At 67.9% G+C, this 55,051-nt stretch carries 56 protein-coding genes and 2 tRNA genes (2 of these 58 cut by a window edge); 25 read left to right on the forward strand and 33 right to left on the reverse strand.

What is annotated here, in order from left to right:
• From OF829_RS04240 to OF829_RS04250, 3 genes are all read right to left on the reverse strand, one after another.
• Positions 1-256, reverse strand: partial view of a very short patch repair endonuclease gene (locus tag OF829_RS04240; protein WP_319951530.1) — the 5' portion only. 284 nt of this gene lie to the left of the window's left edge; only the first 256 of its 540 coding nucleotides appear in the window; the start codon lies at positions 254-256; the stop codon falls past the left edge of the window.
• Positions 189-1,427 carry a DNA (cytosine-5-)-methyltransferase gene (gene dcm, locus OF829_RS04245; protein WP_264938698.1) on the reverse strand — a complete coding sequence of 413 codons (1,239 nt, stop codon included), beginning with the start codon at positions 1,425-1,427 and terminating at the stop codon, positions 189-191. The genes OF829_RS04240 and dcm overlap by 68 nt, the downstream gene beginning before the upstream one ends.
• Positions 1,428-1,572: 145 nt before the next feature.
• Positions 1,573-2,343 (reverse strand): sterol desaturase family protein, encoded by a 771-nt coding sequence (locus OF829_RS04250; protein WP_264938699.1) that lies wholly within the window; start codon positions 2,341-2,343, stop codon positions 1,573-1,575.
• A 102-nt stretch (positions 2,344-2,445) separates the two neighbouring features.
• On the opposite strand from OF829_RS04250, the gene OF829_RS04255 reads away from it, so the two are divergent.
• The 3 genes from OF829_RS04255 (at position 2,446) to OF829_RS04265 (ending at position 6,911) form a co-directional block, all read left to right on the forward strand.
• The gene (locus OF829_RS04255) at positions 2,446-3,102 is read left to right on the forward strand and encodes a TetR/AcrR family transcriptional regulator (protein ID WP_264938700.1); all 657 of its coding nucleotides are present in this window, start codon (positions 2,446-2,448) and stop codon (positions 3,100-3,102) included.
• Between the two features lie 62 nt (positions 3,103-3,164).
• Positions 3,165-4,493, forward strand: coding sequence for a DUF418 domain-containing protein (locus OF829_RS04260; RefSeq protein ID WP_264938701.1), 1,329 nt, complete (start codon positions 3,165-3,167; stop codon positions 4,491-4,493).
• A 114-nt stretch (positions 4,494-4,607) separates the two neighbouring features.
• On the forward strand, positions 4,608-6,911 hold the full coding sequence (locus OF829_RS04265) for a penicillin acylase family protein (RefSeq protein ID WP_264938702.1): 2,304 nt from the start codon (positions 4,608-4,610) through the stop codon (positions 6,909-6,911).
• A gap of 397 nt (positions 6,912-7,308) precedes the next feature.
• Here the strand turns inward: OF829_RS04265 and dapF are convergent, their stop codons facing one another.
• From dapF to OF829_RS04290, 5 genes are all read right to left on the reverse strand, one after another.
• On the reverse strand, positions 7,309-8,217 hold the full coding sequence (dapF, locus tag OF829_RS04270; protein ID WP_264938703.1) for a diaminopimelate epimerase: 909 nt from the start codon (positions 8,215-8,217) through the stop codon (positions 7,309-7,311).
• A gap of 43 nt (positions 8,218-8,260) precedes the next feature.
• On the reverse strand, positions 8,261-8,935 hold the full coding sequence (locus OF829_RS04275) for a glutathione S-transferase family protein (RefSeq protein WP_264938704.1): 675 nt from the start codon (positions 8,933-8,935) through the stop codon (positions 8,261-8,263).
• A gap of 68 nt (positions 8,936-9,003) precedes the next feature.
• On the reverse strand, positions 9,004-9,624 hold the full coding sequence (locus OF829_RS04280) for a LysE family translocator (RefSeq protein ID WP_264938705.1): 621 nt from the start codon (positions 9,622-9,624) through the stop codon (positions 9,004-9,006).
• Positions 9,625-9,636: 12 nt separating this feature from the next.
• On the reverse strand, positions 9,637-10,761 hold the full coding sequence (locus OF829_RS04285) for a serine hydrolase domain-containing protein (RefSeq protein ID WP_264938706.1): 1,125 nt from the start codon (positions 10,759-10,761) through the stop codon (positions 9,637-9,639).
• Between the two features lie 14 nt (positions 10,762-10,775).
• A complete protein-coding gene (locus OF829_RS04290) occupies positions 10,776-11,222 on the reverse strand; it encodes a DUF6456 domain-containing protein (RefSeq protein ID WP_264938707.1) in 447 nt (148 codons plus the stop codon).
• Positions 11,223-11,310: 88 nt separating this feature from the next.
• Between OF829_RS04290 and OF829_RS04295 the strand changes: the two genes are divergently transcribed.
• The 3 genes from OF829_RS04295 to OF829_RS04305 are packed head-to-tail and all read left to right on the forward strand — an operon-like array spanning position 11,311 to position 12,659.
• Positions 11,311-11,874, forward strand: coding sequence for a helix-turn-helix domain-containing protein (locus OF829_RS04295; RefSeq protein ID WP_264938708.1), 564 nt, complete (start codon positions 11,311-11,313; stop codon positions 11,872-11,874).
• A 58-nt stretch (positions 11,875-11,932) separates the two neighbouring features.
• Positions 11,933-12,295, forward strand: a complete 363-nt coding sequence (locus tag OF829_RS04300) for a hypothetical protein (protein ID WP_264938709.1) — start codon at positions 11,933-11,935, stop codon at positions 12,293-12,295.
• 4 nt (positions 12,296-12,299) lie between these two features.
• A complete protein-coding gene (locus tag OF829_RS04305) occupies positions 12,300-12,659 on the forward strand; it encodes a hypothetical protein (protein ID WP_264938710.1) in 360 nt (119 codons plus the stop codon).
• Between the two features lie 127 nt (positions 12,660-12,786).
• Here the strand turns inward: OF829_RS04305 and OF829_RS04310 are convergent.
• The 8 genes from OF829_RS04310 to OF829_RS04345 form a co-directional block, all read right to left on the reverse strand.
• Positions 12,787-12,862 (reverse strand) — tRNA-Val (locus OF829_RS04310).
• A 30-nt stretch (positions 12,863-12,892) separates the two neighbouring features.
• On the reverse strand, positions 12,893-13,861 hold the full coding sequence (locus OF829_RS04315; protein ID WP_264938711.1) for a winged helix DNA-binding protein: 969 nt from the start codon (positions 13,859-13,861) through the stop codon (positions 12,893-12,895).
• Between the two features lie 137 nt (positions 13,862-13,998).
• On the reverse strand, positions 13,999-14,937 hold the full coding sequence (locus OF829_RS04320; protein WP_264938712.1) for a hypothetical protein: 939 nt from the start codon (positions 14,935-14,937) through the stop codon (positions 13,999-14,001).
• A gap of 58 nt (positions 14,938-14,995) precedes the next feature.
• Positions 14,996-16,426 (reverse strand): NAD(P)(+) transhydrogenase (Re/Si-specific) subunit beta, encoded by a 1,431-nt coding sequence (locus OF829_RS04325; RefSeq protein ID WP_264938713.1) that lies wholly within the window; start codon positions 16,424-16,426, stop codon positions 14,996-14,998.
• 13 nt (positions 16,427-16,439) lie between these two features.
• Positions 16,440-16,733, reverse strand: coding sequence for a proton-translocating transhydrogenase family protein (locus OF829_RS04330; RefSeq protein ID WP_264938714.1), 294 nt, complete (start codon positions 16,731-16,733; stop codon positions 16,440-16,442).
• Positions 16,734-16,756: 23 nt separating this feature from the next.
• Complete coding sequence (locus OF829_RS04335; RefSeq protein WP_264938715.1) at positions 16,757-16,966, reverse strand: hypothetical protein; 210 nt, start codon at positions 16,964-16,966, stop codon at positions 16,757-16,759.
• Positions 16,967-16,976: 10 nt separating this feature from the next.
• The gene (locus OF829_RS04340; protein ID WP_264938716.1) at positions 16,977-18,098 is read right to left on the reverse strand and encodes an NAD(P) transhydrogenase subunit alpha; all 1,122 of its coding nucleotides are present in this window, start codon (positions 18,096-18,098) and stop codon (positions 16,977-16,979) included.
• A complete protein-coding gene (locus OF829_RS04345; RefSeq protein WP_264938717.1) occupies positions 18,095-18,226 on the reverse strand; it encodes an aa3-type cytochrome c oxidase subunit IV in 132 nt (43 codons plus the stop codon). Before OF829_RS04345 ends, OF829_RS04340 begins: the two co-directional genes overlap by 4 nt.
• Positions 18,227-18,379: 153 nt before the next feature.
• On the opposite strand from OF829_RS04345, the gene OF829_RS04350 reads away from it, so the two are divergent.
• The 5 genes from OF829_RS04350 to OF829_RS04370 all read left to right on the forward strand — a co-directional run bounded on the left by OF829_RS04350 (position 18,380) and on the right by OF829_RS04370 (position 23,046).
• Entirely contained in the window at positions 18,380-19,807 is a 1,428-nt protein-coding gene (locus OF829_RS04350; RefSeq protein WP_264938718.1) for a sigma-54-dependent transcriptional regulator, read from the forward strand.
• Positions 19,808-19,895: 88 nt separating this feature from the next.
• A complete protein-coding gene (locus tag OF829_RS04355) occupies positions 19,896-20,633 on the forward strand; it encodes an SDR family NAD(P)-dependent oxidoreductase (protein WP_264938719.1) in 738 nt (245 codons plus the stop codon).
• Positions 20,630-21,313 carry a DNA alkylation repair protein gene (locus OF829_RS04360; RefSeq protein ID WP_264938720.1) on the forward strand — a complete coding sequence of 228 codons (684 nt, stop codon included), beginning with the start codon at positions 20,630-20,632 and terminating at the stop codon, positions 21,311-21,313. The genes OF829_RS04355 and OF829_RS04360 overlap by 4 nt, the downstream gene beginning before the upstream one ends.
• Before the next feature lie 82 nt (positions 21,314-21,395).
• The gene (locus OF829_RS04365) at positions 21,396-22,598 is read left to right on the forward strand and encodes a Gfo/Idh/MocA family protein (RefSeq protein WP_264938721.1); all 1,203 of its coding nucleotides are present in this window, start codon (positions 21,396-21,398) and stop codon (positions 22,596-22,598) included.
• 10 nt (positions 22,599-22,608) lie between these two features.
• Positions 22,609-23,046 carry a DUF1772 domain-containing protein gene (locus OF829_RS04370; RefSeq protein ID WP_264938722.1) on the forward strand — a complete coding sequence of 146 codons (438 nt, stop codon included), beginning with the start codon at positions 22,609-22,611 and terminating at the stop codon, positions 23,044-23,046.
• A 3-nt stretch (positions 23,047-23,049) separates the two neighbouring features.
• On the opposite strand, the gene OF829_RS04375 is transcribed toward OF829_RS04370, so the two are convergent.
• Positions 23,050-23,502: a hypothetical protein gene (locus OF829_RS04375; protein WP_264938723.1), complete on the reverse strand. Its 453-nt coding sequence runs from the start codon at positions 23,500-23,502 to the stop codon at positions 23,050-23,052.
• A 34-nt stretch (positions 23,503-23,536) separates the two neighbouring features.
• Entirely contained in the window at positions 23,537-24,616 is a 1,080-nt protein-coding gene (gene folP / locus OF829_RS04380; RefSeq protein ID WP_264938724.1) for a dihydropteroate synthase, read from the reverse strand.
• 35 nt (positions 24,617-24,651) lie between these two features.
• On the opposite strand from folP, the gene OF829_RS04385 reads away from it, so the two are divergent.
• Positions 24,652-25,107 carry an SRPBCC family protein gene (locus tag OF829_RS04385; protein WP_264938725.1) on the forward strand — a complete coding sequence of 152 codons (456 nt, stop codon included), beginning with the start codon at positions 24,652-24,654 and terminating at the stop codon, positions 25,105-25,107.
• Here OF829_RS04385 and OF829_RS04390 read toward each other — a convergent pair.
• Complete coding sequence (locus OF829_RS04390; RefSeq protein WP_264938726.1) at positions 25,104-26,045, reverse strand: hypothetical protein; 942 nt, start codon at positions 26,043-26,045, stop codon at positions 25,104-25,106. The two genes, OF829_RS04385 and OF829_RS04390, sit on opposite strands and share 4 nt — an antisense overlap.
• Positions 26,046-26,105: 60 nt before the next feature.
• Positions 26,106-27,245, reverse strand: coding sequence for a site-specific DNA-methyltransferase (locus OF829_RS04395; RefSeq protein WP_319951531.1), 1,140 nt, complete (start codon positions 27,243-27,245; stop codon positions 26,106-26,108).
• 383 nt (positions 27,246-27,628) lie between these two features.
• On the opposite strand from OF829_RS04395, the gene OF829_RS04400 reads away from it, so the two are divergent.
• A complete protein-coding gene (locus tag OF829_RS04400) occupies positions 27,629-28,405 on the forward strand; it encodes a hypothetical protein (RefSeq protein WP_264938728.1) in 777 nt (258 codons plus the stop codon).
• A 13-nt stretch (positions 28,406-28,418) separates the two neighbouring features.
• Here OF829_RS04400 and OF829_RS04405 read toward each other — a convergent pair whose 3' ends face one another.
• The 4 genes from OF829_RS04405 to glmM are packed head-to-tail and all read right to left on the reverse strand — an operon-like array spanning position 28,419 to position 31,786.
• On the reverse strand, positions 28,419-29,033 hold the full coding sequence (locus OF829_RS04405) for a ribonuclease HII (RefSeq protein ID WP_264938729.1): 615 nt from the start codon (positions 29,031-29,033) through the stop codon (positions 28,419-28,421).
• Complete coding sequence (thiD, locus tag OF829_RS04410; protein WP_264938730.1) at positions 29,026-30,177, reverse strand: bifunctional hydroxymethylpyrimidine kinase/phosphomethylpyrimidine kinase; 1,152 nt, start codon at positions 30,175-30,177, stop codon at positions 29,026-29,028. Before thiD ends, OF829_RS04405 begins: the two co-directional genes overlap by 8 nt.
• Positions 30,178-30,179: 2 nt before the next feature.
• Positions 30,180-30,404, reverse strand: coding sequence for a DUF1272 domain-containing protein (locus OF829_RS04415; protein ID WP_264938731.1), 225 nt, complete (start codon positions 30,402-30,404; stop codon positions 30,180-30,182).
• Between the two features lie 41 nt (positions 30,405-30,445).
• On the reverse strand, positions 30,446-31,786 hold the full coding sequence (gene glmM / locus OF829_RS04420) for a phosphoglucosamine mutase (protein ID WP_264938732.1): 1,341 nt from the start codon (positions 31,784-31,786) through the stop codon (positions 30,446-30,448).
• 71 nt (positions 31,787-31,857) lie between these two features.
• Between glmM and OF829_RS04425 the strand changes: the two genes are divergently transcribed.
• The 3 genes from OF829_RS04425 (at position 31,858) to OF829_RS04435 (ending at position 34,085) form a co-directional block, all read left to right on the forward strand.
• Positions 31,858-33,171, forward strand: coding sequence for a dicarboxylate/amino acid:cation symporter (locus tag OF829_RS04425; RefSeq protein ID WP_264938733.1), 1,314 nt, complete (start codon positions 31,858-31,860; stop codon positions 33,169-33,171).
• 110 nt (positions 33,172-33,281) lie between these two features.
• On the forward strand, positions 33,282-33,668 hold the full coding sequence (locus OF829_RS04430; protein ID WP_264938734.1) for a response regulator: 387 nt from the start codon (positions 33,282-33,284) through the stop codon (positions 33,666-33,668).
• A gap of 159 nt (positions 33,669-33,827) precedes the next feature.
• Positions 33,828-34,085 carry a hypothetical protein gene (locus OF829_RS04435; RefSeq protein WP_264938735.1) on the forward strand — a complete coding sequence of 86 codons (258 nt, stop codon included), beginning with the start codon at positions 33,828-33,830 and terminating at the stop codon, positions 34,083-34,085.
• A 2-nt stretch (positions 34,086-34,087) separates the two neighbouring features.
• Here the strand turns inward: OF829_RS04435 and gorA are convergent, their stop codons facing one another.
• Together gorA and pgi are read right to left on the reverse strand one after the other, a co-directional pair.
• Entirely contained in the window at positions 34,088-35,431 is a 1,344-nt protein-coding gene (gorA, locus tag OF829_RS04440; RefSeq protein WP_264938736.1) for a glutathione-disulfide reductase, read from the reverse strand.
• 104 nt (positions 35,432-35,535) lie between these two features.
• Positions 35,536-37,029: a glucose-6-phosphate isomerase gene (gene pgi, locus OF829_RS04445; protein WP_264938737.1), complete on the reverse strand. Its 1,494-nt coding sequence runs from the start codon at positions 37,027-37,029 to the stop codon at positions 35,536-35,538.
• A gap of 107 nt (positions 37,030-37,136) precedes the next feature.
• Between pgi and lepB the strand changes: the two genes are divergently transcribed.
• Genes lepB through OF829_RS04465 form a run of 4 tightly spaced genes read left to right on the forward strand, consistent with a single transcriptional unit; the run spans position 37,137 to position 40,567 of the window.
• Positions 37,137-37,973, forward strand: a complete 837-nt coding sequence (lepB, locus tag OF829_RS04450) for a signal peptidase I (protein WP_264938738.1) — start codon at positions 37,137-37,139, stop codon at positions 37,971-37,973.
• Positions 37,970-38,641 (forward strand): ribonuclease III, encoded by a 672-nt coding sequence (rnc, locus tag OF829_RS04455; protein ID WP_264938739.1) that lies wholly within the window; start codon positions 37,970-37,972, stop codon positions 38,639-38,641. The genes lepB and rnc overlap by 4 nt, the downstream gene beginning before the upstream one ends.
• A gap of 49 nt (positions 38,642-38,690) precedes the next feature.
• Positions 38,691-39,596, forward strand: a complete 906-nt coding sequence (era, locus tag OF829_RS04460) for a GTPase Era (protein ID WP_264938740.1) — start codon at positions 38,691-38,693, stop codon at positions 39,594-39,596.
• Entirely contained in the window at positions 39,593-40,567 is a 975-nt protein-coding gene (locus OF829_RS04465) for a nitrilase-related carbon-nitrogen hydrolase (RefSeq protein WP_264938741.1), read from the forward strand. The genes era and OF829_RS04465 overlap by 4 nt, the downstream gene beginning before the upstream one ends.
• 91 nt (positions 40,568-40,658) lie before the next feature.
• Here OF829_RS04465 and OF829_RS04470 read toward each other — a convergent pair whose 3' ends face one another.
• Genes OF829_RS04470 through OF829_RS04480 form a run of 3 tightly spaced genes read right to left on the reverse strand, consistent with a single transcriptional unit; the run spans position 40,659 to position 43,908 of the window.
• A complete protein-coding gene (locus OF829_RS04470; protein ID WP_264938742.1) occupies positions 40,659-41,357 on the reverse strand; it encodes an NAD-dependent deacylase in 699 nt (232 codons plus the stop codon).
• Between the two features lies 1 nt (position 41,358).
• On the reverse strand, positions 41,359-41,841 hold the full coding sequence (locus tag OF829_RS04475) for a GNAT family N-acetyltransferase (protein ID WP_264938743.1): 483 nt from the start codon (positions 41,839-41,841) through the stop codon (positions 41,359-41,361).
• A 9-nt stretch (positions 41,842-41,850) separates the two neighbouring features.
• Entirely contained in the window at positions 41,851-43,908 is a 2,058-nt protein-coding gene (locus tag OF829_RS04480; protein WP_264938744.1) for an outer membrane protein assembly factor BamB family protein, read from the reverse strand.
• Positions 43,909-43,972: 64 nt separating this feature from the next.
• Between OF829_RS04480 and OF829_RS04485 the strand changes: the two genes are divergently transcribed.
• The 5 genes from OF829_RS04485 (at position 43,973) to OF829_RS04505 (ending at position 46,208) form a co-directional block, all read left to right on the forward strand.
• Complete coding sequence (locus OF829_RS04485; RefSeq protein ID WP_264938745.1) at positions 43,973-44,254, forward strand: hypothetical protein; 282 nt, start codon at positions 43,973-43,975, stop codon at positions 44,252-44,254.
• 43 nt (positions 44,255-44,297) lie between these two features.
• Positions 44,298-45,026 carry a 4-hydroxy-tetrahydrodipicolinate reductase gene (gene dapB / locus OF829_RS04490; protein WP_264938746.1) on the forward strand — a complete coding sequence of 243 codons (729 nt, stop codon included), beginning with the start codon at positions 44,298-44,300 and terminating at the stop codon, positions 45,024-45,026.
• 9 nt (positions 45,027-45,035) lie between these two features.
• Positions 45,036-45,713, forward strand: a complete 678-nt coding sequence (gene nth, locus OF829_RS04495; protein WP_264938747.1) for an endonuclease III — start codon at positions 45,036-45,038, stop codon at positions 45,711-45,713.
• Between the two features lie 3 nt (positions 45,714-45,716).
• A complete protein-coding gene (locus tag OF829_RS04500) occupies positions 45,717-46,085 on the forward strand; it encodes a hypothetical protein (protein WP_264938748.1) in 369 nt (122 codons plus the stop codon).
• Between the two features lie 46 nt (positions 46,086-46,131).
• Positions 46,132-46,208, forward strand: a tRNA-Arg gene (locus OF829_RS04505).
• Positions 46,209-46,328: 120 nt separating this feature from the next.
• Here the strand turns inward: OF829_RS04505 and OF829_RS04510 are convergent.
• The 4 genes in view from OF829_RS04510 to OF829_RS04525 are tightly spaced (at most 28 nt apart) and all read right to left on the reverse strand, a layout consistent with a single transcriptional unit that may run on beyond the window.
• Positions 46,329-49,427, reverse strand: coding sequence for a DUF6519 domain-containing protein (locus tag OF829_RS04510; RefSeq protein WP_264938750.1), 3,099 nt, complete (start codon positions 49,425-49,427; stop codon positions 46,329-46,331).
• Positions 49,428-49,455: 28 nt separating this feature from the next.
• Positions 49,456-51,651: a hypothetical protein gene (locus OF829_RS04515; RefSeq protein WP_264938751.1), complete on the reverse strand. Its 2,196-nt coding sequence runs from the start codon at positions 51,649-51,651 to the stop codon at positions 49,456-49,458.
• Complete coding sequence (locus OF829_RS04520; RefSeq protein WP_264938752.1) at positions 51,648-54,200, reverse strand: putative baseplate assembly protein; 2,553 nt, start codon at positions 54,198-54,200, stop codon at positions 51,648-51,650. The genes OF829_RS04515 and OF829_RS04520 overlap by 4 nt, the downstream gene beginning before the upstream one ends.
• Positions 54,200-55,051, reverse strand: the end of a protein-coding gene (locus OF829_RS04525; protein WP_264938753.1) for a baseplate J/gp47 family protein. 1,494 nt of this gene lie beyond the right edge of the window; 852 of the gene's 2,346 nt are visible here — the last part of the coding sequence; its start codon lies beyond the right edge, outside the window; its stop codon occupies positions 54,200-54,202. Before OF829_RS04525 ends, OF829_RS04520 begins: the two co-directional genes overlap by 1 nt.

Raw genomic sequence — 55,051 nt, forward strand, 5'->3', positions numbered from 1 at the left:
ATCCATTCACGAAAATTACGGCGCGGTGTTTCTGAAATACGAGATCGGGCCTGCCTGGCAAATTCCGCCGATGAAGCCGGTACCGGAATCCCTGCAAGTGCAATCCCTTGCGGATCACCAGTTCCGGTTTGGTGTTCTTGCCCCTGATTCCGGCCATCATGCGACTGCGGACCGCGGGCGTCACGACGTCAGCCATACATGAGCTCGCGGTTGCGTTGTCCAGGAGCCTGCGCATTCTCACCAGACGCGGAGACATAGGGCGCCATCGCTTTTGCCACCGCGCGGACTACCGGCACCGCCACGGCGTTGCCGAACTGCCGGTACGCCTGCGTATCCGACACCGTGATCTTGAACTTGCTTTCCTGCGGACCATCGAAACCCATCAGACGAGCGCATTCACGTGGCGTAAGCCGGCGAGGCGCCTTTCCTGCCTGGGCCACAAGGCATTCTGAGCCGTCCTTGTAGTACCGCGCCGACAGAGTTCGCGTTACGTCACCAACGTCGAAAACCGAGTAGCCAAAGCCGTTGCCAGCAAGAGCGTGCTTCGCCTTGTACCCCTTCAGATACTTCCAGAGGTGATCTGTAAGCGTGTATTTGTCCGACACCTTCTTCTCGAGAATATCACCCAGAACCGGCGCCCTGCCCTCGGGCATCTCGATCTGGTCGAAGCTGAAAGGCTGGGGCTCCCGGAACCCGACAATGAAAATGCGTTCGCGCTTCTGGGGCACCCAAGGCGCCGAACTGATGACCTTGAAGTGGACATCATATTCAAGCTCCTCCCTGAGAGCATGCAATATGGTCGCGAACGTTTTCCCCCCATCATGCCGCTCCAGGTTCTTGACGTTCTCAAGCAGGAAGGCCTGTGGCCGACGGTGCGCGATGATCTTTGCCAGATCATAGAACAATGTCCCTTGCGTATCGCAAAGGAAGCCATGCGGGCGGCCCAGCGCGTTCTTCTTCGAGACCCCGGCAATTGAAAAGGGCTGGCACGGAAATCCTGCTACGAGCACATCATGCTCGGGCACGCGATCCGGATCCTCGGCATAGGGACGAATGTCGTGCGCAAATTCATGCGTGAACGGATCGTCGTGAAAATTTGCCGTGTAAGTTTCTCGCGCGAACCGATCCCATTCCGCAGTGAAGATGCACTGCCCGCCGATCTCTTCGAACGGCTTACGCATTCCTCCGATGCCGGCAAAGAGATCGATAAAGCGGAAAGACTTCTCGATGGCTGGCACCTTACTCCGGTTCGCCTCCGCCATGCGCCGAATGAGGTCCATGTTGCCCGCACTCGGTTCGAAGCCCTTTTCGCCGGGAGTTTCATAGCGCTTGACCGTGCGGTCGCAGACATGAAGGAGCTGCGCCGCTTCCTGGATCGACAACGCTGCCCGTCGACGAAGAATCGCGAATTCGGTCTGCTCGTTCATCGTCAACTCCTGGGAATCTTGCGGACAAAATGTCCGAATGATTCCCAGGGTAAACAGCGCGAGAACAAAAGCAATACAAAAATAGTGCGGCTCGCGATCGCTCAATAGCCCACACCGGCCTCCGACGCGGCGCCTGAGGCCCGCACTACATTCTTCCTGCGGCCATTCCTGCCGCCCGTCGGTCCCGATGCACGTCGCGGCACAGCAGCATCGCCGCCACCCTTCGCCCCCGCCCTTCGGCAAAGCCCACCGCCACGCCATCGGCATGCGCGGGATTGGCATAGGTGCCGAAGATCATGTCCCACACCGGCAGGTCGCCGAAATTGCGGTCGTGCACCTCGCGCTCGTGATGCAGGCAATGCGCCTCGGGGCGCTGGATGAACCAGCCCAGCCAGCGCGGCGTGCGGATATTCCAGTGCTGCACCAGCGCGATCGCGAAGCCCGCGCCGCCGCCCAGCGCCGCCGCGTCGGGGGTCGCCCCCACCGCCCAGGCCGCGATCGCGGTCATTACGACCTGCACCGCGACGTCGATAGGGTGAAGGATCACCGCCGAGGCGATATCGACCCGCTGCACCGAATGGTGGAGCTGGTGTCCCATCCCCCGCCACAGCAGATCGAAGCGATGCTCGATCCGGTGCGTCCAATAGGTCAGGAAGGTTGTCGCCGCCACGACCGGCGCCGCCCCCCAAAGCCCGATCGAGCTCAAGTCGATGGGGCGCCAATCCGGCAGCCACGGCAGCAATAGCGGCGGGAGCATCGCATTGACTGCGAGGGTCGCGACCAGCCCGACCGCCCCGAGCACGCGCCAAAAGCGCACCTGCGCAAATTTGCGCCCGCCGCCGATCGCTGCCTCGGTGGTCATGAACAGGAGGAACAGCACGGGCAAAGAGAGCCCGACGATCATATCCAGCGGCATGCAATTGACTCCCTCTTTGTGGCCGCGGCCGGGCGATTTGCACAACCTCCCCGCAGTCCTTACACTGTATGCCTACTGAACTTACGCCGTAAGGTTGTCAAGATGGCCGATACCGAAGCCCCGACCCGCGCCGCCCCGCTCACCCCCGATCGGATGGAAAGCCTCGCGCTCGCGCTGATCGAGGAGGAGGGGATCGAAGGCTTCAGCATCCGCAAGCTCGCGGACCGGCTCGGCTGCAAGGCAATGAGCCTCTATCATCACTATCCCAGCAAGGCGCATCTGATGGACGCGATGCTCGATCGCGTGCTCGCCGACTTGCCGCTTCCGCCGCCCGATCTCCCCTGGCGCGAACGGCTTGCCCGGGCCGCGCGCGCCTTCCACCGGATCGCGCTCGCGCATCCGCGCTTCTTCCCCTTCTTCTCGACGCACCGGATGAATACCCGCGCCGGGCTGATCTGGCTCGACGGCATGCTGGGCCTCTTCCGCGACGCGGGGTTCGACGAGGAGCAGGCGGCGCGGCTGTTCCGCGCCTTCGGCTATTTCCTGATGGGCGCAGGCCTCGACGAGACCGCAGGCTATTCGAAAGGCCCCTCCGCCACTGCCGCCGACGCCGTGCTCGACGCCGAAGTCGCCCGGGTCTTCCCCAATGTCGCCGCCGCCGGCCCCTTCTTCCGTCCGGGCGAGCGCGAGGCCACTTTCGAGCTCGGCCTCGCATTGCTCCTCGATGGCGCCGAACAGATCCTCGAGGCCCGTCCTTGACCCTTACACTGTAAGCCTATATCAATCGGGACTTACAGTGTAAGGTAAAGGGAAAGATTCGCGTGACCTCCACCCCCCGTTTCGACACCGCCCGCACCCCCCGCATCGCCTCGCTCGACGTCCTGCGCGGGCTCGCGATCCTCGGCATCCTGCTGCTCAACATCCCCTTCATGGGAAACACGCTCGCGGTCTTCGCCGATCCTCGGCTGACCGGCTGGTCGCCCGCCGACCAGACCGCCTGGCATATCCAGGAGCTGTTGCTCGAAGGCACCCAGCGCGGCCTGCTCGAGCTGCTGTTCGGCGCGACCGCGTACATCATCGTCTCGCGCGCGCTCGGTCCGGAGGATCCGGTGCGCGCCGCCGATATCTATTATCGCCGCAGCCTTTGGCTGATCCTGTTCGGCGTGATCCACGGCACATTGCTGCTCTGGCCGGGCGACATCTTGTTCAACTATGGCCTCGCCGGGCTGGCGCTATTCCCGTTCCGCCGCCTGCGTCCGCGCTGGCTGCTTTCGCTCGGAGCGGCCGGGTTGCTGGTGATGGGCGCCGCCCAGCTCCCCGACTATCTCGATTATAGCCGGGCGCGGGCCGCCGCCGAGCAGGTCCAGGCGCATCCGCACGCCCTCACGCCCGCCGAAAAGAAGGTCGTCGCCGCATGGGAAGAGGCGCGCGGCCAGCGCGCGCCCAGCCCCGCCGGGCGCGCTGCCGAACGCGCGATGCGGCTCGGGGCCTATCCCACGATGCTCGGCTGGTCCTGGACCTGGGAATGGCGCTTCAACGCCTCGTACCAGCTCTGGCTGACCGAGATCGAGGCGTTGTGCACCATGTTGATCGGCATGGCGCTGTTCAAGCTCGGCATCCTGCAGGGCGAGCGCCGCACACCCTTCTATCTGGCGATGATGCTCGCCGGCTATGCGATCGGCGTGCCGGTGCGCTGGGCCGAGGCGCATTTCTGGGCCGAACAGGGTTTCGGCTCGCGCCCGCTCTATCCGGTGCTCGTCGATATCGGCAGGGTCGCGGTCACGCTGGGCCATCTCGGCCTGGTCCATCTGCTGCTGCGCGCGGCCCCCGGGCGGCTGCTGCTCGCCGCGTTCCAGGCGCCTGGCCGCATGGCGCTCACCTGCTATATCGGCCAGACCCTGATCTGCCAGTGGTTCGTCTTCGCCGGCTGGGGGCTGGGGCTTTGGGGCCGCTTCTCGCTCGCCCAGCTCTGGGGGGTCGCCGCGCTGGTGATCCTTGCCGAGATCCTGTTCTGCAATCTCTGGCTCCGCATCTTCGCAATGGGTCCGCTCGAATGGCTCTGGCGCCGGCTGAGCCATGGCAAGGATCCTGCCCGCCCCGCCGCGGCCGCCCCGGCGATCATAACGGAAGGCGCTCCCCTTCCCGCATGACCTCCCTCGGTCATGCGGGCCCCGCCGCGGTGTGCCAGCGCCGCGGCGGGAAGCCTGTTTCCGTCCCAGCCGCCGCCCGCTAGGTTCGTCCGAAACGATTGGGGGAGCGCACAGATGGCAGCCGGACGATTCTTGGCCATGGGGCTCGCCCTCGCCGCCGCGGCCCCCGCCCTCGCGGCCCCCGCCCTCGCGGCCCCCGCCCCGCGCTATGCCGCAACCATCACCCGCACCACCCAGGGCATTCCCCATATCGTCGCGCGCGACTTCGCCGGGCTCGGCTATGGCTCGGGCTATTCGGCCGCCCAGGACAATGGCTGCGTCATCGCCGAACTCGCCGTCACCGTGCGCGGCGAGCGCTCGCTCTGGTTCGGTGCCGAGGGCAAGGTTACGATCGGCTTCTCCGAAATCCCCAATCTGGAGAGCGACTTCTATTCGCGCGTCATCGCCGATCTGCCGCTGTTCGAGGCGGGTTTCCGCGCCTCCTCGGCGGACAATCGCGCGATGCTCGACGGCTTCGCGGCGGGTTACAACCGCTTCCTCAGGGACCACCCGGCTGGCCTCGCCCCCAGCTGCCGCGGCCAGCCATGGGTCCGCCCGCTCGGCCATGACGACATGCTGCTGATCATCAACGCCGCGATGGTCCAGGCGAGTTCGGCGCCGATGGCGCGCTTCATCGCCGGCGCCGCCCCGCCCGCGCGCCCCGCGGCGAAGGCCGCCAGCCTTGCGCCCGCCGCACTCATCCCCGCCGACCTCCCCCTCCCCGCGCCCGCCGCCGCGCAGGGCCTGGGCAGCAACGGCTGGGCCTTCGGCCGCGACCTCACCGCCAACCGCCGCGGCCTCGTCGTCGGCAATCCCCATTTTCCCTGGACCGGCCCCAACCGCTTCCGCCGCCTCCATTTGACCATCCCCGGCAGCTTCGACGCGATGGGCGCGGGCCTGGTCTTCACCCCCTTCGTCGCGATCGGCTTCACCCGCGACGTCGCCTGGACGCATACCGTCACCACCGCCCAGCATTTCACGCTGTTCGACCTGCCCCTCGACCCCGCGGACCCGACCACTTACCTCGTCGACGGCAAGCCCGAAAAGATGACCGAGCGGTCGATCAGGGTCGCGGTCAAGGACGGCGCCCCGGTCACCCGCACCCTCTATGCCACCCGCTATGGCCCGGCCATCGCCGCCCCCGCCGCCGGCCTCCCCTGGACCGCCACTCACGCCTTCGCGATCCGCGACGCCGGGCAGGGCAACCAGCGCGGGGGCGACGCCTGGCTCGCCATCGCCCGCGCGAGAACCGTCCAGCAGATCCGGCAGGCGATCGGCACCACCCTCGGCATCCCCTATGTCAACACCATCGCGGCCGACCGCTCGGGCCATGCGCTCTATGCCGATGTCACCACCGTTCCCAATGTATCGCAAACCAAATGGGATCAATGCGTCACCCTCGCTGGTAAGACGCCGATAGCCCGCAATGCTGGTGTAACCATCCTCGATGGTTCGCGCGCCGCCTGCGATTGGGACATTGCCCCCGGCACCCCCGCCCCCGGCCTGATGCCGATCGAGGACCAGGCGACGCTGATCCGCACCGACTACGTCCAAAACTCCAACGACAGCTATTGGCTATCCAACTTCAAGGCGCCGTTCGAGCCGCACTCTCCCCTGCTCGGGCCCTGGGGCACCCAGCAGAATATGCGCACCCGGATCGGCATTTCCCTCCTCGACGACCTCAAATCGATCGAGCCAGCAAGCGCGCGCGCCCTGATCCTCGGCAACCGCGTCTTCGCCGCCGAACTCGTCCTCGATCAGCTTCTCGCGCTCTGCCCCGCACGCGCCGATCTCGCCCCGGCCTGCGCGGTGCTCGCCAAATGGGATCGCCATGTCGAGGTCGACAGCCGCGGCGCGCTGCTGTTCCTCAATTTCTGGGGCCGCACCGGCCAGATCCGTAATTTCTGGGCCAACCCCTTCGACCTGGAAAAGCCGATCACCCGCCCCGCGGATCTCAACCCCGACGCCACCCCACCAATCCTCGACGCCCTGGCCGCCGCCGCCGCCGACATGACCCAGCGCGGCATCGCGCTCGACGCCCCGCTCGGCAGCGTCCAGGTTTCGCTCCGGGGCGGCGAGAGGATCGCGATCCCCGGCGGCCCGGGCAGCGCCGGCATCCTCAACGCGATGCAGTCCAGCTGGACGCCCGAGGGCCTCACCCCCGTCCATGGCAGCAGCTACATGCAGGTCGTCAGCTTCGATGCCAACGGCCCCGAAGCGCAATCGATGCTCAGCTATTCGCAGTCCACCAACCCCGAATCCCCCTGGTACGCCGACGGCACCCGCGCCTTCTCGGCCAGGCAATGGCTCCCGCTCCCCTTCACCCGCGCTCAGATCGCCGCGGCGCAGGTAGGCAAACCGCTGACCATTAGCGAGTGAGGCACCGCAGCGACTAGGGTCCGGGCTCAGTAGCGCACCAGGCTGGGGCGTCCCAGCATGTGAAAGTTGACACTGGCTTCACACTATCGCGCATGTTTTCCGCCGCGCAGTTCCCTCGGGGGAAACGCGTTGTTCGCTTTGGGCAGGTTGACAGGGTCAAAGAGCGGCCGGAGCGACCGGCTGCGCGAGCCAAGCAGGCGAAATCCTACATTGCAAGGGCTTGGGGACGGATCTCAACCAACCACGCCCTGCAAAGCCCAGAAGCTAATTGAGTACAGGCCCCAAAGGTGTAGCGAAACCAACTGAAGCGAGAGTTCGGCAACGGGCTTCGCATATCTCTAGATACCTGCAGAGCTTGGGATAAAGCAGGAGGCAGCCACAGCAGGCTCCTGCTCCCCTAAGCCAGTCCCACGAGCACAGCGCTCCACGCCGCCACCTCATCCTCGCGCCGCGCATGAACCAGCGGAGATCCCGCCGTCCCGCTCGCCGGATCCACCTCGATCGCCGCATCGTAGAGAAAGGTCGCGTTCCCGCTGATCGTCACGATCCCGTCGCGCGATGCGGTGCCGCGCACCATCCCGCCCTTGTTGAACACGATCGTCTCGGCCCCGAAGACGATGCGTCCGCTCAGCGCCGCCGCGAGCACCGATGCCGCCATCGCGCTCCCGCAACTATCGGTCAGCCCGACGCCGCGTTCGAAGGTCCGCACAAACAGGTCGCTGCCCCGCAGCTCGACGAACGACACATTCGCCCGCCCCGGGATCAGCGCCGGCCCGCCCTCGCACCATGTGCCCAGCGCCACCAGCTCCGCCTCGTCGATCGCGTCGACAAAGGTCACCAGATGCGGATTGGGCATCGCCACCGCGACGAACGCGCGGTCGCTCGGCAGGTCCGAAAGCGGCCCGGTCAGCCCGATATCGTGCCCCGCCGGCCCCACCACGGTCCGCACCGTCACCACCCCCGGCGCCAGCTCGGCCTCGCGCGCCACCTCGGCGCTGCTCGTCTTGAGCTTCACCCGCGCCGCATCGGTGCCGAGCAGCTCGAACCCCAGCCGCGCGACGCAGCGCAGCCCATTGAGGCACGTCTCGGCCTCGGACCCGTCCGAATTCCACATCCGCATCCCGAAGGCGTGCGATTCGTCCCCAGCGGTCAGTGCGAGCAGCCCGTCGCCGCCCACCGGCCCGTCACGGTCGGCGAGCGCGCGCGCCACCCCCGCCCATTCGCCATCTGACAGGGCGAGGCCGCGCGCGTCGATCAGCGGGAAGTCGTTCCCCGATCCATGGCATTTGATGAAGGCCAGCTGCATGGCCCCCATCTAGGAGGCCATGCCGCCGAACGCTACTGGCCGGTTATTGGGCGAGCACCATCTCGATCACCGGCCCGCCCAGCGACGCCACCAGCGCCTGGTCGGCCTCGAGCGCCGGCGCGAAGCTCGGCCGCGCATGGATCGCGGCGACATAGGCCGCGGTCTTGGGCCAGCGCGCCGGATCGGCGCACACGCCGATGCAGCCGAGCGTGGCGAACGGGCTCGCCACCGCAATGTCCGCCAGCGTCAGCCGATCCTCGACGAGGAAGCCCGATGCCGGGATCACGCTCTCCAGATAGTCGAAGATCGGCGGCAGCTGGTTGTTTTCGGCGGCATCCGCGGCGGCGTGGTTCGGCTCCTGCTTGAGAAAGCGCGGGCCGACGAAGCGGTTGAAGAAGATCGCGCCGCCCGCGGCCATCATGATCGTGTCGGCGAGCTCGTCATACCAGATCGTCCGCGCGCGCGCCTGCGGATCCTCGGGGATCAGGTTGGGCGAGGGATATTGCGCCTCGAGATAGGTCACGATCGCGCTCGAATCGGAGATCAGGAAGTCGCCGTCCTTGAACCCCGGCATCTTCCGAAACGGGCTCGCCGCCTCGAAATCTGGCCCGCCCCGCCCCATCCCCGCAGGCTGAAGCTCCATCGCGAGCCCCTTTTCCGCACCGAAAACCATCACCTTACGAACATAAGGCGACAAGGTTGAACCAAAGACGATCATGGCCGGATTCCTCTCCTGTGAGTCGCATCTTCATACCAGATTCAGTTGCAAATCACAACTTGATTTTCCTAGCGCGTCAGCGCGAGCTTCATCCCGAACCCGACGAACAGCCCGCCCGCCAACCGGTTCATCGTGAGCATTACGCGCGGCCGCGCCAGCCAGCGCCCCAGCGGAACCGTCGCCGCGATCAGCAGCGCGAACCAGGCGACCCCGAGCAGCACATGGATGCACGCAAGCAGGAACGAGAAACCCGCCACGCTCACCCCTGCCGGCACGAATTGCGGCAGGAAGGTCACGTAGAAGACGCCCACCTTGGGGTTGAGCAAATTGGTCAGCAGCCCGCGCCGCATCGCCGTCCAGGCATCGCGCGACACCGTTTCGCCGCCTTCGCCGATGCCGTTACGCGGTTTCAGGATCAGCCCGATCCCCAACCACAGCAGATAGGCCGCACCGAACCACTTCAGCACCCCGAACGCGAGCGGCGACGCCGCGATCAGCGCCCCCAGCCCCACCGAAACCAGCGCGCCCCATAGCATGCAGCCGAGCGCAATCCCCGCCGCCGCGAACGCTGCCGGCCTGGCGCCCCCGACCGCCGCGCACCGCAGCACCATCGCGGTATCGACGCCCGGCGTGATCGTCAGCAGCGCGGCCGCGGCGATGAAGGCGAGCACGGATTGAAGGATGGTCATCAACGATCTCCCTCAAAACAGATCCGCCGATCCCGGATCGAGCCCCACCAGGATCTGCCGCGTCATCGCATGGAACGCGCCCATCGACCGGCGATCGAGCTGGTTGGCGAACGCCACCACGCCCGCCTCGGCATGCGGCAGGAACATGCACATCGCGGCGAAGCCCGGCATCGTCCCGTCCTGCCAGATGCGTCGGCGGGGGCCGTCGATCATCATCTGCCAGTTGAGCCCGACCGCAAACTTGCCGTCGATCGGATGCGGCGCGTGCGACAGGCGCACTTCGGGACTCGTCTCCGCCATCTGCCAGCGCAGGTAGCGGATCATGTCGCCGATCGTCGATTTGATCGCCGCCGCGCCCAGCAGCGCGGCATTGTCCGCGCTCACCAGCCGCTCGCTTTCGTCATAGCCCCGCGCCAGCCGCGCCGCGCGCGCCGCGTCGGGCACGATCAGCGTATCGCGCATCCCCAATGGCGCCGCGATCCGCGTCCGCGCCAGTGCCTCGAACGGCTGGCCAAGCACCCGCTCGAGCACATAGCTCAGCAGCAAGGCCGCCGCGTTCGAATAGCTGAACCCCGTCCCCGGTGCGCGCAGCAGCGTCACGCCATGCAGGTCGCGGAAGAAATCGACGCGGCCATAGGCGGCCAGCCTTTGCTTCACTTCGGGCGAGGCTTCGGGAAAGGGCGGCCGGTTTTCAGCGATATCGGGCAGGTTGAACGGCAGCCCCGAATTGTGATTGAGCAGGTGCCACAGCAGCACCGGCTGCCCCTCGAAGACCAGGTTCGGATAGTCGCCGTCCAGAAAGCGGCGAACATCGTCGGCAAGCGCCACCTTGCCCGCCTGCACCGCCTGGCCGAGCAAAGCCGCGGTGAAGGTCTTGCTGATCGATGCCATCGGGAAGATCGTGTCCGCGCGCGGCTTCACGCCGGCGCCGCGCATCAGGCTTCCAAACGTACCGCGATAGGTCGCCGAACCGTGCACCACGCCGACCGAAAGGCCCGCCGCGCCGGGTGCATCCGCGAAATATTGCTTCGCGGCCGCCTCGGCCAGCGGCGCCACCGCATCGCGAAAGGCGCTGCCGCTTGCGGCGATGCACGCCAGCGGCAAGCCGGCCAGGACTTGGCGACGCCCGATCCGCATATCCCCGACTCCCCTCACTTCAGCCCATAATGATCCGCCACCCGGTCGAGCGCCAGCCCCAGCACCAGCTTGCCCGCGCGCGCCGGCCAGCCCAGCCCCTTCTCGGCGGCGGTCAGCCCCTCGCCCGCGCAGACCACGCGCCACAATATATCGGCCAGCCCCGGTCCCGCCGCCTTCACCGCGGCGTCGAAGCGGCGCTTGGCCGAAATCTGCGCGAGCGTCGGATCTAATCCGAGCGGCGGCCCGCGCCGCCCGCCGGGCCGCGGCGCGGCATCCCAGCGCATCGTCACCCGCGCGCCCAGCGACGCGGTCTCGTAATCGCCGCGCAGCCGCTCCCCCGCCTCGAACTGCCGCGCGCTCACATGCCCGCGCGATCGAAGCCAGCCCAGCGGCGATTCGGCAAGATTCACCGTGACGCTGCGCCGCCCTTCGCCGATCTTGCGTTCCGCCAGTTCGCGCATATCCGCCTCCGTTCCCGAGTCGCGGAGGGCTTGCCACAACGGCAAATCTGTAGGACAGATAAAAACCAGATCGGTTATGGAGCCTGTCATGATCACCGCCATCCGTGAGGTTCGCCGTGCCAAGGGGCTGACGCTCGACGATGTCGCCCGCCGCTGTGCCCCGCCCACCACCGCGCAGACGATCGGCCGGCTCGAGACCGGCACGCGCACCGTCTCGGTCGGCTGGCTCAACCGGATCGCCGATGCGCTGGGCGTCGATGCCGCCGATCTGGTGACGCTTCCCGACCGGCCCGAGATCGCGGTCGCCGCGATACTCGACGGATCGGGCGCGCAGGCGCCTCGCCGCGAGGCGCATCTCGCCCCGCCCCGCGCCGCTCCCGGGATGATCGCGGTCACCGTCACCGGCGGCATCGGCGACTATCGCAGCGGCGACGAGATCTGGTGCGAGCGCCTCGCGCCCGGAGCCTTCGCCACCGCGCTCAACCGCGACGTGCTTGTCCCCCGCCCCGCAGGACGCTTTCTGTTCGGCCGCCTGATCGGCCGGGAGGATGGCAAGTTGCACCTTCTCCCTCTGGGCGCGGGCGGTCGGCAGCAGGTCGTCGCCGATCCCGCCTGGATCGCCTGCGCCGTGAAGCTGATTCGCGCGCTCTAACTCTTGCCGAAAGGCGCGGAGAGGCGCAGTCTGTCGCCAACGCAGGAGGGGAATGCGCATGCGAAAGACGCTCATGATGGCGGTCGCGGCGATCTTGGTCGCGACACCGGCACTCGCCGACGAATGGGACTTCGTCCTGATCAACAGCACGGCCAAGGAGATCAAGCTGGTCGAACTCGCACCCACGGGCACGCAGACCTGGCAGCCCAACAAGGTTGCGGAGGGTCAGAAGGCCGGCGCGCTGACGCCCGGCAAGCGCGGCACCATCCATTTCGACAGGGGCGAGTCGTGCAAGTACGACCTCAAGGCGACCTTCGTCGACGATACGACGCTGATCTGGACGGGGATCAACGTCTGCGACAACGCCTATGTCACGCTCAAGGTGAATGCGAGCGGCGCGCCGACCTTCACGGCGAACTGATCGCATGCGGAACCGGCTCCTCGCGGCGGTCGCCGCGCTGGTGATTGCGACGCCAGCGCTCGCCGACGATTGGGATTTCGTGCTGATCAACAACACGGTCAAGGAAATCAATCTGGTCATGGTCGCCCCGACGGGCACGCAGACGTGGCAGAAGAACATCGTCGATGAGGACGCAAAGAGGGTGACCAGGCCCGGAGCGCGCATGACCGTCCATTTCGACAAGGGCGCGGGCTGCAAATACGATCTCAAGGCGACTTTCGCCGACGATACGTCGCTGGTGTGGACCGGCGTCAACGTCTGCGACAATTCCTATGTGACGGTGAAAATTAGCGCGAGCGGGACGCCGACCTTTTCGGCTAACTGAGCAGGACGGCTCGCTGGCCGATGCCCGTGCCGCACCAGCCCTCCTACGCTCTTCGCGCTTCGGCGGGCAGCCTTCGCCAAATCCCCGGCGGGCTCGCCAGCCGAAGCCCTCGTCAGAGGGCAGAGGCTGGTGGGCGCTGACGGGCTCGAACCGCCGACATCTTCCGTGTAAAGGAAGCGCTCTACCAACTGAGCTAAGCGCCCGCGCGCAACCCCATGGCGCGGCGCGATCGGTCAGGCAATACCCAGTCCCTGCCGCTTTACCGCAGCCAGATAGGCGCGCATCCCGTCCAGCCCCTTGGCGCTGAGCGCGATATAGGCGCGGCGCCGGTCGCTCGGATCGGCCTTGCGCTCGAACAGCCCGGCATCGTGCAGCGTTCCGATCCAGCGCAGCGCCGTGGTCGGCGGCACCGCCGCGGCGATGCAGAGGCTAGAGACCGAGACCTGGCGCCGCTCCAGCTCCGCCGCGAACAGATCGAGCAGCATGTCCCAGGCCGGATCGGCGAACAGCTCGCCCTGGAAGAATTGCCCGCGCAGCCGCCGCGAGCGGATCGCGAGGCGAATCTCCTGCGGCGTCACCCCCGGCGGATCGCCGTCGCCGGGCCCGCGATAGCCGGACCCCGGCTCGCGCACCCCGGCGCCCGGTTCGCTGTCCTCGCCGCGCGTCAGCCGCGCCAGCGTGTCGGCGATCCGCGCCACTTCCTCGTTGAGCCGCCGCAGCCGCTCATCCTCATTCTCGCGGGTCGCGTCGTTGACCCGCACCCGGCCGCCGCGCGCCGCGGCCAGCTGGGCCTTGGCCACGGCCAGCGCCGCGATCCGCTCGCCCATGCCCGGCGCGCACAGCAACTGGGCATGCCGCCCGAGCAGCTGCGCCGCGACCGCGTCGATCTGATCCTCGCCGATCGCCGCGACCAGCGCCGCGTCCCTCTCGCGCGCCGCCAGGTCGGCGCGCGCCAGGACCGCATCGAGCAACGCCTCCGGCGCGCCCACGGCCTCGATCACGATCAGGTCGATCCCCGGCCGGTCGTCGATCTCGTCCAGCGCCTCGGCGAAGCTCACCGCCGCTCCGGCCCGGATCCCGGCGAGCGCGAGCGCCTCACCGGCATCGCGGGCTTCCCCCGCATTTTCCGCAATCACCAGCGCGCTCAACGCGTCGCTATAGCTATTCCCCGGCGGCCCCGGGTGTGTCGACACGGTCGCCATAATTCCCCAAGTTCATCTTCTGTTCCGGAGTGGATGCCGCATTGCTCCGAAATGGTTGAGTCCGATTATCTCCGTTTCGGAGATTTATGGGGCGATCCGCGCGACGATAGGGTGGTTAATCCGGTCTCCATTCCGGATTAGTCGAAGACATTCTGGACGGCCTCCAGGCCGTCATCCTGCAGGAAACCGAGCGCCGCGGTGGCCATGATGCCGCCGTAGAGCGCGGTCGAAACCGCCTGGATGAGCGCGGACATGAGGATGATGAGTCCCATCATGCCGAAGGGCTGGCTGAACATCCGCTCCAACATGGCGAACACCGCCTGACGCACCGCCTCCGGATCGTCGCCCGCCGCCATCAGCTTGGGCATTTCGGCGAAGAATTGGCCCATGACCGGGATCATCAGGATCAGGGAAAGGACCATGACGATTGCAAAGACGACGACATAGGGCAGGAACAGTTTCCAGAAGCGTCCGCCCGAAATCTTCCATGCCTCGTCGATCACCAGCTTTTGCCGCAGAAAGGTCAGCGGAAAGATCAGCGAAATCCGCACCCAGACATAGACGATCGCGCCGATCGAGGCGATCACCAGCACCGCGATCAGCAGATATTGCAGCACCGGGACGCTCTGCAGCGCGAAGCCGATCAGGAGCCCCAGCAGCATGACGGTCAGCCCGAACAGCACGATCACGAATGGCGCGGCAAAGGCCAGCACCGCCATAATCCCGAAGGTGCGCATCTCGTCCCAGCCGAGACGGAGCGACGCGAATCCCGGCTCATCGGGCCTCAGGATCGTGCGAAACGCACCGCACAGCAGCACCGCGCCGACGAAATAGCCGCCGAAGCTGGTCAGGAAGTTGATCCCCTGAAAGGCGTTCATTCCCTGCATCGCGGCGAATTGCCCGGGACCCGGCTCGGCGGTCGCCATCTCGCGGAACTGGCGGAGGAACATCGGCATCACGAGCATCCAGACCGCCAGGACATAGGCCCCGTGGATCGCCGCCCAGGCCAGCACCGCGCCGGGGCGCCGCTTGATCACCTCGAATCCACCGTTCAGAAGATCGCCCGCGCTGGTCATTCCCCATCTCCCCCTTGCCGCGGCGCCCAGAAGATCGCGATCGTGAAATGTCCCCGGATCAATCCAGCGACTTCACGATCTCCTCGACCATCTTCTTGGCGTCCGCCAGCAACATCATGGTGTTATCGGCATAGAAGACGTCATTGTCCACGCCCGCATAGCCGACGCCGCCCATCGATCGCTTGATGAACAGCACGGTCTTGGCCTTGCCCACATCGAAAACGGGCATGCCGTAGATAGGCGAACTCTTGTCGGTCTTGGCCGCCGGATTGACCACGTCGTTCGCGCCGATGATGAACGCGACATCGGTCTGCGCGAACTCGCTGTTGATGTCCTCGAGCTCGAACACCTCGTCATAGGGCACGTTCGCCTCGGCGAGCAGCACGTTCATATGCCCCGGCATGCGCCCCGCGACCGGATGGATCGCGTATTTTACGCGCACGCCATGCTCCTTGAGCTTGTCAGCCATCTCGCGGAGCACATGCTGCGCCTGCGCCACCGCCATGCCATAGCCGGGGACGATGATCACCTGCTCGGCCTGCTGCATCAGGAAGGCCGCGTCCTCGGCGCTGCCGCGCTTCCACGGCCGCTGCTCCTTGGCCTCGCCGCTTGCCGCCCCGCTGTCGCCGCCAAAGCCGCCCGCGATCACGCTGATGAAGCTTCGGTTCATCGCGCGGCACATGATGTAGCTCAGGATCGCGCCCGACGAACCCACCAGCGCGCCGGTAATGATCATCGCGCTGTTGTGCAGCGTGAAGCCCATCGCCGCCGCCGCCCAGCCCGAATAGGAGTTGAGCATCGACACCACGACCGGCATGTCCGCGCCGCCGATCGGGATGATCAGCAGGAAGCCGATCAGGAACGAGAGCCCGGTGACGGTCCAGAACACCCAGGGGCTCTGGTCGGTCACGAAATAGCCGATCAGCCCCAGGATCGCCGCGAGCGTCCCCAGATTGATGACATGCCGCATCGGCAGCAGGATCGGCTTGCCGCTCATGTTTCCGTTGAGCTTGAGGAAGGCGATCACCGAGCCGGAGAAGGTGATCGCGCCGATCGCGACGCCCAGCCCCATCTCGATCCGGCTGACCTGCAGGATCGCGCCCGCCGCATCGGTGATCCCGAACGGCACCGGATTGAGGAAGGCCGCCGCGGCGACGAGCACCGCCGCCATGCCGACCAGGCTGTGGAACGCCGCCACCAGCTGCGGCATCGCCGTCATCGAGATCAGCCGCGCGGTGACGAAGCCGATCACGCCACCGATCGCGATAGCACCGCCGACTTCGGCCCAGTTCATCGGCACCGTCCAGTTGGCCACCGGATGCGTCCAGAGCGTCACCCCCACCGCGAGCAGCATGCCGAGCATGCCGAAACGGTTGCCCCTGCGGCTGCTCGCCGGACTCGAGAGCCCGCGCAGCGCGAGGATGAAACAGATGCCAGCGGCCAGATAGGCCAGCGCCACCCACGGATTGATGGGAGCCCCCTCGTGCATGTTCAGCGCCCCCTCACTTCGCTTTTTTCTTGTACATGGCGAGCATCCGCGCGGTCACCGCGAAGCCGCCGAAGATGTTGACGCTGGCAAAGCCCACCGCCACCAGCCCGAGCCATTTGGAGGTCTCGCCGGTCGCCCCCATGATCGGCGCCACGCTGGCGATCAGCGCGCCGACGATGATCACCGAGGAGATCGCGTTGGTCACCGCCATCAGCGGCGTGTGCAGCGCCGGCGTCACCGACCAGACGACATAATAGCCGACGAAGCACGCCATGACGAAGATCGAGAGGATCGAGATGAAGTCCATGGGCTAGCCTTCCGCCTGCCGGGTCACGCGCTGACCGATTTCAGATAATTGGTGGTGAGCGTGCGCGCCCAATAGCGCGGCACGCCGTGTTGCTGCTGAAGCAGTTCGACCGATTCGTTCGACTTGCGGCCGCCTGCGCCGAACGCTTCGAGAATGCCCGCCCAATACGCGATGGGCTGACCGGTCTTCTCGATCACCTGTTCGTCGGTTACGTCCCAATAGTCGGATCGCATCGAAGCCCCCTCAACCGAGCAGTCGCGGGTTCACGACCTTGCCGCCCTGGGTCAGCCGGATCGCGTCGCCAATCTCCTCGTCGAGCACCGGCGCGCCCTTTTCCTTGTCCCAGAAGGCCGAGAGGAAATTGAACAGGTTGCGCGCGAACAGCGCCGAGGCGTCCGCGGCGAGCCGCCCGGCGACATTCTTGTGCCCGACGATCTTGACCCCATGGACGGAGACCACTTCGCCCGCGACCGATCCCTCGACATTGCCGCCGGCCTCGACCGCGAGATCGACGATCACGCTGCCGGGCCGCATCGTCGCGATCTGCGCGTCGCTGATCAGCCGCGGCGCCGGGCGCCCCGGGATCAGCGCGGTGGTGATGACGATGTCCTGCTTGGCGATGTGCGACGAGACCAGCTCGGCCTGCGCTTTTTGATATTCCTCGCTCATCTCGGTCGCATAGCCGCCCGAGCCCTCGCCCTCGATCCCCGCGACATTCTCGACGAAGATCGGCTTGGCGCCGAGCGAGAGGATCTGCTCCCGGGTCGCCGAACGCACATCGGTCGCCGAGACCTGCGCGCCCAGGCGGCGCGCGGTGGCGATCGCCTGGAGCCCCGCCACGCCCACACCCATCACGAAGGCCTTGGCGGCGCTGATCGTCCCCGCCGCGGTCATCATCATCGGGAAGGCGCGGCCATATTCGGCCGCGGCGTCGAGCACCGCCTTGTAGCCGGCCAGGTTCGACTGCGAGGAGAGGATGTCCATCGACTGCGCACGGGTGATGCGCGGCATGAACTCCATCGCCAGCGCCTCGTAACCCGCCGCGGCATAGGCATCGACGCGCGCGCGCTCGCCGAACGGGTTGAGCCCCGCGACGATCCACGCTCCCGGCCTGGCGCCGCCCAGGCTCGCCGGATCGGGCCCCTGCACGCCCAGCACGATATCGGCATCCTTGAGCGTATCGGCGCGGCTGCCCACGCTCGCGCCCGCATCGGCGAAATTCTGGTCGGAGACCGAAGCCGCCTCGCCCGCGCCCGATTCGACCGCGACGGTCGCGCCGAGCCCGATGAACTTCTTGACCGTCTCGGCGGTGGCGGAGACGCGGCGTTCGCCCGCCGCGGTCTCCTTCAGGACAGCGATCTTCACTGGGCGATCAGAAAGACGACGAAGGCGCCGATCAGGAAGCAGCCGAGCGTCCCCCAGGTCATCATCGCCGTGAAGCCCTTGAAGGTCTCCTGATGCGCCTTGAGATCACCGTCGTTGGTACCGGCCATGCGTCACATCCCCTCAATCATGCCCCGTCATACCCTAACCGCGGCTTCGTCCGGCCTCAAGTGCGGTGGGCCCGATCAGGCTTAAGCCCGCCTTTACCCATCCGTTTTATGACTGGCGACCTGAAACGAGACACTGGGGACGAAAAAAACGCGATGACGCGAAATGGACAGCGCCTCCTCATGCTGATCGACGACGAGCCGGCCCAGCGCCGCCTCGTCGCTGCGATCGCTGCGCGCCGCGGCTGGCGCACCATCTTCGCCGGCGACGGCGAGACCGCCATCGCGACCCTCGGCACCCCCGACGGGATGGCGCTCGACGCGGTGATCCTCGATCACGCCTCGCCCGATTTCGATGCGACCGCGGTGATCGCCGAGCTGCGGGCGCGCCGCCCCCAGCTCCCGATCCTGATGCTCACCGCCAACGGATCGGTCGCCTGCGCGGTCGAATCGATGCGCGCCGGGGCCACCGATTTCCTCGTCAAGCCGCTCGCCTCCGAACGCCTGCTCGCAGCACTCGAAGCCGCGGTCGGCGGCAAGACCGCGGGCGAACTCCGCCCGCTGACCGAGAAGCTCTCGGTCCCGCTCGCCTTCGAGGAGATTGTGGGCAGCGCCCCGCAGTTCCGCGCCGCGCTGGCGATCGCCGCCAAGGCCGCGCGGGCGCGCGTGCCCGTGCTGATCGAGGGCGAATCGGGCGTCGGCAAGGAAGTCGTCGCCGATGCGGTCCACAATGCCTCCCCGCGCAACCGCAAGGATGTGGTCCGGGTGAATTGCGGCGCGATCCCGGCCAACCTGGTCGAATCGGAGCTGTTCGGGCACGAAAAGGGCGCCTTTACCGGCGCGTTCGAGCGCAAGATCGGCCGCTTCCAGGAGGCCGACGGCGGGACCTTGTTCCTCGACGAGGTCGGCGAGATGCCGCTCGAGGCGCAGGTGAAGCTGCTCCGCGTGCTCCAATCGGGCGAGATCCAGCCGATCGGCGCGCGGCACGCCCGCGAGGTCGATGTCCGCGTGATCGCCGCGACCAACAAGACGCTGCTCGCCGAAGTCGAGGCGGGGCGTTTCCGCGAGGACCTCTATTACCGCCTCAACGTCGTCCAGGTGACGATCCCTCCCTTGCGGGAACGCACCGGCGACATCCCGGCGCTGGCCCGCCATCTGCTGGGCCGGATCGCCGAGCAGCCGGGGCTGCGTCCGCTGGGCATCACCGACGACGCGCTGGCGCTGCTCGGCACCTATGACTGGCCGGGCAATGTCCGCCAGCTCCAGAACGCCCTGTTCCGCGCCGCGGTCCTTTGCGACGGCGATGGCCTCACCCGCGCCGATTTCCCGCAGATCGCCCAGCTCGCGCTCGGCCGTCCGGCAGGCGGCGCCAGCGGCGGTCAGGCCTCGGGCGCGGCCGGGGTAACCCTGTTCCGCCCCGACGGCAATTTGCGCGCGCTCGACGAGATCGAGGCCGACGTCATCCGCCTCGCCATCGGCCATTATCGCGGCCGCATGACCGAAGTCGCCCGCCGCCTCGGCATCGGCCGCTCGACGCTCTACCGCAAGCTCGGCGAACTGGGGATCGATCAGAGCGCGGCCTAGGCGAAAGTTACGAAAGTTAGGGGGTAGCCCCCGCTTGCCGAACGCAAACGGGATCGTAGCGCCGCGCGGCGGATGCTAGGGCGCACCCATGCCAAGCTTTGCCAATCGCATCGCGCTGGTCACCGGCGCCGCTTCGGGGATCGGCCTTGCCGTCGCGCGGCACCTCGCCGCCGAAGGCGCCGCCCGGCTGATCCTGATCGATCGCGACGCCTTATCAGATCATTTCGATTGCGAAACGACTGTCGCGCAAGGCGATGTTCGCGACGAAGGGCTGTGGGACTCGCTCGATCTCGCCAACCTCGACCACGCCGTCATCAACGCCGGCATCGCGGGCGCGGGCGCGATCGCCGAGCTGCCCTTCGACGAATGGCGCCGCATCCTCTCGGTCAATCTCGACGGCGCCTTCCTGACCCTGCGCGCGGCGATGCGGGCGATGGCGGGGCGCGGCGGCAGTATCGTCCTCACCGCCTCCGCCGCGGGGGTGAAGGCCGAACCCGGCGTCGCTGCCTATGGCGCGTCCAAGGCGGCGCTGATCCATCTCGCCAAGGTCGCGGCCAAGGAGGGCGCGAAGGACCGGATCCGCGTCAACGCCATCGCCCCGGCGGGGGTCGAGACCGCGGTCTGGGACGCCGTCCCGATGTTCGCCGCGCGCGCCGCCGAGATCGGCCGCGACGCCGCCTTTGCCGAGATGGCGAAGCTCGCCACCCCGCTGGGCCGCTATGCCAAGCCCGAGGAGATCGCCGCGCAGATCGGCTTCCTGCTCTCCGATGAGGCCGCGCTCGTCACCGGCGCCTGCCTCGTCAGCGACGGCGGCTACACGCTGTGACCGGCGCGGCGGAGCTGATCGCCGAGCTTGAGGCCCATGCCGATCCGGCCTCGGTCGACGGCCTCAAGCGCTACGGCATCGTCACTGCCGACCGGGTGCTCGGCATGAGCGTGAACACGATCCGGCAGATCGCGAAGCCGCACCGCAAACAGCACGGCCTCGCGCTCCAGCTCTGGGAAGCCGGCATCTACGAGGCGCGATTCCTTGCCGTGATGGTCGACGATCCGGCGGAGGTTACGCCCGAGCAGATGGATCACTGGCGTAGCGGTTTCGACAATTGGGCGACCTGCGACACGGCGTGCTTCGACCTGTTCGACAGGACCCCGCACGCCTTTGCCGCGATCGACCGCTGGGCGCCGCTGAAGGGCGAATTCGACCGCCGCGCGAGCTTCGCGCTGCTGGCCAGCGTCGCGCTCCACTTGAAGAAGCTCCCCGACCAGCCCTTTCTCGACCGGCTGCCGCTGATCGAGGCCGCCGCCGCCGATCCGCGCAACTTCGTCAAGAAGGGCGTCAGCTGGGCGCTGCGCGGCGTCGGCCGCCGCAGCCCCGCGCTACACGCGGCGTCGATGGCGCTTTCCGAACGGCTCGCCGGGTCGAAAATCGCGAGCGAGCGCTGGATCGGCAAGGATGCGCTCAAGGACCTCAGCAACCCCAAATTGCTCGCCAAACTACGACCATGAGGCCTCTGGTACCGCTAACAGAAGCCGGTATATTCCGCTGAGCTGAGACCCGGCAGCAGCCGGGCTTGCAGGAGAGGTTCCCATGGCCGACTCGTCGAAGCTGTCCCGCCGCGCGCTGATCGAACTTGCCGCCGGTGCTACCGTCGCCACCGCAGCTAGCGCCAAGGCCGCATCCAACGCCAAGGGCGAACCGCCGCTCCCTGACGACCAGAAGCTGGGCGTCGCAATCGTCGGCATCGGCAAGCTCTCGCAGGGCCAGCTCATCCCGGGGCTGCGCAATACCAAGGGGGTCAAGCTCGCCGCGCTCGTCTCGGGCCATCCGGAGAAGGCGGCGGAATGGGCCAAGAAGGAAGGCCTCTCCCCCGACGCGATCTACACTTACGAGAATTACGACAGGATCGCGAACGATCCCCGGATCGACATCGTCTACATCGTGCTGCCCAACAGCATGCACGCCGAATATACGATCCGCGCGCTCAAGGCCGGCAAGCATGTGCTGTGCGAGAAGCCGATGGCGGTGAGCGTCGCCGAATGCGAGGCGATGATCGCCGCGGCGAAAGCGGCCAAGCGGCATCTGATGATCGCCTATCGCTGCCATTACGAGCCGCACAATCTCGAAGGAATGCGCCGCATCCGTTCGGGCAAATATGGCAAGCCGCGCCTCGTCGTCACCGAGATGGGCCGCCAATCCTCGCTCAGCGATCCGGCGGACGTGTGGCGGCTCGACATGAAGATGTCGGGCGGCGGCGCGCTGACCGATATGGGCATCTATGGCATCAACGGCACGCGGTACCTGCTGGGCGAAGAGCCGACCCAGGTCCGCGCCTGGGCCAATACCGATCACAGCGATCCGCGCTTCAAGGATGTCGAGGACCTGATCAGCTGGCAGTTCAAATTCCCGTCCGGCGCGCTCGCGCACGGCTCGACCAGCTTCTCCTATGCCGGCTGCATGAAGTGGGACGTGTTCTGCGAGAAGGCCCGCATCCGATCGGACCCCGGCGCCTATTATGGCGGCATCCAGCTCGACATCTTCAGCCATCCCGATCAGGGCACGGTCAAGATCGCCGATATCGACCAGTTCGCACGGGAGATGGACTGGATGGGCGATGTCGTGCGCGGCAAGGTGCCGATGGTGTCGCCGGGCGAGGAAGGGCTGCAGGACGTGCGTCTGATGACCGCGATCATGGAATCGGTCGCCAAGGGCGGCGCGACGGTGAAGACCGATTTCGGCTACAAGCGCGCGGTCGATCCGGCGGCGGTGGTGGACGTGCCCGTTTCGGGGTAAGAGGGCGGCCATGCTCGCCCTTCTCGCCCTCGTCACCGCCGCCTTGTTCACCGGCGCTTCCTTCTATGTCAGCTTCGCCGAGCATCCGGCGCGGCTCCGGCTCGACGACCGGGCGGCGCTGACCCAATGGAAGCCATCCTATGACCGTGGCGCGATCATGCAGGCGAGCCTCGCGCTGGTCAGCGGACTCGCCGGCATCGGCGCCTGGTATCGCTGGATGAGCGTCTGGCCCTGGCTGGCCGGCGGGCTTGTCATGCTGTCGATCATCGCCTGGACCTTCGCGGTGATCTGGCAGACCAACGGCAAGCTCAAGGCGACGCTGCCCGACGCCGCAGGGCCCGAGACTCGCGCGCTGCTCGTCAAATGGGGCCAGCTCCATCTCGGCCGCACCGTGCTCAGCATCGTTGCGACCGCCTTCTTCATCTACGGGAACTGGCCGAACAACTAAGGCTCAGCGCACCGCGGCGAGCTTCGCCGACTTGATGTGCCAATGCGCGTCGGCGCGGTTTGCGCTGACGCCGGCGACGACGCGGTGGAGCACATAGTTGCCCCGGAAATGCTGCGCCCGGCCATTCTTGAGCGTGGCGTAGACATCGACCGGCACGGTGATCCAGCGCTGGCTCATCCCGGCATCCTCGTCGAACGGCCTGCCGGTCACCACCCGGCTGCGCGCGGTCGCGGCGAAGCCGGCGCGGAAATTGGCGAAGCTCTTGCCGCTCGCCCGGCCATTCTCGTCCCACGCCGCATAGGCGGCGCGGAAATCGCCGCGGTCGATCGCGGCGTAGTAGCGCTCGATCAGCTGCTTGGCCTCGGCCGGACCGTCCTCGCGCGCGATCGGCGCGGCGGCGGCCAGAGCGGGCAGGGCGAACAAGGCGAGCAGGGCATGGCGCATATCGGTCTCCATCGTTGATCCTCCAACGCGCCGCCGCCCTAGCGGTTCAGCGTGTCACCAGTGCGGCATCGCGCATCCCACGCCAGACGCGCAGCGCCTGCGCGGTCTCGAACACGTCGTGCACGCGGATCAGCTGCGCCCCCAGCTCGGCACCTTTTAGCGCCAGCGCGACCGATCCGCCGAGCCTTTGGCCCGCGGGCGCCTCGGCCGAGAGCGCGCCGATCATCCGCTTGCGGCTCGCCCCGAGCACGATGGGACAGCCGATCCCGTGGAACAGCGCGAGGCCGTTGAGCAGCGCGAGATTGTCGGCGAGCGACTTGCCGAAGCCGATGCCGGGATCGATCAGGATCTTCGCGCGGTCCACCCCGGCGGCGGCGACCGCATCGACGCGCTTCTCCAGCCAGTCATAGACCTCGATCAGCACGTCCTTGTAGCCGTTTCCCCCATGCGGCCCTTTCGCAGGATCGGGCGAGTGCATCAGCACCACCGGGCATCCGGCCTTGACCACCACATCGAGCGCGCGCGGGTCCCACAGCAGGGCCGCCACATCGTTGACCAGATGCGCACCTGCCGCCAGCGCCGCCTCCATGACGGGCGCCTTGCGCGTGTCGATCGAGACCGCGGCGCCGCTGCGCGCCAGCCGCTCGATGACGGGCACCACGCGCTTGACCTCGTCGCCCTCCCAGAGCGGCTCGGCGCCGGGCCGGGTCGATTCGCCGCCGACATCGATCAGCGCCGCCCCCGCCGCGCTCAGGTCCACGCCGAACGCGGCCGCGCCTTCGGGGTCGGCATAATGCTGGTCGCCGTCGGAGAAGCTGTCCGGCGTGACGTTGAGGATGCCCATCAGCTGGGGCTGATCGAGCCGCAAAACGCGCTCGCCCAAGGTCAGCGGCGCACGCGGGGCGGTGATGCGCGCGGCCAGCTCGCCCAGCGCCCCGGGCACCTCCCCCACCGGCACCGCCTGCTGCAGCACCCGCCGGCCATCCTTCACCGCGATCAGTTCATAGGCCGAAAACCATTGCAGTCCGCCCGCGAGCCGGACCACTTCCCCATCGCGCCCGACAGGCGTATCGGCGAATGCGATCGGACGTAGATAGAGTTTCGCGGCCGGCGGCAGATCGATCATGCGCCCGGCTCTACCTTGCTCAGGTGAGGTTTGCGATGACGCAATTCGTACTGGTGACCGACTGGCATTTCACCCAGCCCCTCGACCGCGTCTGGGCGCTGATCGAGGATACCGACCGCTGGCCCGACTGGTGGCCCGCGGTGAAGAAGGTCGAGGCGATCAAGGCGGGCGACGAGACCGGGCTCGGCGCGGTCCGCCGGATCACCTGGGGGACGGCGCTTCCCTATACGCTCACCTTCGACGTCGAGGTGATTTGCATCGAGAAGCATGACAGCATCGAGGGCCGCGCCTCCGGCGAGCTCGAGGGCATCGGCCTGTGGAACTTCCACGAAGAACCCGAGGGCACGCATGTCCGCTATCTGTGGCGCGTCGACGTCACCAGGCCCTGGATGAAGCTGCTCGCGCCCATCCTCTCGCCGATGTTCGCGTGGAACCACAACAAGGTGATGCGGTGGGGGCTCGAGGGCGCGCGCAGGGCGCTGGCGGGCTAACGCCGCCCCTTCATCGAATCGGCGATCAGGCGCGACAGCGTGCGCCCGGTCGCGAGCACCCCGGTTTGGAAGGCGCGGTCGTCGACCACAAAGGCATAGTCGCCGCGCTTGCGGCCCCATTCGCCATAATCGTCGTCGACCACCGAAAGCTCGCGGAAATCGCCCGCACGCGTCGCCGGCACGCGCTGGCCGTGCTCGGGCACGAGGATGCTGCACCAGCCGCCCTTGGGGGTCGCGCCATAGACGTTGGCGCCGGCCAGGTGCATCGCCGGATCGAAGCTGATCGATGCGCTCGAGCTGCGCCAGGTCTCGGTCTCGGTCGTGTTCGCGGTGGCGCCGAGCTGGGGCAGGGTCAGATAGATTTCGGGGAGCAGCAGCGTCGCGCCGGTGCGCTGGCTGGCCTTGCCGAAATTGGCGGCGGGCCCGGTCAGGCCATAGTCGAGCGTCTGCTCGTCGCTGGGGGTCGCGACGACGAAATCGGTACCGGGAAAGGCGCGCGCGTCATGGGTGGGCATGCCGTAGCGCGGATTGGGCGCCATGCGCGACTTGGCGGCGACATCCTCGCGGACATCGTCGAAGGTCAGCACGGTATAACCCTCGGCCCGGAGCGCGCCGATGACCTGGTTCTGGATCTGCGCGGCGAGGTTCTGGAGCTCGCGCTTGGTCGGCCCTTCGACGAACACCCGCGGCTTGGCGCCGACGCCGCGGATCCCGCCCCCGGCGCTCAGCTTGGTGCGCGCGGTGACATAGAGATAGGTGGTGGGGACGAGGAAGGTCGTGCTCTTGGCGCAGGTCCCGATCGTGCCGAGGCGGACCCGGTCGCGATTGATCTCGAAATTACCGTTGCTGAATTGCTGCGCGGACTGCATCTCCGCCGAAGTCGGCGTGGCGAGCATGCAGAGCAGGCCCGCGGCCAGCGCCAGATTAGCGGTTCTCATCGTGGATTCCCCTCCTGATGAACGGCCGCATCATATCAAAGCGGCCGCGAGGGGAAAACCTCAGGGCTGGGTCGCCAGCAGATAGGTCTGGCGGAGCGCGTCGATCGGCTTGAGGCCGTCCTCGGCCTCATAGTGCCAGAAGGTCCAGCCGTTGCACGAGGGCGCGTTCTGGAGGGTTGCGCCGACCTTGTGGATCGACCCCGTCACGCCCTCGCTCTCCAGCGACCCGTCGGCGCGGACCATCGCGCGCATCCGGCGCCTGGAATCGCTGAGGATCGTGCCGGGCTCGAGATAGCCATTCTCGACCAGCGCGCCGAACGCGACCCGCGGCGCGCCCTTGGGGGCCTGCATCGTCCGCAGCGCCGATTCGTCGAGCGGCATCTCGGCGTCGATCCGCTCGATCGCCGCGGCGCAATAGCCGGGCTCGCGCTCGATGCCGATCCAGTGGCGGCCAAGCCGCTTGGCGACGGCGCCGGTGGTGCCGGTGCCGAAGAAGGGGTCGAGCACGACGTCGCCCGGCTGGGTCGAGGCGAGCAGCACGCGGTAGAGCAGGGCCTCGGGCTTCTGGGTCGGATGGACCTTGTGCCCGTCCTTCTTGAGCCGCTCGGGCCCGCCGCAGATCGGGAATTCCCAGTCGCTGCGCATCTGGAGCTCGTCGTTGAGCGTTTTCATCGTGCGATAGTTGAAGGTGTAGCGCGCCTTTTCGCCCATAGACGCCCAGATCATCGTCTCGTGCGCGTTGGTGAAGCGGGTGCCCTTGAAATTGGGCATCGGATTGGCCTTGCGCCAGACGATGTCGTTGAGGATCCAGAAGCCGAGGTCCTGGATCGCCGAGCCGACCTTGAAGATATTGTGATAGCTGCCGATCACCCAGATCGTGCCGGTATCCTTGAGGATGCGCTTCGCCTCGGCGAGCCATTCGCGGGTGAACTTGTCGTAGATGGCGAGGCTGTCGAACTTGTCCCAATCGTCGGTCACCGCGTCGACATGGCTGCCGTCGGGCCGGTTGAGATCGCCGCCGAGCTGGAGGTTGTAGGGCGGATCGGCGAAGATCATGTCGATCGATTTCGCGGGCAGCGAGCGCATCGCGGCGATGCAATCGCTCATCAGTATCTGGTCGAGGGGCAGTTCCGCAGATGCCGTAACGGACGCTGCAACAGGCGCACGCTCGTGCTGCTTAACCTTAACTTGAACGCCCATCGATGCTGATCCCCTTGCCGGACAGCCATTTTCGGCGGGCTCGGACTCCGCCGTCAAGCGAAGATTGGTTAATGGATAAGCCTTAAGAATCCTTAACTTGGGAGAACATTTCGGCACCGGACCAGATGTTGAGTCTCAAAGTTATCCACAGGCACGAGGGATAGCGGTGTGGCCGCAAAGACTCACTTTTCTTGTGCGCTGCGCTGGGCTTGCGGTGCCGGCCCGCTCCCCCTCCCGGCCACCCTTACTATAGTAGCCTATGGGTGGCCGGGAGGGGGAGCGGGCCGGCACCGCTTCATCGGCGTGAGCCGATCAAAAACAAACACGCCATATTTAAGCCATGCCGAAACCGCGTATGAAGGCCGCAAGAGGAGACGAGTTCGATGCTGTTGCCGTTGCTGATGATGATCGCCGCCCCGGACGCTCAGGACGGCGACAAGCTGGCCGAACCCGTCGCGGTCGCGCCGAGCCAGATCCGCTACGCACCGTCGCGCGCTTTGGTCTCGGCGACCGCCGAGGGCGTGGCGGGCCTGCCCGCGGCGCCGGTGTCGATCAGCTTCGAATGCCTGGTCGACGCGCATTTCGGCGAGGCGCAGCATTGCATCGCGCTCGGCGGCGCGGCCAAGCCGGCCGCGACCCGCGCCGAGTTCGACAGGCGCGCCGCGGCCTGGAAGCCGACCCCGATCGAAGGGATCGCGCTTGAGCGCATCCGTGCGACGCGCCTCAATCCGCTGACCGACGCGCCCTATGACGCGGCGCATCCGATCCTCATCCCGATGCTCTTCACCCAGACGGTGAGCGTGGGAGACGTGGTGAAGCTCGGCCCGCCCACCGCGGTGATGGAGGCGCGCGACGTCGAATATGACGAGCGGCCCGACGGGGTGCTGCTGACCAGCTATTATCCACCCCGCGCGCTGGCCGCGGGGATCGAGGTTCGGATGACCGCGACCTGCCGCGTCCAGCCCGACCGCACGCTCTTCTGCCGCAACGCCCGCCCCGCCAGCCCCGATTCGCGGATCGACGCGCCGATGGCGCGCGAATTCGCGCTGGCGACCTATCAGGTACTCGCCGCCGTCCGGCTGATGCCGCTCACCAAGGCGGGCGATCCGGTGGTCGGCCGCGAGGTCGAGATGCGGATCGCCTTCGCCGCGGGGGGCTGAAGCCCCGGTCCGGCTATTCCGCCGCCGCCGTCCCGAAATCGAAATGCGCCTGCGCGACCGGCGCGAAGCTGCGGCGGTGGTGCGGGGTGGGACCGAGCGTGCGCAGTGCCTCCTGGTGCACCGCGGCGGCATAGCCCTTGTTGCTCGCCCAGCCATAGCCGGGATGGAGCGCGTCGAGCTGGATCATCATGCAATCGCGCCGATGCTTGGCGACGATCGAGGCGGCGGCGATCGAGAGGCACAAACCGTCGCCGCCGATCACCCACTGCGAGGGATGGTCCCAGCGCGGGCAGCGATTGCCGTCGACCAGCACCATCGCCGGGCGAAAGCCGAGCGCATCGACCGCGCGGGTCATCGCGAGCATCGTCGCCCATAGGATATTGAGCGCGTCGATCTCCTCGACCGTGGCGATGCCAACGCCGACCCTGGCGCAATCGAGCAGGCGCGCGCACAGATCGGCGCGTTTGGCGGCGGTCAGCTGTTTCGAATCGTTCAGACCCTCGGGAATGCATGCCGGATCGAGCACCACCGCCGCCGCCACCACGGGCCCTGCGAGCGGCCCGCGGCCGGCCTCGTCCACGCCCGCGACCGGGCCCGCATATCGGCTCTCGTGAGAGAAATCAGGCATCGTCGATGCGCCATGGCGGAAAGCGGCGCATCTCGCCAGCCTGGTAGAGGCAGACCGCATTCCCCGCCGGATCGCGCAACCGCGCCTCGCGCCAGCCCCAGCTCTCGTCGCGCGGCTCGCGCTCGAAGCGCAGTCCCTGCTGCTGGAGATAGGCGACGGTGACGTCGAGGTCGCCGCATTCGAAATAGATGACCGGGGCGGTATAGCCCTTATCGGTCGCGATCGAGAAGGTCGCCCCGCCCTCGGCCTCGAACCGGGCATAGCGCGGGGTGGCGCGGACGACCTGCTTCAGCCCGAGCAGGCGGTAGAAACGCTCGCTCGCGGCCAGATCCTTCGCCGGCACGGTGACCTGATTGAGCATCGGTTCGAAGAAGCTGGTGTTGAAATCGAGCCGCACATTCTGCTGCCCCATCGGGCCGGCGCCACGCCCCAGCCCCGGCGCCTCGCGCATCGCGATCCGCACGAAGCGGCGCGCGCGGGCCACCGCCTCGGGCAGCTCCCATTCTGCGGCGAGGGCGCAGGCGATTGCGCTCGCCAGCGTGCAGCCGGTGCCATGGGTCGCATCGGTCTCGATCCGCGGATCGGTCCAGTCGATCTCGGGGGGACCATGCGGCGAAAAGAGCCGGTCGGTGATCTCGCCGCCCTCGGCATGCCCGCCCTTGACCAGCACCGCGCAGCCATGCGCCCGCATGATCGCTTGCGGGTCGCCGCCCAGCGCCTCGAGTTCGGGCAGGTTGGGCGTCACCAAGGTCGCGCGCGCCATCAGCCGCTCGAATGCGGCGATCGTCGCGCCGTCGGCGAGCGCCGCGCCGCTGGTCGCGACCATCACCGGATCGAACACCACCGGAATGCCCGGCAGCTCCCCGAGCTTATCCGCCACCGCCAGCGCGGTCCGCGCCGATCCGATCATTCCGATCTTGACCGCGTCCACGCCGATATCGCGCACCACCGCGTCGATCTGGGCGATCACCATCTCGGTCGGGATCGGATGGACGGCGTCCACGCCCTGGGTGTTCTGCGCGGTGATCGCGGTGATCGCGGTCATGGCGTGGCCACCGAGCATGGTGACGGTCTTGATGTCCGCCTGGATCCCCGCCCCGCCGCCGGAGTCCGACCCTGCGATGATGAGAATACGCGGTACCATGCTTACCCTTTGAACTTGCGCTCCGTGGATGCGGGGTTGCGCGCGAGCGCCGCGCCGACGCGTGTGGGCCGGTCGAGCAACTCGCCGCCGCAATTGGGGCAGCGCTCGTCAAGCGCATCGGCGCAGAGCGCGCAGAAGGTGCATTCGAACGAGCAGATGAACGCCCCGCCCTGGTTGGCGGGGAGATCGGTGCCGCAGCGTTCGCAATCGGGGCGCATGTCGAGCATGACGGTGGCCTTAGCAAATCCTCCCCGGCACGGGGAGGAATTTACGCCGCCGCCTTCCGCACAGCGTCGCAGATCCGCTCGACGACCGCCTCGACCTGGCCCTTGTCGTCGCCCTCGGCCATCACGCGGATCACCGGCTCGGTGCCCGAAGGCCGGATGACGAGGCGGCCCTTGCCGTCCAGCTCCGCCTCGGCGGCGGCGATCACGTCCTTGACCGCCTCGTCCTCGAGCGGCTTGCCGCCCTTGAAGCGTACATTCTTCAGAAGCTGCGGCAGCGGATCGAAGCGGTGGAGCACGTCGCTCGCCGGAGCGTCCGCGCGGACCAGCTCCGCCAGCACCTGAAGCGCCGCGACCAGCCCGTCGCCGGTGGTCGCATAGTCGGAAAGGATGATGTGCCCGCTCTGCTCGCCCCCGACATTATAGTCCGAGGCGCGCATCTTCTCGAGCACGTAGCGGTCGCCGACGCTGGTGCGCACCATCCCCAGCCCCTGCGCGGCGAGATACCGCTCGAGCCCGAGATTGGACATGACCGTGGTCACCAGCCCGCCGCCGCGCAGCCGCCCCTGCCGCGCCCAGCCGGTCGCGATCAGCGCCATCAACTGGTCGCCGTCGATCACCCGGCCGGTCTCATCGACCACGATCAGCCGGTCGGCATCGCCGTCGAGCGCGATCCCGATCGCCGCGCCGCTGCCGACCACGGTTTCGCAGAGCGTCGCGGGCGCGGTCGAGCCGACTCCGTCATTGATGTTCTTGCCATTGGGGGTGACGCCGATCGCGACGACCTCCGCGCCCAGCTCCCACAAGGCCGAGGGCGCGACCTGGTACGCCGCGCCGTTCGCGCAATCGACGACGATCTTGAGCCCGTCGAGCGTCAGCTCCTCGGGAAAGGTCGATTTGGCGGCGTGGATATAGCGGCCGCGCGCATCCTCGACGCGCCGCGCGCGCCCGATATCGCCCGACGCCGCGAGCGCGACCTCGCCGTCGATCAGCGCCTCGATCGCCAGCTCGTCCTCGTCCGAGAGCTTGTAGCCGTCGGGTCCGAACAGCTTGATCCCGTTATCGGCGAAGGGATTGTGGCTTGCCGAGATCATCACGCCGAGATCGGCGCGCATCGAGTGCGTCAGCATCGCCACCGCGGGCGTGGGCATCGGCCCGACAAGGACGACGTCCATCCCCACGCTGGTGAACCCCGCCACCATCGCATTCTCGATCATATAGCCCGAGAGGCGGGTATCCTTGCCGATCACCACGCGGTGGCGGTGATCCCCCCGCCGGAAATGCGCGCCCGCCGCCATGCCGACCTTCATCGCCATCGCCGCGGTCATCGGCGAGAGGTTGGTCGCCCCCCGGATCCCGTCAGTGCCGAAATATTTTCTTGCCATGCCCCGCCTTCTCACGGCCTTGTGCGCCATCTCTCAGGCCCTGATAGCGCCGGAAACTCGGAAGGGCGAGCATGTCGCTGATACGCAATGCGCTGAATCTCCTGCTCGGCAGCGCGAGCAAGCCCCAGCCGCTGCGCATCCTGCTCGCGCTGGTGCTCGGGCTGGCCATCGGCATCACCCTGTCGGCGCAGGCGCCCGAGGCAGCGACGCGTGCCAGCCTCTATGCCGCCCCGGTCGGCACGCTGTGGCTCAACGCGCTGCGCATGGCGATCCTGCCTTTGGTGGTGGGCCTGCTGGTGAGCGGTATCGCCCAGACCGCCGAGGCGGCCCGCGCAGGCCGCATCGCGGGCCGGGCGATCGCCCTGTTCCTCCTGATCCTGTGGAGCTCGTCGATCCTCGCGGCGTTGCTCACCCCAGCGCTGCTGGGCCTCTTCCCGCTCGATCCCGGCTGGGCCGCCGAGCTGCGCACCAGCTTCGCCGCCGCCAAGCCGGCCGGCCCGGTGCCGGGTTTCGGCGATTTCCTCGTCTCGCTGGTGCCGACCAACCCGATCACCGCCGCGGCCAACGACGCTTTCCTGCCGCTGATCGTCTTCACCACCGCCTTCGCCTTCGCGGTCACCCGCCTGCCCGAGGCGCCGCGCGAACTGCTCACCAACCTCTTCCGCGCGCTCGCCGACGCGATGCTGGTGGTGATCGGCTGGGTGTTGTGGCTCGCGCCGGTCGGGGTGCTCGCGCTCTCCTATACGGTCGGCGCGCAGACCGGCGTCTCGGCGTTCGGGGCGCTGGTCCACTATGTCGCGGTGGTGAGCGCGGTCGGCGCGGTGGTCTGGTTCCTCGCCTATCCGCTCGCGGTGATCGGCGGGAAGCTGCGCCTCATGGCGTTCCTGCGCGCCAATGCCCCGGTGACCGCGGTTGCGATCAGCACCCAGAGTTCGCTCGCCTCGCTGCCCGCGATGCTCAAGGCCTCGGGCGAACTCGGCGTGCCGGTCGCCAAGTCGGGCGTGGTGCTGCCGCTCGCGGTCGCCTTGTTCCGCGCCACGGGACCGGTGATGAACCTCGCGGTCGCCATCTATGTCGCGCACATCATGGGGGTGCATCTGGGCCCGGCGCAGCTCGCGGCGGGCGTCGCTGCGGCGGCGATCACGACGATGGGCGCGGTCAGCCTGCCCGGATCGATCTCGTTCGTCAGCTCGATCGCGCCGATCGCGATCGTGATGGGCGTGCCGATCGAGCCGCTCGCCTTGCTGGTCGCGGTCGAGCCGCTGCCCGATCTGGTGCGCACGCTCGGCAATGTCGCGATGGACGTCGCGGTCACCGCCACCGTCGCCGCGCGCACCGGCGACGAAAACGCGAGCGAGGCCGACGCGATCCTTGCCGGCGGCTGATCCCTAACAAAAGCTTCGGGGCCCGCTAAGTAGCACCCCCGGCAGCAGAATCCCTGAAATGCGCCTTCCCTTGGATGGGCCTAGACAACAGGCTCGAGAGGGATTGGCTTATGTCGGTTATTACCATTCTGATCGTCGATGATTCGACCACCATTCGGGCCATGCTCGAGGAAGTGCTCGGCCGTGAGCCGGGCTTTCGGCTGATCGGATCGGCCGCCGATGCCGAGACCGCGATCCGCCTCGTCGCCGAGCATCACCCCGATGTCACCACGCTCGACATCGCCATGCCCGGCGTGGACGGCCTGTCGCTGCTCGACACGATCCATCTGCGCACCCATGCGGTGATGCTCACCAGCCGGTGCGAAGCGGCCAACGACTCGTTTCACCGCGGCGCGCTGGGCTTCTTCGACAAGAGCCGGATCATGCGCGACGGGGCCAAGCTGGTGAAGATCGTCCGCGCCGCCGCCGAGGGCAAGCAGACCCGCGCGGTCGCCTGATCGCCACAATCCAGGCGCAACCTCGCGCCCATGCTCATGACGCCTGCGCTCGCCCTCGCCTTGCTTCCCGCGCCCGCTGCGCCGGAAGACACCCCCAGCTTCAACCAGGTCGAGATCGAGGCCTATGGCCCGATGCCGGCCGCCGGATCGTGAGTCTTCATGATCCTCCGTTCGGTCGTAGTGGTGACGCCCCAGGGCGAGAAGCGAACACTCTTCTTCATCCATGGCGCGGACGACGTGTTTCTCGCCGATGCCGACAGTGAACATTATCCCGCGCCGGGATCAGTCTGCGATCTGTCCACCGAGACCCGCCGGATCGCCGGAGGCCGCAATCCGAACGGCCCCTTCCTTACCGGCGATGGCGGCCCCGGCGAGCCCGAGGGCGAGGTGATCCTGAAGGTTCGCTGCCGGCGCTGACGTTACTTCATCAGCACCAGCTCTTCGGCCATGGTCGGGTGCAGCGCCACGGTCTGGTCGAACGCGTCCTTGGTGAGGCCCGCCTTCACCGCCACCGCCGCCGCCTGCAGGATCTCGGGCGCGTCGGGGCCGATCATGTGCAGCCCGACCACCCGGTCGGTCGTGGGATCGCAGATCATCTTGTAGAGCGAGCGCTCGTTGCGGTCCGCGAGCACATTCTTCATCGCGCGGAAGTCCGACGTATAGACCTTGACCGCGCCGAGCTTGTTCCGGGCCTGGCTCTCGGTCATCCCCACTCCCGCCATCGGCGGATGGCTGAACACCGCGCTCGGGATATTCTCATAATCGACCTGATGCGGCTTGCCGCCGAACACCGTGTCGGCGAACGCCTGCCCCTCGCGGATCGCGACGGGGGTGAGCTGGACCCGGTTGGTCACATCGCCCACCGCATAGATGCTGTCGATGCTCGATCGGTTGTCGGCATCGACCACCACCGCGCCCTTGTCGTCGAGCGCGACGCCCACCGCCTCGAGCCCCAGCCCGCGCGTATTGGGCACGCGCCCGGTGGCGAACAGCACGAGATCGACCTCGATCGGTTCATGCCCGGTCATCGAGACCTTGAGCCCGCCCTTCACCTTCTCGATCCCCTCGAACTTCGCGTTGAAACGGAAATCGATCCCCTTGGTCATCGAGATCTGGAGCAGCCGGTCGCGAATCTGCTCATCATAGCCGCGCAGGATCACGTCGGTGCGGTTGATCAGCGTCACCTTCGATCCGAATTCGTTGAAGATCCCCGCGAATTCGTTGGCGATATAGCCAGCGCCCGCGATCAGCACGCGCCGGGGCAATGCCTCCAGATGGAACACCTCGTTCGAGGTGATGCCGAGTTCGTGCCCCGGACAGCCCGGCACCGCGGGATGCGCGCCGGTCGCGATCAGGATCACCTTCGCGCTGACCTTGCGCCCGCCGGCCAGCGTCACCTCGTGCTTGCCCGTAACGGTCGCGCGTTCGAGGATCACCTCGACCCCGGCATTGCCGAGCGTCTGGTTGTAGAGCCCGTTGAGCCGGTCGACCTCGCCCAGCAAATTGTCGCGCAGCAGCTTCCAGTCGAATCCGCAATCGGGCACGTCCCAGCCGAAGCGCCGCGCATCCTTCAGATCCTCGGCGAAATGCGCGCCATAGACGAGCAGCTTCTTGGGCACGCAGCCGCGGATCACGCAGGTTCCGCCGACGCGATATTCCTCCGCCACCGCCACCCGGGCGCCGTGCGCCGCCGAGATGCGTGCCGCGCGGACGCCGCCCGATCCCGCGCCGATGACGAAGAGGTCGTAGTCGTAATTGGCCATAGCCAGTCCTTTGTTGCCGTCATCCCGGCGAAAGCCGGGACCCAGGATTACTCAGCGGTGCCGCCTGTGGCTCTGGGTCCCGGCTTTCGCCGGGATGACGAACATCAGGGGAATGCCCGCGCAATCAGATCGGTAGTGGAAGGATCGAAATCCAGTCCCCCCTGCCCCGCCGCCTTCGCCATTTCCTTGCCCAGCTCGACCCCGAACTGGTCGAACGGATTGATGCCGAGCAGCACCGCGTTCACGAAGGTCCGCGCCTCGTAAAAGGCGAGCAGCGCCCCCAAAGTGCGCGGATCGAGCCGGTCGAGCAGCAAGGTCGCCGAGGGGCGGTCGCCCGGATAGGCGCGTGCCCGGTCGTCATTGGCCCGCCCCGTCATCAGCGCCGCACCCTGCGCGAAGGCATTGAGGAGGAGCTGGCGGTGATGCTCCTCGTTCAGCCCGTCGCCCGGCTCGATCACACCGAGGATCTCGAGCGGCACCAGGTGCGTGCCCTGGTGGAGCAGCTGGAACACTGCATGCTGCGCATCGGTGCCGACCCCGCCCCAGGTGATCGGCGCGGTCGGCCAGGTCACGGGCTCGCCCGCCACCGTCACCCGCTTGCCGTTCGATTCCATCTCGAGCTGCTGGAGATAGGAGGGCAGCAGCCGCAGCCTTTGGTCATAGGCGAACACCGCGCGCGTCTCGCAGCCGCGTGCCTGGGTGTAGTAAAGGTCCGCGAATGCCGCGAGCACGGGGGCGTTCCCAGCCAGCGGGGTGAAGCGGAAATGCCGGTCCATCTCGGCCGCGCCTTCGAGCAATTCCTCGAACGCGTCCCAGCCCAGCGCCAGCGCCGCCGGAAAGCCGATCGACGACCAGAGCGAATAGCGCCCGCCCACGCTCTCCGCGAAGGGCAGCACGCGCGTCTCGTCCACCCCCCACTCGACCGCCTTGTCGGGCGCGGCGGTGAGCGCGATCACCCGGCCATAGGGATCCTCGACGCCATGCTCGGTCATCCACGCCATCGCGCTCTCGGCGTTGAGCATCGTCTCGGTGGTGGTGAAGGTCTTGGAGGCGATCGCGACCAACGTGGCCTGCGGATCGAACCGGTCCATCGCATCCTCGAGCGCGACCCCATCGACATTCGAGACGATCGCCACCTCATAGCGGTCCATGTCGCGCCCCAGCGCATCGACCAGCAGGTCCGGCCCCAGCGCCGATCCGCCGATGCCGATATGGAGGATGTGCCGGACCGGCCCGAGCGCCTCGGCCTCGATCGCATCGATCAGCGCGCGCATCCGGCTGTGGAAACCCCGAGCCCGCACCACGCTCGCGGGCGCGCCCTCGCCGCGCTCGGCGCTATGCTCGGCGGCGCGGCCCTCGGTCACATTGACGATCTCGCCCGCGAACAGCGCATCGCGCTTGCCCGCCAGCCCCATCGCCTCGGCAATGGCCGAAAAGGCGACAATCGCTTGCGGCGTCAGATGCGTCTTCGACCAGTCGAAATGGATTCCCGAAACATCGGCGCTCAGCATGCCGAGTCGCGACTCGTCCTCGGCAAAGAGCCGGGTCAGCGGGGTCTGGGGCAGCGATCGGATCGCCGACCAGTCGGGGGTGGCCATCATGCTCTCCTCGGCAGGGGTGCGGCTCCCCTAACGTCCCGGAACCGGCGCCGCCACCGGATTCCCCCGCTTGACGCCATCGCGCGGCCCAAGCAGAGCTAGCGCCCATGGAACAAGGCTATACCGTCGATCCGCAGGCGCCCGACAAGCCCAAGTCCGAATGGGGCGACATCGTCTCGTTCGTGATCAAGCTGGTGCTGATCGTGTTCATCGTCCGCAGCTTCATCTTCTCGCCGTTCAGCATCCCCAGCGAGTCGATGCTGCCGCGGCTGCTGATCGGCGACTATCTGTTCATCACCAAGTTCAACTACGGCTATTCGAAGCACTCGCTGCCGTGGAGCCTGCCCTTGCTCCCCAACATGCAGTGGAGCACGCCGTCGCGGGGCGACGTGGTCGTGTTCAAGGCGCCGCCGACCAACAATGAGGACTGGATCAAGCGCGTGATCGGCCTTCCCGGCGACACGATCCAGATGCGCGACGGCCAGCTGATCCTCAACGGCAAGCCCATCCCCAAGCAGCCGGTCGCCGATTTCGTGGTGCCGATCAGCCCCAACTTCCCCGCCGCGACCGAGGCGATGCCCGATCGCGGCTGCAAGATGCAGTTCCAGGAGACCGGCAAGGACGGCGAGCAGGTCTGCCGCATCCCGCGCTTCCAGGAGACGCTGCCAACCGGCAAGCAATATTATGTGCTCGATCAGGGCATGGGGCCAGCCGACAATACCGGCGTCTATACCGTGCCCGCCGGCCATGTCTTCATGATGGGCGACAATCGCGACGATTCGGCCGACAGCCGCTTCCAGAGCGGGATCGGCTTCGTGCCGATGGCCAATATCGAGGGCAAGGCAGTGGTCAATTTCTGGTCGACCGACGGCAGCGCCGCCTGGCTGCTCCCCTGGACCTGGTTCAGCGCGGCGCGCTGGAGCCGGATCGGGGAGGGATTTTGACCGCTCCCGATCTGGGGGGATGGATCAGGACTGAATTCGGCCGCGAGCCCGGCGAACTGGCGCCGTTCGAACGCGCGCTGACGCATGGCAGCCAGGCTGCCGCCAATTACGAACGGCTCGAGTTTCTGGGCGACCGGGTGCTTGGCCTCGTCGTCGCCGAATGGCTGTTCGAGCGTTATCCGCAAGAGCCCGAGGGCGCGCTGTCGCGGCGGTTGAACGCGCTGGTGACGGGCGCGGTCTGCGCCGATGTCGCGCGGCAGGTCGGGGTGGTGCCACATCTCCGCCTCGGCAAGCAGGCGCGCGAGGACGGCGCGCATGACAGCGACAATGTGCTGGGCGATGTGATGGAGGCGCTGATCGGCGCCTTCTATCTCGACGCGGGGCTCGACGCGGTCCGCGCCTTCATCCGCAAGGCCTGGACCGCCCAGATCGACTCGCACCGCGAAGCCCCGCGCCATCCCAAATCCGCCCTCCAGGAATGGGCCGCCGCGAACAATCGCCGTCCGCCCGAATATGAGGTGATCGACCGTTCGGGGCCGAACCATGCGCCGCGGTTCAAGGTCCGCGTGAGCATCGGCAAGCTCGCCGATGCCGAGGCGGAGGGTTCGAGCAAGGGCGCGGCGGAGACGGCAGCGGCGGCGGCCTTGCTGGAGAAGCTCGCGCAGTGACCGGAGAGCGCCTTCGACAAGTTCAGGGCGAACGGAGTAGGGGGTGGCGATGAGTTCCGATTCCCCCCAACGCTGTGGCCTGATCGCCGTGCTCGGCGCCCCGAATGCGGGCAAGTCCACGCTGGTCAACATGCTCGTCGGCCAGAAGGTCGCGATCGTTTCCCCCAAGGCGCAGACCACCCGCGCGCGCCTGATGGGGATCGCGATCGAGGGCGAGGCCCAGCTGCTCCTCGTCGATACCCCCGGCATCTTCGCGCCCGAGCGGCGGCTCGACCGGGCGATGGTCGCGGCCGCGTGGGAGGGGACCGAGGGCGCCGACGCGATCGCGCTGGTGGTCGACGGCAAGGGCGGGATCGGGCCCAAGGTCATGCAGATCCTCGACAGCCTCGCGGGCCGCCCCGAGCCCAAGATATTGATCCTCAACAAGGTCGACATCGCCGACAAGCCCAAGCTGCTCGGCCACGCCGCCAGGCTCAACGAGGCGCTGGCATTCGACGAAACCTTCTTCGTCTCCGCCCAGACCGGCGACGGCGTTCCCGAACTCAAGGCCGCGCTCGCCGCGCGCCTGCCTGAGGGGCCGTGGCATTTCCCCGAGGACCAGGTCAGCGACGCCACCGAGCGGATGATCGCCGCCGAGGTGACGCGCGAGCAGCTCTACCTCCAGCTCCATGCCGAGCTGCCTTATGCCAGCGCGATCGAGACCGAGAAATATATCGAGCGCGCCGACGGATCGGTCGAGATCCACCAGCAGATCCTGGTCGGGCGCCCCACCCAACGCGCGATCGTGCTCGGCAAGGGCGGCGCGCGCCTCAAGGAAATCGGCAGCCGCGCGCGCGCCGAATTGAGCCGGATCACCGGCGTCCCCGTCCATCTCTATCTTCACGTGAAAGTAAGCCCGAAGTGGGAAGACGACCGCTCACTATATCGCGAGATAGGGCTGGACTGGGTCGAATGAGCAAGAATGTGAAAGCGGCGATCATCCAACAATCGCCGCTTCCGCTGGCGATCACTGCCGGGATCGAACGCGCCGTCGGGCACGTCAAGGACGCCGTCGAGGCCGGCGCCAAGATCATCGCGTTCGGCGAGAATTTCCTGGGCGGGCATCCGGCCTGGCTCGAACATGTCCCCGGCCCCTCGCTCTGGGACCATCCCGGCACCAAGGAGCTGCACGCGCTGCTGCTCAAGGAAGCGGTCCGCGCGAACGATCCGCGCTTCCAGCAGCTGCAATGGGTCGTCGATATCGCGGGCGTGGTGGTCTCGATCGGCGGGCATGCGCGGGTGCGCAACAGCCTGTTCGGCACGCAATTCCTGTTCCGGCCCAAGGCGCCGGTGCTCGTCCACCGCAAGCTCGTCCCCACGGCGCCTGAGCGGATGCTCTTCGGCAGCGGCGACGGTTCCACCCTCGACATCCACGAATCGCCCTGGGGCAATATCGGCCAGCTCGCCTCGGGCGAGCACTGGATGCCGCTCACCCGCGCGGCGATGCATCATTCGGGCGAGGCGATCCATATCGCCGCCTGGCCCACGGTCGAGGATATCAGCCTGCTCGCCTCCGCCCATTATGCCTATGAAGGCCGCGCCTTCGTGCTCGCGGCGGGGACGGTGCAGACCAAGGAGGACCTGATCCGCGGCCTGGCGCAGGCAGGCGGCGAGCGCGCCGCGCGCGAACTGCTCCGCCAGCTCCCCGATGGCGTGCTCCAGCGCGGGCGCAGCGCGATCGTCGCGCCCGACGGGGTGGTGATCGCGCAGGCGGGCGAGTCGGCGGAGATGCTGATGGCCGACCTCGATCTGAGCGAAGTCGATCGCGGGCTCGCGACGATGGACATTGACGGCCAGCACGCCCGCCCGGACATTTTCGAACTCCGCGTCGATCGGCGGCCGCGCAAGGGCATCGTCGATCATGAGGATGAGAGCGAAGCGGCCTGATCGGGGCATCGAAAGTTACAAAAGTTAGGGGGTAGCCCCAGTTTCCTGAACCTCGGCAGGCCCTGGAAATCCAACATTTCCAACCTTGGCCTTAGGCCAGCATTTCCTCCACCCATTCGGGCACCAGCACCCCAGCCGGCCCCAGCCGGCTCTCGGCGAACCAGCCCGACCCCTGCGACGGATCGAGGTTCATCTCGAGCGTATCCGCGCCGTGATAGCGCGCGGTCTGGACGAAGCCCGCGGCGGGATAGACCGCGCCCGAGGTGCCGATCGAGACGAACAGATCGGCCTCAGCCAATGCCCGCTCGATCGCCTCCATCCGGTACGGCATCTCGCCGAAGAAGACGATGTCGGGCCGCAGCAGCGGCGCCCCGCACACCGTGCATTCGCACCCGGGCGGCAGCGATTCTTCCCAGGCCTCGCGATGCCCGCATCCCGCGCACAGCGCCGATTTCAGCTCGCCATGCATATGGATCAGCCGCATCGAACCGCCGCGCTCGTGCAGATCGTCGACATTCTGCGTGACCAGCAGCAGCTCCCCCGGCCATTCCGCGTCGAGCCGCGCCAGCGCCAGATGCGCGGGATTGGGCGCGACGCTCGCCAGCTTCGCCCGCCGCTCGTCATAGAAGCGGTGCACCAGCGCCGGATCGCGCGCGAGCGCCTGGGGCGTGCAGACATCCTCGACGCGCTGGCCTTCCCACAGGCCGCCGGGGCCGCGGAAGGTCGCGACCCCGCTCTCGGCGGAAACGCCGGCGCCGGTGAGGATGACGACGTTGCGGATGGCGGCCATGTCAAAGCTCCCGGAACATCATCACCGTATCGACATCGCCCAGCACGGGGTGACGGAAGCCGCCGGGCACGCGGCCGATGATCGCGAAGCCGAGCGACTGCCAGAGGTGCATCGCGGGCGCATTGGTGGTGACGACGAAGTTGAATTGCATCGCGCGGAAGCCGCGCGCCCTGGCGGTCTCGAGCGAGTGCAGGCACAGCGCGCGGCCGACGCCGCGACCGACCGCATCCTGCGCGACCATATAGCCCGTATTGGCGATATGCGCGCCGCCACCGCCATGGTTGGCGCGGAGGAAATAGGCGCCGAGCAGCCTGCCGTCCGCCTCGGCGAGGAAGGCTTCGCGGTCGGGGGCGGTCCAATAGGCCCAGCCCGCTTCCTCGCTCATGTCGCGGTCGAGCGCCCAGGTCTCGCCCGCGCGCACCACGGGCTCGACGATCGCCCAGAGGCCGGGGCGGTCGGCGGGGGTAAGGGCGCGAATCTGCATGGGGCGCGCCTAGCGCCCCGGCAGCGCGAACGCGACATAGGCCGAGCCCCTGGGCCCTTTCGGATCGCGCGCGCCGCTGGTGGCGATCACGACGAACTGCCGCCCGCCGGCCATATAGGTGATCGGGGTCGCGGTGCCCGCAAAGGGCAGCGCACCCTCCCATAACAGCTTGCCGGTCCGCGCATCGAAGGCATGGAGCCGGCGGTCATAGACGGTGGCGCCGATGAACAGCACCCCGCCCGCCGTCACGATCGGCCCGCCATAATTCTCGCTGCCGGTGCCTTGCATCCCCTTCGCGACCAGCTCGGGATAGCTGCCGAGCGGGACCTGCCACAGATAGTCGCCGCTGTTCATGTCGATCGCGCTCAGCGTCCCCCAGGGCGGGGCGATCGCGGGATAGCCCTCGGGGTCGAGGAACTTGTGGTAGCCGGTGAAGCGATAGGCGGCCGCGCCCGTGCCGCCGACCTCCGCCTTGTCCGGCGCCGAATCGCGCAGATAGCCGATCAGCGCGTCGAGATCGTCGCCGGCGATCTGCGGAAAGCCCGGCATCCGCCCCTTGCCGCCATGGATCACCGCCTCGATCTGCGCCCGGGTCAGGCGCTTGCCGATATCGATCAGCGACGGAAAGGCCGGCGGATCGCCGGTCCGGTCGAGCCCATGGCAGGTCGAGCAACGATCCTCATAGAGCATCGCCCCGCGCTCGGCGCGCGCCCGGGTGAGCACCAGCCCGCCGGTCCAGGCGATATTGTTGCTGTTGATATAGAGCACGCCGCTCGGATCGGCGGCCTGCCCGCCCCATTCGGCGCCGCCGTCATAGCCGGGGAAGACGATCGCGTTGCCATCGACCGGCAGCGGCGTGAACGGGCCATCCGACCGCATCCCCGCAAACGCCTTGCGCGCCCAGGCATTCGCCTCCGGCGTGCGCTGCGTCAGCGTCTCGGCGGTGAGTATCTGGCGGGCATAGGGGGCGGGCTTGAGCGGGAAGGGCTGGGTCGGCGCGGTCGCCTCGCCCGGCACGTCGCTTTGCGGCACGGCGCGTTCCTCGATCGGGAAGAGCGGCTTGCCGGTGACGCGATTGAACAGGAAGACGACACCCTGCTTGGTGGCCTGGGCGACGGCGTCGATGCGGCGCCCACGCTGCGTCACCGTGAGCAGCACCGGCGGCGAGGGGAAATCGCGGTCGAGCACGTCATGGTGCACCGCCTGGAAATGCCAGAGCCTTTTGCCCGTCCGCGCATCGAGCGCGACCAGCGAATTGGCGTAGAGATTGTCGCCCTTGCGGTCGCCGCCATAGAAGTCGTCGACCGCGGAGCCGGTGGGGACGAACACGATCCCGCGCGCGGGATCGACCACCATCCCGGCCCAGTTGTTGGCGGCCCCGCCGCGCTCGGCGCTGCCCGGCTCCCACGTCTCGTAGCCCGGCTCGCCCGCCTTGGGGATCAGGTTGAAGGTCCAGCGCAGCGCGCCCGTGCGCACGTCATAGGCGCGGATCGCGCCGGGGGCGGCGGGGCGCGTTTCGGAGGTGCGGAAGCCGGTGATGATCAGGTCGCCGAAGATCACCCCCGGCGTGGTCAGATAGGTCGCAAGCGTCGCCGGATCGCGGCCCAGCCCCTCGCGCAGATCGACCCTGCCCTGCTTGCCGAAGCCCGGGATCGGGCGGCCCGTCCTGGGATCGAGCGCGATCAGATAAGTGTCCGCGCTGGTGAACAGCCTTTGCTCGCCGCCGCTCTGCCACCAGGTCAATCCGCGCACGCCCTGCTCGGCATGCGATTCGGGGACATATTCCCAGACCGGCTTGCCCGTGGCCGCATCAAGCGCGATCGTGTGCTGCTGCGGCGTGGCCGCGTAAAGCATGCCGCCGGCCATCAACGGCTGGGTCTGCAGCCCGCCCTCGCCCGTGTCGAAGCGCCAGACCTGTTCGAGCCTGGCGACATTCTTCGCGGTGATCTGCGCGAGCGGCGAATAGCGGTCGCCGTACGCGCCACCATAGACGGCCCAGTCGCCGGCGGGCGCGGTCGGGCCGGCAAGGCCCAGCGACACGATCGATAGCAGGACCCCCCAGCGCATGAGGCGGGCATAACCCGCCGCTCGCGGCTTTGCCAGCAGGCGCCGACGTGGCAGAACCTGGCCCATGAGAAAGCCGCCGCTCTGGCTCTGGCCGATCCTCGCGCTGGCCGCGGCAGACCTGCTGCTCGCGGCCACGGGCACGCAGCTGCTGATCCGCCAGCAGCGCGGGCAGGCCTGGCTGGTCAATGGAAGCGTGATCGTTTCAACCCACCGCGACGTCTCGCGCTATGCCGACAAGCGCAAGATTCCGATGCTCAGCTGCACCTATTGGACCGGGCTGGGCACGAAGATGACACCCTATCCGTTCGCGCCGCCGGCACAGGATTGCGCGTGGATCGCGCGATAAATCCACTCTTCCAATCCGCGCCACTTGTGTCACAGCAGCGCACATGACCAGCATCGGCATCTTCGGCAGCCAGGGGCGCATGGGGCAGACGATCGCCGCGATCGCGCCGGGGCTCGGCGCGCAGCTCGCGGGCGGCGCCGATGTCGGCGACGATCCCGCCGATCTGGCGCGCAAGGCCGATGTGCTGGTCGATTTCTCGACCCCCTCGGCGCTCGAGGCGCATCTTGCGGCGGCGCGTGCCGCGCGGACGCCGATCATGATCGGCACCACGGGACTGGGCGAAAAGCATCACCGCATGATCGACGAGGCGGCCGCCGAGATCCCCGTGCTCCAGACCGGCAATACCTCGATGGGCGTCGGGCTGCTCGCGCGGCTGGTGCGCGAGGCGGCGGCGCGGCTGGGGACCGATTGGGACATCGAGATCGTCGAGATGCACCATCGCCACAAGGTCGATGCCCCCTCGGGCACCGCGCAGATGCTGGGCAAGGCCGCCGCCGAGGGGCGCGGCACCACGCTCGCCGAGGCGGGCGTCACCGATCGCGCGGGACTTACCGGTGCGCGCGCCGAAGGGACGATCGGCATGGCATCGCTGCGCGGCGGATCGGTGTTCGGCGATCACAGCGTGATCTTCGCCGGCCAGGGCGAGCGGATCGAGCTGATCCATCGTGCCGACAACCGCGAGATCTTCGCGCGCGGCGCGGTGCAGGCGGCGCTGTGGCTCGCGGACAAGGAACCTGGCCGTTACACCATGGCCGAGGTTCTCGACGCTTGAGCGCCTGATATGAACAAGGCCCAGGTCTTCGACTTCTTCTCGCGGCTCGCCGAGGCCGATCCGCACCCTGAAACCGAACTCGAATATGGCAACCCGTATCAGCTCGTCGTCGCGGTCGCGCTTTCGGCGCAGGCGACCGATGTCGGGGTCAACAAGGCTACGCGCCGCCTGTTCGCCGAGGTGAAGACCCCCGAGGCGATGGTCGCGTTGGGCGAGGAAGGCCTCAAGGCGCACATCAAGACGATCGGCCTGTTCAACACCAAGGCCAGGAACGTCATCGCGCTTTCCGAAATGCTGATCCGCGATCATGGCGGCGTGGTGCCGCGGGACCGCGAGGCGCTGGAGAAGCTGCCCGGGGTCGGGCGCAAGACCGCCAATGTCGTGCTCAACGTCGCCTTCGGGGCGGAGACCTTCGCGGTCGATACGCACATCTTCCGCGTCGGCAACCGCACCGGCCTCGCCCGCGGCAAGACCCCGCTCGCGGTCGAGCTCAAGCTCGAAAAGGCCGTCCCCCAGCCCTTTCGCCTCCACGCTCATCACTGGTTAATCTTGCACGGCCGCTATGTGTGCAAAGCTAGGACCCCTGAATGCTGGCGATGCCCCGTCGCCGATCTCTGCGCGTTCAAGCCCAAGACACCGCCGCCCCGAACCTCGGCAAAGGGGCGAGCGGCATCCAACGGAGGATAGACGATGCGCCTGCTGCTCATTCCCGCCGCCCTGATCCTCGCCTCGCCCGTGGTGGCCGGCCGCGATCCCCAGGTCCCCGAGGCGACGCCGATCGGCACGCCGGTCGATTGCATCCCGCTCAGCCATATCCGCAACACGCGCGTGCGCAGCGATCAGGTGATCGACTATTATGTCGGCCGCAAAGTCTATCGCAACACACTGCCGATGCGCTGCCCCGGGCTCGGCTTCGAGCAGCGCTATCTGCACAAGACCTCGACCGGCGACATCTGCTCGCACGACATCATCACCGTGCTCGAAGCGAGCGGCAACATGCCCGGGCCGAGCTGCGGCATGGGCAAGTTCCAGGAAGTGACGATCGCCGGAGGGAAGTAATCGCCTCTGGCGCACCGCGTCCGGCTTTGCTACGCGGCGCGTCCACGCACCCGTAGCTCAGCTGGATAGAGCGCTGCCCTCCGAAGGCAGAGGCCAGGGGTTCGAATCCCTTCGGGTGCGCCATTTTTTTGCCTCAAGCGCCGGCGGCGACATCCGTCGCTTTGGCTTTCCTCGCATAAGCTCGGGCGGCCTTGCGGGCCCTTCGGGCCCGAGGTTTTATTTTCCGCGCTGGTCCCTTTGGGCTCAATCCCAGACGGCGAGCGGCATGTTCAGTCCCTTGTCGGCGGGGCTGGTCGAAAGGATCTTCGACCCCGGCAGGCCGAGATTGCCGAAGATCTTGACCACCTCCTTCTCGCGCTGGGCGAGCGGGGCGATCACCAGCAGCTCGTCGCCGCCCAGAACGAACTGGTTGCCCACGACGCTGACGAACTGGCCCGGCAGTACCGACCGCGTCGACAGGACCCGGTTGCGCTCGAAGCGGGTGAGCACCGGCACGTTGAGCAGCGCGATGCCTTTGGGTGGCCGCTCGTCGAGCCCGACCTTGACCGCCAGCGTGTCGGTGACCCTCACCTCCCACAGCACATTGTCGAGGATCGTCAGCAGCCCTGCATTGCCGAGCGGGAGCGTGATCGGATGCTTGTCGTCCTGCAGATCGGCGAGATAGGTGGCGTAGTTGAGGTTGCCGGGCTCTCCCCCGCCGAAATTGATGGCGCCGTTGATGCGGTTGCGCAGGATGCGGACGTCGCTGTCGAAATCGGCGAACAGGATCAGGTCTTTCGCCTGTACCAGCGCGGTAGGCCCGCCGATGAACTTGGACGGCTCCAGCACCTTCAGATCGAGGAAGACCGATTTCTCGAGGTTGCCCGCCAGCTTGGCCTCGTTCACCTTCTTGCGCTTGGTCTTGATGCCGCGCTCGGCCCCTTTGACGTCATTGGGATCGACATGGCTCAGGTCGCAATCCTCGATCGTCACCGTAGTGCATTGCTGGCTGGCGAAGATGTAGCGTTCGCCCGAGGCGGTCACCCGGCGCAGCGTAGCCGATGGCATCGCCAACGCCACGATCGAGCCCTTGCCGGCGATCAACTCGAGATCGGCCAGTTCGAACGCGCCCATTTGATAGAGGTAGAAGTGCCGGTCACCGATGTGCAGCCGCGTCGCCGGGCCGCAGCCATGGATCATCAGATTGAGCCCGTCGCGCTGATAGATCACGATATTCTTGGTGAGCACATGATCGCCCGCGGTGAGGCAGATGCAGATATCGTTGATCTCGTCGTCGGCGAGCAGCGTCTCCATCGCCTCGTCGAGCGTCTCGAAATCGCCGCCCTTGCCCACGGTGACGCAGCATCCGCCCCTGGGCAGATCGATCAGGCTGCCCGAGAAACGGATGTCGGGCGCGCCCCAGGGGGTGGCGGCATTCTTCATCAGCTTGGCGACGACATGGCTCGGCGGGTCGCCGGGGACGAGCGTCCACAGGCATTCGGCGAAGCCGTTCGCATCGGTCTGGATATCGACCGTCGCGGCGCCCGCCCCGCCACCGACCGCGCGCACCGTCCCCGTTCCGCCGACGACGCTGAAGCGGACCGGCGCGTTGACCAGCGGCCGGTTGGCGCGGGTGACGAGGACGCGGAGCGGTTCGGCCAGCTCGACCGTGGCGGCGCCGTCGGGGATGACCTGGGTCTGGGTGTCGCCCCCGGCGAGCGCCATCGCGCGCAGCTCGAAGGCACGCGCGGCGAACCGGACGGGATTGCCGAACCCGGTGCCGCCATCGTCGAGCATCCGCGCCTCGACCCGCTGGCTGAGATCCTCGACCCCGGGATCGAGCGCCCAGGCGCAGCTGGCGACCCCGTCGGCGCCGGTGAGCACGGTCACCGGGCTCGCGGCCCCGTTGAGCTTGCCGCCCGGCCCCGCGGCGATGCTGAACTTCACCGGCGCGCCGGCCACCGGCAGCTTGCCGCGCATCACCGCGACGCTGATCGGCTCGGCGAGCGCCAGCGCGGCGGGATTGCCCGCCTCGTTGCGCACGGCCTCCTGCCCGTCGCCGCCGACATAGAGGAGCGAGATCATCGCGCTGAGCGGCGGGAAGAGGATGCGGCAATCGCCGAGCAGGGTGATGTTGCCCGCGCCGTCGACCCGGATCCGCGCGAGCGGAGTCAGCAGGTGCGGCGGATTTTCGGGCGGCAGCTTGACTGCGGGCCATTCGACCGCATTGGTCGCGGTGCGCGCGATAAAGGCCCAGTCCTGGCCGGTCTTGTAGGCCGCGCTCTTCTCGAAACGAATGCGCACCCCGTCGGTGCCGAGCGGCTGCCAGCCATTGGCGTTGGGGATGGTGAGCGGACCGATCCAGCGCCGCACGCGCAGCCGGCGCGCCTCCGCGGTCGCCCCGCTGGCCGCGGCGCCGAGCCCGTGGGGGGTGGAGAAGGTGATCGTCTCGCCGACGATATCGCCGATCACCAGCATCTTGCCGGGCAGCTCGCGCAGCTCGGTCGCGACGTCGATCAGCTCGACCGTGTCGCCGATCTGGAAGCCGCGCGTCAGATCGCCCGGCGCGCTCGCGATCGTCAGCGTGTTGCCATTGTCCCAGCTCGTCGCGAGCGACGCGAACGAGGCGTTGTCGATCGACCATTTATAGGTCGCGCTGCCCCCGGTGCCGGGGGTGTGGATCTCGACGCGGTAAAGGTCGTTCTCGAGCCCCTGATAGCCGCCGCTGGGGCTCAGGTCGCATTTGTCGGGCGCGGGCGGGGGCGTGTCGGTTCCCGCCTCCATCAGCGCGGTGACCGGCGCGGCATTGGCCAGCCAGGCCGGGGTGCCCTTGACCCCGCCACAGGCGGTGTTGGTCGGGATCTTCATGAGCTTGAGCTGCCACACCGACTGGAGACGGCTCGCGGTGGTGACGCCGCCGAGCGCGGGCTCGATCAGCTCGGGCATTTCGAGCGCGGTGACGTGGCGCACCCAGCTGTCGAGGATCACCGCATAGTCGCCCGCGGCGAGCGCCGCGACGTCGAAGGCGGGATTGCCCGTGTCGAGCACGCAATAGCCGCCGCTGAGATGCGGCTGGGCGGGGAGGGTAACGACCGCATCGTTCTCGAGCAGCCGCCCGCCGACATAATAGCGCCCGGCCGAGACGGTGATCTTGTTCGCCGCGATCGCGACCTTGAACGAATCCGGATCGACGGGCGCCGCGGCGTCGCCGATCACGTCGCGGAAGCTCAGATCGAGCCTGTGGCCGAGGATGTCGTGCTCCTCGTTGATGTCGGCATCCTGCAGGACACGCCCCTGCTGCATCCGGACCGCGGTGAAGTGCCGCTCGGAATGGAAGGTCTGCCGCGAGAAATCGCCCTTCATTGTCCGCCCTTTCGTGTCATCGCCCGCATCACGTCGCGATCAGGATTCCGGCGGCCATGCCGAGCCGGAGATATTCGTCGAGGGTCGCATCCACATTCGCCTCGAGCAGCGCCGAGGAGGGAGTGCGGAATGCGCCGATCTCGCCGCCATCGTCGCCGCCCTTGCGCAGCGCCGGATGGGCGAGGGGATGGAGCTGGCCGTACCAGGGGCTGGCGCGGTCGAGCGAGACGATGTGCGGCTTGACCCGCGCCGCCGGCGCCCCGGCATCGACCGCGAGCTTCGACTGGCAGCGATGGCGCCGCGGCGTGCGCGAGCCATCGGGCACATAGCAGAAGCGCGTGCAGCCATATTGGGTGCGCGAGGTGGTGACGATGCCGTTGAACAGCGTGTTCGAGGCCCAGAGCTCGCGCACCGGCCCGGTGGTGCCGAACACGCTGCACGATTCGATCGTGAGCTTCGCTCCCCTCGCGATGATCGCAGCACCCCCCAAAGGCGCATGGACGATGCTGTTCGACAGCCGAAGATCGGGAAGCAGCGGATCGAGCGACAAGGGGCCGCACAGGCAATGGTCGAGCGTGATCACCAGCTGGGTGTTGAGATCGGCGACCAGCGGCTGGCCGAGATCGAAGGTGCAATGGCGCGCGGTAAAGCCTTCGAGCAGGCCCGGCTGGATCCAGCATTTGCCGGTCTGGAAGATTCCGCTCATCCCGAACTGCGAGGGGCCGTTCCCCTTGACCCGGATATTGCCGGTCAGATGCGGGCGGCAGGCGCTCGCCTGGAAATGGCCGAAGCGCTTGGGCAAAGGCTGGGCGAGATCGGCGGGCCAGCGCCCCGCGGCGATGGTGAGGCCGGTGCCGGGCTTGAGCGTCGCCGTCACCCCGGCGCCCAGATCGTGCCGCGCGCTGTCCTCGATCAGGATCAGCCCGTTGCGCGGGCCCGCCGGAAGCGCGTTCCACGCCGAGACCGCCGCGTTGAGCGTGCCGAACAGATTGTCGGCGGGAATGTCGGCGCGCCCTTTCATGACGCTCGCCTGCCAGGTGACGGGCGAACCCGCGCCGACCGCGCCGATCAGCGCGGCAAGCTCGCGGTTGCGGTCGAACGGCCCTGCCCCGATCTCGGCGCCATAGCCCTGGAGGTGATTGGTGCGCAGCGCCACCGGGGTCGCCACGCCCAGGGGAATCGCCACCCGGCCGAGCGCGGGATCGACCAGTATCTCGGCATCGGTAAAGGGAGCGACGCCGCCTTCGCGCACCGGGATCGCCTTGTCGGGCTGCGCGATCGAGGCGGGGGCGCCGCCCAGATGCACCACGCGGACCGCCTCGGGCTTGATCGTGCGCCAGGCGCCGCCCACGACATCCTGCACCTCGATCCGGAAAGCGGGATCGTCATCGGGGAAATAGTTGGAGGGGGGCGTCTGGGCCGCCGCGCTGGCGCGGCGGCGCGCGGCGAGTTCGTCGACCAGCGGACGGCGGCGCAGCGGCACCGGCAGATCATATTCGTGCGCGCGCTGGTCAACATCGGAATCGGTCCGCGCCCAGTTGAACCAGGGCCGTGCGCGCAATTCCGGATCGGCGTGGAACAGCCAGGGCGCCACCGGATCGGGCACCGCCTCGATTGCCTCGAGCAACGCCGCTTGCTGGCGCCACAGGAACAGCGCGATCGTCGGAATGCTCCAGCGCGCGCCGCGCTTGCCTGGGCGGCGCACGTCGAGCGTGTGCGAGAAGGCGTCGAACGGCGTGCCCGCCGCGCTCGCCCGCGTCGAATTGCGCACGTCGGCGGTGCCGTGGCGGCCCGGCCGGACATGGAGCATCGCCTGGGTGAGCGCGAGCCCGCGAAAGCTCTCATTGGCGAGCGCGGGCCAGCCGGTCACATCGCGCGCGAGCTGCTCGATCACCGCCACCGTGCCCTTGCGGCGGCGATAGGCGATGGTGTTGGCGATGTAGCGGCGCTGGCCGTCAGGGGTGGCGCTGGGCAGCGCGCGGGCGCGGACCAGAGCGCCGATATAGGGGATCGCCCAGTCGCTGCAGGTCTCGATGAACCAGTCGTCGTAGAGCCGGGCGATGTCCGCCTCGACGATCTCGCCCTGATGCGCGAGGATATCGAGCAGCGCCTGGAGCGGGCCGACATCGTCGATCGCCGCCGGATGGAGCGCATCGGCGCTCTTGTAGAAGGCCGGGACCAGCGCCCGGAGCGCCGACTGGGCGAGGGTCGGGTCGTCGGTCATGGCTGGTCCATCCGGATGATGTTCAGCTGATCGAGCAGCAGCAGATCGGCGGGCAGCACCGCGGTGCCGCTCATCCGCGCCGGCAGCGCGATCAGCCCGCCATTGGCGAGGACATTGCCATGATCGTCCTCGAGCTTGTCGAGATCGATCGCGACCACCCCCGGCACGCTGTGCGCGAGCGCCATGATCGCGCTGCTCGTGATCGGATGCGCGAGCCCCTGCGCGGCGCGGCCGAACGCGGTGGCGAGCTTGAGCGCGAGCGCGTCGCGGACATCGTCATAGCGGCGGTCGGGCGCGGCCTTGAGCTTCAAGTCCATCCGCACCTTGCACGGGCGGTGATCATCGACGCGGAAGGACTGGGTGATGTCGCGCGCGCGGTCGATCGCCTTGCGCAGCGTCTCGAGCAGCGGATCCTTGGGCGGCAGCGGCGCGCCCGAGACCGAGGCGACGGTCAGATGCGCGAGCCAGCCATGCCCGGTCCAGAGCCGCGCCGCGCGCGCCTTGGCGATGCCGGCGAAGCCCAGTGCGAAATCCTCGAAATCGCTGAGGCTGACGATCCGGCCGAGCGCGGTGACCGTGCCGGGCGCGCTGGCGCGGGCGGCGTCGCGCGGCTCGGGATCGGCGCCGCCGGTCGAGGGCGCGGGGTTGAACACGTCGGACAGGCCCAGCGGGCGCGTCATCAGCAGCGCGATCTGGCGGTCATGCACCCAGCCCGGCGCGCCGATCCCGACGCGGTAGCGCGCAACGATATTTTCGCTCCCGCTCGGCAGCCGCGCGCCGTTGATCCCGTCGCCGAAGACGATCGTAACGGTGCCGTCATCGGCGCGGCGGGTGACATAGATCTTGGCGTCGGGCGGCTGGCCGACAAAGCTCTCGACCTCGCGCCACAACAGCCGGTTGACCCAGATCTGGAGCGTCGTGGCCCGCCCGCTCGCCGTCTCGGCCGAGACATAAGTGAGCGGCTTGCCCGAAAGGGTGAAGGTCTGGAACGCCAGCGCCGCGCTGCCGCTGCCGAGCACCTCCTCGCGCGCCGCGCCATGCGTCGAGCGCGCGACGTTGAAATGGGCGCGGAAGGCCGCGCGCGGATAGGCGCGGGCGAGCGCGCGATCGAAGGTGATGGTGGTGCTCGCGGCGTTCTGGACCACGGTCTTGATCGTGAGCACCTCGCCCGGAAGGATCTTGACCGGCGGCACCCCCGGCGGCGCGGGCGGGGGCAGCGCCTCGCTCACCGCGACGGTCTGGCCGGGCTTGAGCCCCGGGACGAGCCGTTCGAGTTCGACCGTCGCCCCGCTCACCGTTGGCGGCGCGGGCGGCTCGGCAATGACGAAACGGCGGGTGGCGCGCCACAGGGCGGTGTCGCGGACATGGCTGTTGAACTTCGACTTGAGATTCTCGCCGCGCAGCCTGGTCAGCGTCGTCTTGCCGGTCAGGGTGAAGGCCTCGGCCGAATTCTCGGCGGCGCTGACGACATCGTAGAGCTCGACATAGGCCGCCCGCGCGAACACCAGCCAATCGCCCTCGACCAGCGGTTGCGCCCCCTCGATCTGGACGGTCCCGCCGGTCCCGTCCTTGTCCAGCTTGGCGCCGGGGATCTTGCCGATCTTGAGATCGTCCCACTCGACAGCGTCGTCGGGATCGGACTGTTGATAGGCGACGCGGATGTCCCGGTGCAGCGAACGGACGTCGGGCGCCGCCGCGCCGAACAGCCGCGCGCTCGCGCCCAGATGCCAGACCTCGAGCGTGCCGTCCCCCGCCGCCGCGTCCATCGCCGGCTTGGTCGAGCCGAGCGGCTCGCGCCAGGTGACATGGGTGCGGTCGCGGCCGGGATCGAGCGTCACCGTCTCGACCGGGCGCACGTCCCAAAGCTCCGACTTCCTGTCCTTGCGCCGGTCGCCGCCGACCAAGAGGATATGATCGCCGCGCTTGAGCCCGGCCTCGATCCCGGCGAGCCAGATCTCGGTGGTGCCGGTGCCGAGCCTGGGCGCCTCGGTCAGCCGCGCGCCGACGCTGTTCCACGCCGCGCGCGCCTCGATCGGTTCGACCGTCTCGAAGGTCGCGGGGGACTCGCCCGGGCCCGGGATCGATTGCGCGGCGAGCCCGGCATCGAGCCGCATCGCCTCGGGCAGCCCCGGCGCGCCCGCCTGCCCGCCCGCGAGATCAAGCCCGAAGGCGAGATGCGCCTCGGCGGCGACCCCGGGCGACAGCTCATAGCCGATCGACCGCGCCAGCTCGAGCACCGAACGCCGCTCGGTCGCGGTGCCGAGATAGCCCTCATTGGCGATCCGCTCCTGATAGAAGGTCAGCACGTCGAGCGTGACCGCCCAGGCATCGAGCAGCCCGATCGTGAAATCGTCGCCCTCGCGGATCTTGAGCCCATCGAGCTGGGGCGCCCGGATCACGTCGTCGAGCAGGCTTTCGAGGAACGCGCCATGATCGCCGACGCGCGCCTTGAGTGCGGGCTGTCCGGGCGGGTTGACCAGCGGGCGCGGGGTCGCGAAGCCGGCCTCGCCGGGTTCGCAGCCACAGGGCTGAGGGATCGGATCGTCCATCACAATCCTCCCACCATCTGGAGTTCGAGCCGGCCGTTTTCGGGGAAGTTCGCATCATTGTCGCACGAGACGATCTCGCGCTCGCCGACCGGCAGCACCCCGGTGTCGAGCTCGTTGCCCGCCGCGCGGCCCCAGCGCTGGAAGCGCGTGGCCGAGACATGGTCGATCCCGTTCACTCCCGCCGCAGTGGCGATCAGCGCGCTCAGATAGACGGGATCGCCGAAGCTGAACCGGTCGGGATCGAAAAAGCCCTGGGTGCCGAGCGCGCGGCGCAGCGCCAGCTCGACATCGCGCGCGCGATAGCCCTTGGCGAGGCAGACCCTGAGCGCGATATCGAGCGGCACCCGGCGCGGCGGCACCACCGCGAGATCGTCCCCCGCCATCCGCTCGGGCTCGATATAGGCGAGCAGCGCGTCGATGAAGCGCATATCGAGTTCGGCGCCATCGACGCGGTCGATGACGATGAAGGTCGAGTACCAGCTCCGCGCCCAGGCCCGGTACGCCTTGGCGCGCTGGACGCCGGGGAAGGTCTCGGCCTTGGCGGCATAGTCCTCGGGCGTGACACAGCGGCGGTTGCGCTTGAAGGCATAGGGGGCGGCGAGGCGGACCGCGGCGAGCGGCTCGGGATCGCGCGCGCCCTCCGCCGGCAGCGGATTGGTCGCGCGGACGCCGGTGACCCCGGGAACGACGGTCAGCGTGTCCGCGCCGATATTCCCCGCGACGCCGATCCCCGCGACGAAATGGAGCGTGAACTTGCCCACCGGATTCCCCGGCTCGCGCCCGAGCCGGCCGTCGCCGAAGCGCAGCGCGCTATCGTCGGCGCCGCCGCTCTCGACCACGAATTCCTGCGA

Source organism: Sphingomonas caeni, from assembly GCF_026013415.1.
Classification (GTDB): Bacteria; Pseudomonadota; Alphaproteobacteria; order Sphingomonadales; family Sphingomonadaceae; genus Sphingomonas; species Sphingomonas caeni.

Excerpts from the sequence above, each read along its gene's own strand:
- dcm (WP_264938698.1), bottom strand. The coding sequence starts at position 1,427 with ATGAACGAGCAGACCGAATTCGCGATTCTTCGTCGACGGGCAGCGTTG.
- OF829_RS04250 (WP_264938699.1), bottom strand. The coding sequence starts at position 2,343 with ATGCCGCTGGATATGATCGTCGGGCTCTCTTTGCCCGTGCTGTTCCTC.
- OF829_RS04255 (WP_264938700.1), top strand. The coding sequence starts at position 2,446 with ATGGCCGATACCGAAGCCCCGACCCGCGCCGCCCCGCTCACCCCCGAT.
- OF829_RS04265 (WP_264938702.1), top strand. The coding sequence starts at position 4,608 with ATGGCAGCCGGACGATTCTTGGCCATGGGGCTCGCCCTCGCCGCCGCG.
- dapF (WP_264938703.1), bottom strand. The coding sequence starts at position 8,217 with ATGCAGCTGGCCTTCATCAAATGCCATGGATCGGGGAACGACTTCCCG.
- OF829_RS04275 (WP_264938704.1), bottom strand. The coding sequence starts at position 8,935 with ATGATCGTCTTTGGTTCAACCTTGTCGCCTTATGTTCGTAAGGTGATG.
- OF829_RS04280 (WP_264938705.1), bottom strand. The coding sequence starts at position 9,624 with ATGACCATCCTTCAATCCGTGCTCGCCTTCATCGCCGCGGCCGCGCTG.
- OF829_RS04285 (WP_264938706.1), bottom strand. The coding sequence starts at position 10,761 with ATGCGGATCGGGCGTCGCCAAGTCCTGGCCGGCTTGCCGCTGGCGTGC.
- OF829_RS04290 (WP_264938707.1), bottom strand. The coding sequence starts at position 11,222 with ATGCGCGAACTGGCGGAACGCAAGATCGGCGAAGGGCGGCGCAGCGTC.
- OF829_RS04295 (WP_264938708.1), top strand. The coding sequence starts at position 11,311 with ATGATCACCGCCATCCGTGAGGTTCGCCGTGCCAAGGGGCTGACGCTC.
- OF829_RS04300 (WP_264938709.1), top strand. The coding sequence starts at position 11,933 with ATGCGAAAGACGCTCATGATGGCGGTCGCGGCGATCTTGGTCGCGACA.
- OF829_RS04305 (WP_264938710.1), top strand. The coding sequence starts at position 12,300 with ATGCGGAACCGGCTCCTCGCGGCGGTCGCCGCGCTGGTGATTGCGACG.
- OF829_RS04315 (WP_264938711.1), bottom strand. The coding sequence starts at position 13,861 with ATGGCGACCGTGTCGACACACCCGGGGCCGCCGGGGAATAGCTATAGC.
- OF829_RS04320 (WP_264938712.1), bottom strand. The coding sequence starts at position 14,937 with ATGACCAGCGCGGGCGATCTTCTGAACGGTGGATTCGAGGTGATCAAG.
- OF829_RS04325 (WP_264938713.1), bottom strand. The coding sequence starts at position 16,426 with ATGCACGAGGGGGCTCCCATCAATCCGTGGGTGGCGCTGGCCTATCTG.
- OF829_RS04330 (WP_264938714.1), bottom strand. The coding sequence starts at position 16,733 with ATGGACTTCATCTCGATCCTCTCGATCTTCGTCATGGCGTGCTTCGTC.
- OF829_RS04335 (WP_264938715.1), bottom strand. The coding sequence starts at position 16,966 with ATGCGATCCGACTATTGGGACGTAACCGACGAACAGGTGATCGAGAAG.
- OF829_RS04345 (WP_264938717.1), bottom strand. The coding sequence starts at position 18,226 with ATGGCCGGTACCAACGACGGTGATCTCAAGGCGCATCAGGAGACCTTC.
- OF829_RS04350 (WP_264938718.1), top strand. The coding sequence starts at position 18,380 with ATGACGCGAAATGGACAGCGCCTCCTCATGCTGATCGACGACGAGCCG.
- OF829_RS04355 (WP_264938719.1), top strand. The coding sequence starts at position 19,896 with ATGCCAAGCTTTGCCAATCGCATCGCGCTGGTCACCGGCGCCGCTTCG.
- OF829_RS04365 (WP_264938721.1), top strand. The coding sequence starts at position 21,396 with ATGGCCGACTCGTCGAAGCTGTCCCGCCGCGCGCTGATCGAACTTGCC.
- OF829_RS04370 (WP_264938722.1), top strand. The coding sequence starts at position 22,609 with ATGCTCGCCCTTCTCGCCCTCGTCACCGCCGCCTTGTTCACCGGCGCT.
- OF829_RS04375 (WP_264938723.1), bottom strand. The coding sequence starts at position 23,502 with ATGGAGACCGATATGCGCCATGCCCTGCTCGCCTTGTTCGCCCTGCCC.
- folP (WP_264938724.1), bottom strand. The coding sequence starts at position 24,616 with ATGATCGATCTGCCGCCGGCCGCGAAACTCTATCTACGTCCGATCGCA.
- OF829_RS04385 (WP_264938725.1), top strand. The coding sequence starts at position 24,652 with ATGACGCAATTCGTACTGGTGACCGACTGGCATTTCACCCAGCCCCTC.
- OF829_RS04390 (WP_264938726.1), bottom strand. The coding sequence starts at position 26,045 with ATGAGAACCGCTAATCTGGCGCTGGCCGCGGGCCTGCTCTGCATGCTC.
- OF829_RS04395 (WP_319951531.1), bottom strand. The coding sequence starts at position 27,245 with ATGGGCGTTCAAGTTAAGGTTAAGCAGCACGAGCGTGCGCCTGTTGCA.
- OF829_RS04400 (WP_264938728.1), top strand. The coding sequence starts at position 27,629 with ATGCTGTTGCCGTTGCTGATGATGATCGCCGCCCCGGACGCTCAGGAC.
- OF829_RS04405 (WP_264938729.1), bottom strand. The coding sequence starts at position 29,033 with ATGCCTGATTTCTCTCACGAGAGCCGATATGCGGGCCCGGTCGCGGGC.
- thiD (WP_264938730.1), bottom strand. The coding sequence starts at position 30,177 with ATGGTACCGCGTATTCTCATCATCGCAGGGTCGGACTCCGGCGGCGGG.
- OF829_RS04415 (WP_264938731.1), bottom strand. The coding sequence starts at position 30,404 with ATGCTCGACATGCGCCCCGATTGCGAACGCTGCGGCACCGATCTCCCC.
- glmM (WP_264938732.1), bottom strand. The coding sequence starts at position 31,786 with ATGGCAAGAAAATATTTCGGCACTGACGGGATCCGGGGGGCGACCAAC.
- OF829_RS04425 (WP_264938733.1), top strand. The coding sequence starts at position 31,858 with ATGTCGCTGATACGCAATGCGCTGAATCTCCTGCTCGGCAGCGCGAGC.
- OF829_RS04430 (WP_264938734.1), top strand. The coding sequence starts at position 33,282 with ATGTCGGTTATTACCATTCTGATCGTCGATGATTCGACCACCATTCGG.
- OF829_RS04435 (WP_264938735.1), top strand. The coding sequence starts at position 33,828 with ATGATCCTCCGTTCGGTCGTAGTGGTGACGCCCCAGGGCGAGAAGCGA.
- gorA (WP_264938736.1), bottom strand. The coding sequence starts at position 35,431 with ATGGCCAATTACGACTACGACCTCTTCGTCATCGGCGCGGGATCGGGC.
- pgi (WP_264938737.1), bottom strand. The coding sequence starts at position 37,029 with ATGGCCACCCCCGACTGGTCGGCGATCCGATCGCTGCCCCAGACCCCG.
- lepB (WP_264938738.1), top strand. The coding sequence starts at position 37,137 with ATGGAACAAGGCTATACCGTCGATCCGCAGGCGCCCGACAAGCCCAAG.
- era (WP_264938740.1), top strand. The coding sequence starts at position 38,691 with ATGAGTTCCGATTCCCCCCAACGCTGTGGCCTGATCGCCGTGCTCGGC.
- OF829_RS04465 (WP_264938741.1), top strand. The coding sequence starts at position 39,593 with ATGAGCAAGAATGTGAAAGCGGCGATCATCCAACAATCGCCGCTTCCG.
- OF829_RS04470 (WP_264938742.1), bottom strand. The coding sequence starts at position 41,357 with ATGGCCGCCATCCGCAACGTCGTCATCCTCACCGGCGCCGGCGTTTCC.
- OF829_RS04475 (WP_264938743.1), bottom strand. The coding sequence starts at position 41,841 with ATGCAGATTCGCGCCCTTACCCCCGCCGACCGCCCCGGCCTCTGGGCG.
- OF829_RS04480 (WP_264938744.1), bottom strand. The coding sequence starts at position 43,908 with ATGCGCTGGGGGGTCCTGCTATCGATCGTGTCGCTGGGCCTTGCCGGC.
- OF829_RS04485 (WP_264938745.1), top strand. The coding sequence starts at position 43,973 with ATGAGAAAGCCGCCGCTCTGGCTCTGGCCGATCCTCGCGCTGGCCGCG.
- dapB (WP_264938746.1), top strand. The coding sequence starts at position 44,298 with ATGACCAGCATCGGCATCTTCGGCAGCCAGGGGCGCATGGGGCAGACG.
- nth (WP_264938747.1), top strand. The coding sequence starts at position 45,036 with ATGAACAAGGCCCAGGTCTTCGACTTCTTCTCGCGGCTCGCCGAGGCC.
- OF829_RS04500 (WP_264938748.1), top strand. The coding sequence starts at position 45,717 with ATGCGCCTGCTGCTCATTCCCGCCGCCCTGATCCTCGCCTCGCCCGTG.
- OF829_RS04510 (WP_264938750.1), bottom strand. The coding sequence starts at position 49,427 with ATGAAGGGCGATTTCTCGCGGCAGACCTTCCATTCCGAGCGGCACTTC.
- OF829_RS04515 (WP_264938751.1), bottom strand. The coding sequence starts at position 51,651 with ATGACCGACGACCCGACCCTCGCCCAGTCGGCGCTCCGGGCGCTGGTC.
- OF829_RS04520 (WP_264938752.1), bottom strand. The coding sequence starts at position 54,200 with ATGGACGATCCGATCCCTCAGCCCTGTGGCTGCGAACCCGGCGAGGCC.